The sequence below is a fragment of the Amycolatopsis sp. cmx-4-61 genome, from assembly GCF_046548775.1.
Classification (GTDB): Bacteria; Actinomycetota; Actinomycetes; order Mycobacteriales; family Pseudonocardiaceae; genus Amycolatopsis.
In genome coordinates, this window is the sequence record NZ_JAEBEI010000027.1 from 1 (window position 1) to 57,671 (window position 57,671).

Genomic DNA, 57,671 nt, shown 5'->3' on the forward strand with positions numbered 1-57,671 from the left:
AACGACCGCGCGAACACCTCCGGCTGGCGCGCCATGGCTCACCTCCACCGGCCAGCCTCGCGATCACCAGCTCGGATGTCCACGCGACACGGTTACCACGTCAACGTTCCTTGCCGAGGCACTAGGCCGGTGCGGCGGGTGCCAGTCACGGCACCACCCGCGGTCAGGGCGAGGCAGCCGACCATGACCGCCGACGCCTGAACCTTGGCAGGACGGAGTTCCCTTTCCCGGCCGAGCGCGTGGTGGTTACGTAGCTAGCCGAGCGTCCATTGCTGGTTGCTCCGGCCGTTGCAGGTCCACAGTTCGACGAGAGCGCCGTTGGCGGTGGACGCTCCGGTGACGTCCAGGCAGAGCCCGGACTGCACGCCGGTGACCGTTCCGTCGGAGTGGACGGTCCACTGCTGGTTGGCCTGGCCGGTGCACGGCCAGATGATCACCTTGGTCCCGGGGCTCGTGCCCTGGCCGCTGGCGTCGAGGCAGTCACCGCCGCTGTACACGCTGAGCGCGCCCGACGAAGTGAGGGTGAAGCTCTGGTTCGACCCGCCGGAGCAGTCCCGGATCTGCAGCTGCGTGCCGGCCGTGGTGGTCGAGTTCGGCACGTCCAGGCACTTGCCCGCGCCCACCGCGTGCACCGGCCCGGTCCCACCGCCACTGGGAGGTCCGCCACCCAGAGCCGTTGCGGTGGCGTTGTAGGCGGGCTTCGGCTGGTAGTTGTTGTCGTACATGCTCGCGGCGCCGTAGCCAGGGAAGGTCCCGGGGATCCAGGAATCGGCGTCGCCGACGCCCCACTGCGAAACGCCGGGGCAGCGGGTGACCGCCAGGCAGTCCTTCACCACGGTCGCGTAGTCGGCCGCCTGCTGCTGGAGGTTACCGCCGGAAGCCGGCAGCGGGACGCGGTCGTCGAGCTCCGTGACCGCGACGTCCAGTCCCAGCGCCGCGAAACGCTGCATGTTCGCCAGCATGGACGACGGGACCTGCCCGACGATGAAGTGGCTTTCCAGACCGATACCGCCGAGTGGTACGCCTTGGGCCAACATGGACTGCGCGAGACTGTAAAGTGCGTTGCTCTTGGCGTTCTCGCCTTCGATGTTGTAGTCGTTGATGTACAGCACGGCGTTCGGGTCCGCGGTGTGCGCGGTGCGGATCGCGTCGGCGAGGTAGCCGGTCCCCATGGCCGCGGTGAAGGCGTCCTGGCGCAGGCTGCCGTCTTCGTTGAAGGGTTCGTTGATCACGTCCCAGGCGTAGATCTTGCCCTTGTAGTGGTTCACCTCGGTGGTGATGTGGGCTTCCATCGCGCCCTGCACCTGGTTGCGCGGCAGGCCGCTCACCCACCCGGGCAGCTGGGCGTGCCAGACCAGGTTGTGCCCGCGCACGCGCATGTTGTGCGCCTGCGCGAAGGATACGATCCGGTCGCCGGGGCCGAAGTTGTACGAACCGTTGGCCGGCTCGGTGGTGTCCCACTTCATCTCGTTGCCGGGGGTCACCATGTCGAACTGGGCGCCGGCGAGCGAGGTGATCGTCGCGTTGTTCACCATGTTGCCGGTCAGCTCGGTGCCGATGTACTTGTTCTGGGCCTCGGCCAGCGAACGCAAGGTCGACGCCGCGTCCGCGGGCGGTGCCGTGACCGAGGCGAAGACCGGAGCGACGGCGAGCCCCAGCGCAGCGGCGAGCGCGCCGCGGCGGAAGCGGGGTGATCGACACGGCTGGCGGGTGAAGGGGCGCATGCGACCTCCGATGGCGTCTTCGACATCTCCGTGCGGCGCAGTCGGAACGCGGCGACTGCCGGGGCGGGGTACCGGCAGCACCCTCGAACCGATTCGTACGATACTGGAAATCCGCGCTCGGCCAAGCGAGCGTGAAACTTACCCGGGCGAGCTTCCGATAAGGGACGAATCCTGTTTGCCCGCAACGGTGATCACGCCACGACGCACGACCTGCCGCCCACGCGATCCGGCCGGTCGCCGCCGGCTCGGCGCACTGCGGACCGAGGTGGGAGCGCCGCACCAGCGGCAGCAGGCCGCCTTCGCGGTGCTCAACCGGGGCACGCCCAGAAGCTGTACGACCATCTCGGCCCGGACGGACGGCGCTGAGAAACCTGGGGTCTCGCGAAGCCGGGGTCGTCGAGCTAGCGTCCGTTCCGGCTCACTGCAGGGGAATCGACTGCGCGTGGTGGAAGACGTTCGCCGGGTCCCAGCGGCGCTTCACGGTGACGAGGTTGCGCGGGTTGGTCCGGAAGTTGTCCAGGAAGTAGAGCCACAGCGCGTTGTCGACGTTGCGCGTGGCGTGGGTGCCGAGCACGTCGTCCGGGTAGTTGTAGTACGCGCCGGCCACCGTTCCGCTCGGGTCGCGGGCCGGGTCGGGAAATCCGCCGTACTTCGCGTAGACGTCGCGGTAGAACTCGTTGATCCAGCTCAGGTGCGCGTCGGCCTGGGTGTCGTCCGGGATCTTCTCGCCGGGGCGGGCGGCGTTCAGCCAGTAGGTCTGGTACTGCAGCTTCATGATCGCGTTGCGCTGGGGGACCGCGGTCGCGTCGGACGCGACACGGTTGATGGCCCCGCCGTAGCTGTCGACCTGCAGGAGACTCTGGCTCATGTCCGACGCGGGCACACCCTTCGGGGTCGTGTTGAGCCAGCGGTAGATCGCCGCGCTCTGCTCCGGCGGGAACGCCTTGTTCATGTACGCGGACTTGTACTTGCCGAACTGGTTGGGCCCTGAGCCGTTCAGGGTCTGCAGTGCTTCGAGGTAGGTGACGTGCTGCACGTTGCCGTTGCCGGCCGGGGCCGTCGTCCAGCCGGGATGACCACTGAGCGGGTTCTCCAGCGGTGTCTGCTCGGCGATCGCCTCGAACCGGGTCAGCGCTTCGGTGTACCGCCGCCCGGCCTCGGCCTGGTGGTCGAGGCGGGTGGCTCCTTCCGGGGACACGGACTGGACGATCATCCCGAGCTGACCGGCCGAAACGTGCGTGAGCTTGAGCAAGCTGAAATCGGTGTCGGGCATGTCCTGCACGAAATCCGCGTACGCGGCGAGCAGGTCCGCGAAGGAGTTCGGGGTGAGCGACGCCCAGTTCCAGGACAGCGTGTAGATCGAAGCGAATTCCGGAGCGTCCGGCAGCCTCTCGAAGTAATAACGCAGAATGACCCCGAAATTGCCGGTGCCCGCCCCCTGCAGGGCCCACAGAAGGTCTCGTTCGTCGGCCGACGTGCTCTTCGCCGACACGTGGTGCAGTTCCGCGCGGTTCGCCGGCGCGTTCCACGTCACGATGTCGACGGCGCTGAGGTGGTCGACGGTCAGGCCGTGCAGCCGCGACAGGAGGCCGTAGCCGCCGCCGGTGATGTGCCCTCCGGCGCCGACCGAGTAGCAGCTCCCGGCGGGCAGCGTCTTGGCGAACCCGTTCAGCAGGACCCGGTAGGCGGACCAGTTCTCGCACCCGGCCTCGATGAAGTAGGCGCCCCGCCGGTCGTCCCAGCCGGCCCGGTTCATCGTGGACATGTCGACGATGGCCCTGGTCGTCTCGTTGTAGACGAAGTTCTCGTAGCAGTGGCGCCCGGACACGACCTTGACGTCGCGCCCGTAGCGGGAAATGGCCTCGCCGACCTGGGTGACCGCCTCGGTGTCGGTCTTGGGGACGTAAACGGCTTCGAGTGCGGGGGCGAACCAGCGCCGGTCGAAGCCTTGCCGGTCGCTCAGCACGACGGGACGGGAACCGATGCTCGCGGACATGGTCAGCACTCCCCTGTGGGTTCAGTAGCCGCGCTCGAGGAAGTCCGCCTGGGCGCGGTCGTCGTACTCGTGTGCCCCGACTTCCCAGTAGTTCTGCCAGAAGTTGGGTGTCTGGCCGCGCTGGACCATGTGGTAGGTCCATTGCGCGGTCAGCAGCCAGAGCACGAGGTTCCCGGACAGCCCGCTGGTCGGGCAGACCGGCTCGGCGAAGCCCGGGATGTCGAGGATGCCCGCGCCGTCGCCGCTGTGCGTGTCGATGGCGGCATCCACGTAGTCGCGGAGGGTGCCGGCTCCTTCCCGCTCGGCGAAGGGACCGAAGGCGACGACCATCGCGCCGATCTGCTGGGCGTACCGGGCGACTTGGATTTCGTCGCTGTCGGCCGGGCTGATCGCGCCGATGAGCACGATGTCGCTGGGCTGGAGCTGGCTCTTGTACAGGTCGTAGGGTTGCATGATCATGCTGCCGGCGGCCGTCTCGTAGGCCTCGTTGACGAACATGTTCTGCGTGCCCTCGTAGGGCTTTCCGACCTGCGGGTGCCCGTACACGAGAATGCGCGGGTGCGTCGCGGCCCCGGCGAAGAGCAGGACGCGGTCGGTCCAGGCCCGCGCCACGCGGTCGATCAACTCGAACTCGTGTTCGCGGATCAGCGCGAAGCTTTCCAGGGCCCGGTCGAGGTATTCGGCGGCCGCGCCGGCCCCGTCGTCGGCGCCCTCGGTGCCGATCTGCCGGCACAACGCGGCCGTGCAGGCCCAGTAGACCAGGAACTGCGAGAGGCCACTGGAAGAAATGATCTTGAACTGGGGAATCGCCGGGGTCGAGATCACACCGCAGCTCCAGGTGCAGCCGCTGTCGAGCACGCGGTCGCAGATCTGCTCCAGTGAGGTCAGCATCTTGACCGGCACGAAAGCCCCGACGGGCGTTTTGTAGAAACGAGCGTAACTGCAGGTGATGCCGACGGTGTACGCGCCGCGGGCGCGAGCTTCGTCCGGGCCGACGTCCGGGATGGTTCCCTTGTCGGGGTTGATGAGCGAAGCGCCGTTGGTGAGCAGGAAGTCACCCGGTTTCATCCGGTTGTAGTCCGCGGAGATGTTCCGGTCGGCGCGCTGCGGCAGCACCGAGGGCTGCCCGGGCACGCCGGGGCTGGCCGCGAACATGGCGAAGTGCCCCACCAGGACGTGCGAGAAGAGCCGGCCGCCGGCGGCCCGGCACTCGTAGGCGATTTTCATCGCCTCGCGGATCCCGGGGATCTGGGTGTCGCGGATGTGACGCGCGATGCCCTCGATCTGCGTCTGGAAGAGGTCCATGTACGGCACGCCCGCGAGCGGAGGTCCGACGGAAGAGCCATTCATGCGTGTTTCCTTCCAGCTTTCGCGGAGAGGTCACCTGGGCACGCCGAAAGGAAATGGTTGATTGCGTTTACCGGAATTCGTCCACAGCGCCGCTGGAATCAGCGTAGCAGGGTGGCCTCGGGGAGATAACCCACCCGTCGGCCACTTCACCCGGTAGGGAAATACGACGGCTCGGCCTGCCGCGCTCAGGTTGTGGCGGAAACGGACCTGGTGGTGGATGCGCAGCAGGCATTGCTCGTCATCGGGCCCGCTCGGCGGCCAGGTCGCTGTCGGACGGGCTTTCGTCCAGGTGACCGAGCCATTCGGCAGCTGCGCGGACGTCGTCGAGCAGTCGTTCCGGATGACTTTCCGAAGAAACGGAACCAGCGGAGTACGCGTACCACGGCAGCCATTGCGTGCAGGCGCGGCGCAGTGGGTCTGGTGGCGGCCGCGGCGCTCCTACAGCAGCCCGAAGTCCGAGCTGCCCCTCGCCGCAGCGGACGACCGCGACAGTCCCCGGGCTTGATCTTGGCTGTGGCGGGTTCCGAGTGGTGGTTGTTGCATGCTGCGGGTGTGCTGCGAGGCTGGGGGCATGGAGATCGAGTTGGCGGACGCGGTGGCGTCGGTGCGGGACGAGCTGATGGCGGCCGCGGCGCGCGGGGCGGGCAGTGCGGTCGAGTTCGTGGTCGGGCCGATCGAGCTGGAGTTCGCGGTGGAGATGCGGCAGGACGCGAAGGTGAAGGCCGGGTTCAAGGCGTGGGTGGTTTCCGCCGACGCCGAGGGTGGGGTGGCCCGGGGCCGGACCCACAAGGTGAAGCTGACGCTCACCCCGCGCGCGCCTGGTGGTGGTGACCTGCTGGTCTCCGGGAGCCAGGACCGTCCGGCGGGGCCGGGGCCCGTGTCCGGGCACCTCGAGCGCTGAGCCGACGGTCCAGGAGAGACACGTGGTCGCGGCGGGGTCGGCACCGGGAAGTAGCCGGCCTCGGCGGAAGCGGGCATTCGGTCGTGACCCCGCCCGGAGCGATCGCGTTGATCGTGATGCCGCGGCGTCCCAGCTCCACGGCGAGGTTGAGCACCACCGCCTCGACGGCGGCCTTGGACGCCGGTGTTGAGCTCGGCAGCGAGCCGTGCGGCCGCGTCGGCCTGGGTCCGGTATTCGATGGCCACCGCTGCCCCGTCGACTGCTAGACGTCGCACGACCGCCGCGCCGATTCCGCGTGAGCCACAGGTGACCAGCGCTGCCCTGCCCTCAGCGCACCCGTCGTCCTGCCTTCCGGCCCCTCACCAAGGCAGCCTGCCGTTGTCGTCGAAGAAGCCGCCCGTCGGGGACTCCCGCCCGAGCGTGGCCAGCCGCACCACGATCGCGGCGCCCTCGGCTGCGGTCCGAGTCAGCTTGAACGGCAGGCCCTTGGCGAAGTCCGTGTCACACGCACCAGGCGCGACCGCGTTCACCAGGATCCCTTCGCGTGACAGCGCTTTTGCGTACTGCACCGTGAGCATGTTCAGCGCCGCCTTCGACACCGGATAGCCCAGCGAACCCGGCATCCGGCTCAGGTAGTGGGTGGCATCGGTCGTCCACGTCATCGACGAGGTGCCGCTGGAGACGTTCACGATCCGCGCCGCGGCCGAACGGCGCAGCAGCGGGAGCATCGCCTCGATCACGGTGACGACACCGAACACGTTCGTCTCGAACACCGCCCGCACTGCGTCGAGGTGTGCGGAGCCCGGCGCCTGCGCCCCGAGGTCGCCGGAGATGCCGGCGTTGTTGACCAGGACGTCCAGCCGGCCGAACCGCTCGGCGATCTGCTGGGCCGCCGCGCTCACCCCGCGTTGGTCGGTCACGTCGAGGCCGATCGGGTGCGCGATACCACCGGCCGCGCTGATCTCGGCCACCGCCTCGGCGCCCTTCTCCAGGTCTCGGGCCCCGACCAACACCGTCATCCCGAGCCTCGCGAGCCGGCCCGCGACGGCCCGCCCGATCCCCTTGTTCGCCCCCGTCACCAGGGCAATCGTTGCGTCATCACTCATATGACCAGCGAACCACCTGTCGTTCCCCCCAGGCCAGGACCGGGCTGATCTCGCTCGATACCCTCCTTGTATGGACGTCCAGACCCGGGAACTGCGCTACTTCGTCGCGGTCGCCGAGGAACTGCACTTCGGCCGGGCTGCCCAGCGGCTGGGCATCGCCCAGCCACCCCTGTCCCGGGCGATCCGCCTGCTCGAACAGCGGATGGGCCTCACCCTGCTGGACCGCACCAGTCGCGGGGTCCGTCTCACGGCGGCCGGGGAGGTGTTCCTGGCCGAGGGACGCGTCGCACTGGATGCGGTGGCCGCCGCGGTGCGCCGTGCGCGCAGGGCGGCGGCAACCACCCCGCGGCTGGTCCTGGCGCTCAAACCCGGCAGCGACGCCGGCCTGTTGCAGCCGATCCTGGACCGCTACGCTGCCACCCCCGACGCCGTTCCGGTCGACCTCGCCTTCAGCGTCGGCGAACGCGCCGCGATGGTCCGCGACGGCCGCGCCGACCTCGCACTGCTGCACCGGCCGCAGAACGACCTGAGCGGCCTGGACAGCGACGACCTGCACGTCGAAGGCCAGGTCGTGGTGCTTCCGGACGGCCACCCCCTGACCGCCCGCACCGAGGTGTCGATGGCCGACCTGCGCGGCGTAACCCAGCCCCGCTGGCCAGAGTCCCGCCCCGAGGTGACGGGCCACCTCGTCACCGACACCGACCAACTGCTGCAGCTCGTCCGGCTCGGGCGGATGGTCGCGGTGCTCCCGGAATCGATCCGTGACCGGCTGCCACCCGGTACGGTCAGTCGTCCTGTCTTCGACGCCGAGCAGGCCACCCTCGTGATCGCCTGGCACCGGGAGTCCACCTCTCGCCAGGTCGCCGCCTTCATCCGCGCCGCGACCTCCGTCAAGACCGAGCTGAACCAGGTCTGACCTGGTTACGGCCGGAATACCCCAGAAACCTCGGCTGTGGGGTTCCAAAAGTCGGCCACCCGCGCTGACCAGCAGCCCTGCGACATCTCGGAGAATCGGAACGGGCTCAGCGCCGACGCGGCGGCGAACACTCCGCGGGACTACCTACACACCATGCCGCTCCCACAGCCGGTCGCCGGCATCCTCACGGCCGGCACGGAGACATCCGGTGGCATTTGTCCGGAAGATGTCGGGTTGACCCTGCCCCAAGGGCACGGTCGACACTCGCGGCCATGAACGCTACGCACGAAATTGCTCAGGCGCGGGACTGTCGTCGGCCAGGCTGGCCGGAACTGGGTGTCGCGGTACTCACCGCGGCTGTCCTGTACCTGGTCGGCTCGGTGATCGCCCTGCGGCTTCCCGCCGATTCCCCGGTGTCTCCGGGCCAGGCGAACTTCCTCGTCTCGGGGCTCGCGCCGCTGGGCGCGTTCGCCGCTGCCTTGCTCGTCCGCATCCGCGACGTCGGCTCTTTCGGAATGCGGCGCGTGCACCCCGGATGGCTACTCGTCGGCGTCGCGGCCGGTCTCGCGTATTTCGGCCTGAGCTGGCCGATCTCGGCGTTGTTCGACCCGTTCTTCCCCGGCTCGGAGAGCGTCCAGCAGAGCTACCGCGACGCGGCGGGAGCCGGAGTGCTGTCCCTCGTGGTGACGATCGCGCTTGGCGGGGTGCTCACGCCGCTCGGTGAAGAGGCCTTGTTCCGCGGGGTGATCGCGAATTTCCTCTTCCGCTGGGGCTCCTGGGCCGGAGTGCTCGTCAGCGCGGCGGTGTTCGCGCTCGCCCATGGCCTCAACGCCGTCATGCCGCTCGCGTTCGCCGTCGGGCTCGGCGCCGGGATACTCCTGCGCTTCTCCGGCTCCCTCTGGCCGGGCGTGGTGGTACACACCGTTTACAACAGCGCGGGCATCCTCTACCACGGCATCACCGGCGGCTGAGCGTGCTCAGCTCTGCGCCTCGACCAAGGTATGGGCGCGGACGAGCGTCTTGAGCTGGGCGGCGTTCAACCGCTCGACGACAGCGGGTCCGAGCGCGGCTTCGGCGAGCTCCCGGCCACGCGTTCCCGCCGAACCGGGGACGGTCATCCACGGGAACCGGGCGTGGCTCCGCCGGATCGACCCCGCCAGCCGGCCCGCGAGGGTCTCGATCGCCTCATCGTGAGCGTCTGCGGGGAGGCGGTCGAAATCCTCGTCGACGTCGTTGTCGGTCGGTTCCGCGATGAGCCGGCGGAGGTCGTCGAGCGCCTCCTCCCGCAAGGTTGCCGAGAACACGGTCAGCAGGGCACGGTCCTGCGCCGACATCCCGTGCGCGACCGGCCCGAACGGCGCCGGGACGTCGAGGGGAGCGCGGTGCTCACGGAGGGTCGCCAGCTCCTCCCGGGTCCGCTGCAGGCGCTCGATCTCGGCCGCAAGCTCGGCGTCGAGCACGTCGATCGTGTCCTCGGAGCCTTCTCCGCCGCGTTCCATGGCCTTGATCCGGGCGAGGGAGAGACCGAGCTCGGCCAGCCGCTTGATCTGCAACAGCCGCGCGAGGTGCGTCGTCCGGTACCGCTTGTACCCGTTGGGCGCACGTTCGGGCAGCTCCAGCAGCCCCATCCGGTGGTAGTGCCGGACGGTCTTGACGGTGGTACCGGCGAGGTCGGCGAGCTGCCGCGTGCTCCACATCGTGTCTCGTCTCCTTTCCGTCGCACTGACCAAGCCTGACCCGGCATCGGTCGTACCGCCATCCGGCAAGTACCCGATGAGCGGATCGCATTCTCAGCTGGCTCGATGAGCTGACCGTGCCGACAGACCACGCGTGAGGACCCAGCGCTCGTCCCCCACTTGGCCGCGCTCAAGCGGCTCCGGATCGATCTCAAGACCGCCGACTCCCCCGCCGACTGCCACGTCCGAGAGAAGACGGTGAGACCCCTCTGGCGCAGGACACTAGGTGTTCCGTGACGTGTTCTGCTTCCGAGTCGCGGAATTCGAGCTGGTCAGGCCCGCATAGCGATGTGCGAGTCCGCCGGGAAGCAGGTACTCGGCCAACAGGTTGCCGGCGCGGCGGGACGGTAGACCCATGTCGTGCAGGAGTTCGTCCGCGCAGTGGATGTCGTAGGGGCCGAAGTCGTAGCCACCGGAGCCCGGAAGCACCCGCTCCTGCCAGGTCAGGCGAGCGTCGACGCGCCGCTGCATCTCCTGCTCACTCGGGGCCGTGCGCAGTGTCGACCGGAAGTGACGGGCCAGCCAGTGCGCGGTGAGTTCCACGCCCATGATGTTGTTGAAGACCTGCCGGAATCCGACGAATCCCAGCCGGTCGGCGCCGGGTGGCACGATGCCCCGGTAGAGGCGTATCCGCCCGGCGGGATCGTGCACCTGCACGTCCGGATCCAGGAACGGGAAGATTTTGTGGTGGCCGGTGGCGAACACGATGACATCCGCCGCCACTTCCTCGCCGGTCGCCAGGCGCAGCCCCTTGTCGGTATACGCCTCGACAGCGCTGACCTTGGCGGCGATCAGGCCGCGACGGACGGCCCGTGCGTAGCCGCGTGGCATCACTCCGACGTGTGCCAGGTGGAAGGGGAGCGGGTGAGCGGGCCGCAGCTCCTTCGGCAGCCGGTGCAGCCCCGTGGAAATCAGCATGTCGCGGGTGATGAGCCACCACACAGCTCGCTTGACCCGGTCGTTGACGCGGTCGATCGGGCGGACGCAGGCCGGGTCGTGGTAACGAGGCAGCAGCGCCTCACCGAACCGGGTGAACAGGATCCACTTGTAGCCGACCAGACCGAGCAGGAGCCGTTCGGGGACCATCCAGTTCACCTTGCGCTGCACGATCGTGGCCGAGGCTGCCTCGCGCCCGGCGCGGGTGACCAGGTCCAGTGCGGACTTGCCGCCGCCCACGACGACCACCCGCCGGCCGGCGAACGTCCCGGCCCGCACCTCGTTGGAGTGCAGCACGGTTCCGCCGAACAACTCACGTCCGGGCAGGTCGGGCCGCCGGACGTGATGATGGGCCCCGCTGGCGACCACGACGTAGTCGAACGTTTCGCGACGAACCCGCGCCGCCTCGTCCCCGGCGGCCCGGGAGTCGACCGACCAGCCGGAGGCGCCCACCCGTCCGGGCCCGTCCACCGGCCGGATGGAGATCACCTCGGTGCCCGCTCGGAGACGATCCAGCACGCCGAAGGTCCCGGCGTAGTCCTCCAGATAGCGCTGGGTATCCACGGCGCCGGCGAAGTGCAGGCGGTTGGGCAGGTCCGCGAACTCGAAGACGCGGCGTGCGGACTGGTTGGCCAGCCCGTCGTAGCAGCCACCCGGTGACCAGATCCCGCCGACCCGCTGGTACTTGTCGAAGACCGTGACGTCGAAGCCGTGTTCCAGCAACACTTTGGCGGTGACGATTCCCCCAGGTCCCGCCCCGACAACACACGCTCGCACAGGCTGCCCCTCCCCGGGACGATCGGCGCACCCAGGCCGCCCATCATCCCGGCGGCTGCCACCTATGCCAACCCATCGTGCAATGAGGATATGCCGACGACCTAGTGCTCCATCAAGCAACGTCGGGTAGGTGATCGGGGCGGCGGATCTTGGAGTTGACGGCGATGATTTTGACCAGCCGCTGGGCCTCCGGCTCCAACGACCGCGCGAACACCTCGGGCTGACGCGCCATGACTCACCTCCACGGGCCAGCCTCGCAATCACCAGACCAGATGTCCACGCGACACGATTACAACGCCAACCTTCCTTGGCGAAGCACTAGCTCAAGCGGTGGATGATGGCCGCTGCGCAATCCTTCCCGACGGTGAGCGTGTCCGGTCCAGGGCCGCCCGGACCGAGGGTGGTTGCCACGACCCGGAACGACTGACCAGGGCTGGACGCGACCAGGATCGAGTACGAGGTGATGTCGTTGCGCGAGAATGTGCCGAGCAGCGCCCGGTGTCCCTCGATTTCGCTGACAGTGAGGTGTTGGGCGTCCTGATCCTGGGTCTTGTCAGCCGTCGGGTAGGCCGTAAAGCTCAGTAGTGCGCCGCTCGCACCCCACTGGCACGACTTGCCGCTCGGGTCCGGAGTTTCCGCACCCTCGACGAACACATTCAGCTGAACGGTGTTCTCGTGGCTCAGCGCCTGACAAGGATGCTCGGCCAGGCTCGCCAACGTAGGCATGACCGGAGTGGTCGACGGCGTAGACGACAGCGTAGGCGACAGCGGCGAGCCGGTCGTGGTCGACGAAGACTTCACCGGGTTCGCGGGCTGGTCAGGCGTGCCGCAGGCGGCCACGCTCATCAACAGGACAACGAATATCAGTCGCAGCACACGCGCACCGTAATCGCGGCCCCCTGGGAGGGGTCCCCAACCGGATCTGCAACGCCTGAGCTGGCCCGCGTGATCGGGCGCTTCGCCCGCCGAGGACACCCGTGATCGACACGACCGGAGGAGACTTCGCCACCATGACCGAGCCAGCGAAAACCCCGAGCGGTGCAGGCGATCCGGCGAGATGCTCGACTGGCTCCGCACCCGCCAGCACTCGATCCCGGGCCGCCCCGGTCGTGCGGGACTACGCCGGGTTCTCCGCGACGGCGAGGTAGTCCGTGTAGATCTGCGGTGAGCCCGAGAACGAGGCCAACTGCTTCCACTCTTCGTACATCTGCTTGGTGTCGCGGTGGGCAGCCGCGAATTCCGCGGCCTCGCCGGTGGCGATGTCGGGCTCGGGGTAGAAGACGTCCAGCGCGTCCAGGCTCGCGATCTCCATCATCATCACGTACTGGTCGAGGCGGTTGCCCCGCTCGCCCTTGAGCACGTGGAACCGCCAGCCCGGGTAGTCGTCGATCCGGTGGTGGTTCTCGGCGATGAAGCGGTCGAACATCTCCTCGGTCACCCCGGCGCGCAACGCCAGGTTGTGGATCCCGACCACCCGGGCGACGGGCTCCTCCCCCGGGCGGTCGCGGTAGCGGGGACCGGGCGTGACTGTGCTCCGCGGATTGTCGGCCAGCAGCCGGTAGTCGGTGAACAACGTCGGCAGCTCACCGTACGTGCCCAGCCGCCGCCACCGAGCCAGCACCACCTCCGCCTCCGGGTGCCGCGCCCAGAAGCGCCGGGCCAGCTCGGTCTGCTCACCCCGGGCCGTGACGTAGCGGTCGCGCTGCTCGGCGCTCTCGATCTCGTACAGCATCAGGTACTGCCCGGTCCGCTCTCCGCGCAACCCGCGCAGCAGAGTCCACCGCCACCCCGGGTACAAGGGCAGGTGAACCCCTTCACCACGCACGAAGGTCTCGAACTCCTCCGGCGTGACACCAGCCTCCGTGTCGATGGCGATGTACTGGAAAGTGAACACCGACGAGCGTCCCAATTGCGTCCAATCCTCGGGCCGGAAAGGGACCGCGCGTCCGGCGAGCACGACTCCCCTGCACCACATCCTGCCAGCTCCAGAGCAACGGGCCCGCGAGCCCCGCCACTGCCAGACCGAGGGAGTCGCACGCTGCCGCCCCAACGATGGACCGGATTCGACCTGGACGCATCGGCATTCCGGCCTCGGCGCGGCGCCGTCCTCATCGACGAGAACGTCGAGCCGCGGAACGGCGACCGCTGACGGCCAGGTTGGCCACCTTCTTCGCGATGATGTAGCTGGCGGCGCTGCCCGGGAACGGGACGAAGGCGCACCCGGCGCCTGGCACGGTCGAGGATCTTGTCCCAGGTGCCGTCCTTGGGCCACAACCGCAAACGTTCATGGGCTGTTTTCCACAGGTCTCCACGCCGCCGAGGCGGGGCGTCATCACGTCGAGGATCAGCAGATCCGGCGCGTCGTCACCGACCCCGCCGAGCACGGCGAGACCATCGGCGACGGTGCTGGTGTCGTAACCCTCGACCTGGAGCACCCGCTCCAGCGACTCACGGATGGCCGCCTCGTCATCCGCGATCATGACCACGCGGGCGAGTGGCTGGTGGACCGCACTCAATCAGAGGATTTCCTCGCCCGCCGCGAGGAGACACGCCCGACGGTCAGCAACCTTCCCGACGCGTGGCCCGAGTTCCACGATCGTGTCGAGATCGCGGCACGTGAGGCCGCCCGTATCACCGGCGACCGCCCGCGGGACGCGTAGTTCGGAACGTCAGCAGGGGCGAAGCCGCCTACCACCGGGCCCGCGCAGTCGCCGGAGCGGGCGGTATCGCTATTGCCGTCGGGGGTCCGCGTTCTCGCAGTCGTCCACCGAGATGATGCCCGCCTCGACGGGCGCGGACTTTCCGTACTGTGCTCCCGTGATGACGAAGACCAGGCCACGCTTCCGAGGGCTCCGGAGACTGTCGAGGGGAATGGTGAACCGGCTGTACCCGGCCGGCATGGGCGAGGACAGCCGCGTCCACTTCCCGGCGTTGCCGAGGTCGCGGTTGATGAAGAAGTCCTGATTGTCGTTGTCCGTGACGATGATCGTTCCGTCCGGCCCACCCGACTCAGTCCACGACACCACGGGCGCTCCGTTCGGCGCATCGCCATTCCGGTCGAGGAGCGGGGTGTCCCTGGAGAACCGGAACGACTCCGGGTCCTTCGCGATCCGGTAGTGCACGTGGTAGGTGTAATTGTTCTGATCGGGGTTGTCGGGGTCGTCGGGCGCCCCGAATTCGTAGGTCATGATCCACAGGCCCCTGTTCAGTCTGGCCACGGTCGTCATGCCCGGTCGTTCGGGGTACGTCGTTCCGGTCGCATCGTCGACCACGGGACCCCACGTGTGCAGGTCCGTGCTGGTCTGGTGGGCGAGCTTCTGGCCGAAGTGCGGGTCCCGCTGGTCGGAGTAGTAGCAGATCAGCCTGTTGTCGTGCAGCAGCAGGAAAGGCTCCCACACCGGCGTCGCGCCGTTCGTCGTGTCGGGCGGTCCGCCCCGGGCAACCGTGCTCAGGAACCGCCAGGTGAGGCCGCCATCCGTGCTGGCATAAAGCTGGATATCGGTGCTGGTGAAGCTGTCCAGCCAGTTGCAGACGAAGAGCAATGCGCCCTTGGGCAAGCCCGCGAACGCCCGGGGCAGTTCGTACAGGAACGGCTGAAGGGAGACTCCGGTGGCCTCATCGGCGTTGGGCACACTGCCCTGCTTCTCCCAGGTGCGGCCATCGTCGTCGCTGCGGTAGAGCGGGAAGCCCGGACCGCCTCCCCCTTGGAACGTCGCGAGCAGCGTCCGCGACATCCCGGCAGGCCGCCCGGCGGTAAGACGCACGGCCCGGGCGTAGGACGCCCGTCCTCCCGGGTCCGCCACGACAACGGGCCCGAACGGAGTTTCTCCACGCACCTTGCCCGTGTCCGCGAACGCCGGCCCAGCCAGTCCCAACGTCGCCCCGGCGGCAACGCCTGCGCCTGCGCCGAGGAACATCCGACGCGAGAACCGCGAACGGCCGGCGGCCGGATCGTCTGCGGGTGATGCGTGGCGATCCTGCACGATTGCCTCCTCGGTGACGCCCCCGCCCACCACGCACGCCCGTGTGCATGGCCTCGTTTCGGGAAGAAGGTGCGGGTTCGGCAGCGCCTCGCTGGACCACTTCGTCTGAACAGTGAACTAAACTCGCCGGCCTCGCCACTGTCAAGGACAGGGAACCGTATCTACGGCGCGTATGGCCGAATTCAGGAAATGTAAATTTCTTGGGATGAACGAGCCGGGCTTCGCTTCGCGACCGACCGCAAAATCACTTTTTCCGGCAAGGGTTCGGCACCACCCCGTGGACCGAGCTTGCCCGGCGGGCCGCCCGTGGCTACGGGCAGCCAAAGAACGTCCGCCTGCCGGGCCGCGTAGGCGGCCGCGGTGCGGGTGTGCACGTCGAGCTTGCGCATCGCCGTGCGCAGGTACGCCTTCACCGTCTCCGTGCTGAGCCCGAGCCGGGCCGCTATCTCGACGTTGGTGGCACCCACCGCCACCAAGCGCAGTGCGTCCACTTCCCGCGGCGCCAAGCTCGGCCGGTTCGCCGGCTCGGGTGCCTCGCCCCGCAGCGCGCGGTGCACCCGGACGAGCCGGGCCCGCAGCGCCGGGTCGGTGACGTCGTCGAGGATCGCGGCGAGTTCGGCCAGCGGGTCCGGCCGCGGGTCCGGCGTGAGCGCCGCTTCGACGTCGGCGGCGGATTTCCTTCGGGGATCCCGATAAACCACGGCCGCTCGAACGGGTCGGTGGGTTAGCCGGATCGCCGAGGGGTAGCTGCCTCCGATCGGACACGGAGGTGGACCATGACGCACTCGGTGAGCCCGGCAGGAGAACGAACGAGGCAGGAGCAGGTGCGGCGGCTGGGCTGGTTGAGCTTGGGCTTGGGCGTGGCACAGCTGGCCGCCCCGCGCACCGTGCGCCGGATGAGCGGCGTCGACGACTCGGCGACGTCGCGCGCGGTGGTGCCGGCCGTCGGTGTGCGGGAACTGGTCCACGCGGCCGGGCTCTTGGCCGGCCGGCGGAAGGGCGTCTGGGCGTGGACCCGGGTCGCGGGCGACGCGATGGACCTGACCGCGCTCGGCGTCGCCCTCGCCCACCGTGGCGGCCGCCGCCGGCGACGGCTCGCCGGGGTCACCGGCGCCATCGCCGGGACCACCGCGCTGGACCTGCTGACCGCCGTGCAGGCCACCCGAAGGGACCACACCAGCTCCGCGCCGGCGGCGCGGCGCACACGCAAAGGAGATTCCGTGGAACTGACAGCAACGACCACCATCCGCAAACCACCGCCGGAGATCTTCGCGTTCTGGCGCGACCTGGAGAACCTTCCCTCGTTCATGGCCCACCTCGAGCAGGTCCGCACCACCGGTGACCGAACCAGCCACTGGACCGCCAGCGCCCCGTTCGGCCAGGACGTCGAGTGGGACGCGGAGATCACCGAAGAGACGCCGGGTGAGCGGATCGCGTGGCGCTCGACCGGGAAAGCGACCGTGCCGAATGCCGGCACCGTCTGGTTCACCCCCGCGCCCGACGGCGAAAGCACCGAGGTCAACGTCGTCCTGGCCTACGAGATCCCCGGCGGCGCGATCGGCAAGGCGGTCGCCAAGTACTACGGCGAGGAACCGCACCAGCAGCTCGACGACGACCTGCGCCGGCTCAAGCAGGTCCTGGAAACCGGCGAAGTCGTCCGGTCCGACGGTGCCCCGTGGGGCAAGCAGGCCCGCAAGGAATTCCCGCAGCGTCCGGCGCAACCGCTGTCGGACGCCGAACTGGAGAAGGGAGCGGACGCATGAGGGCCACCACCTGGGCGGGCCGCAACAAGGTCGAGGTCCGCGACGTCCCCGACCCCAAGATCCTCAACCACCGCGACGCCATCGTCCGGATCACCTCCACCGCCATCTGCGGCTCGGACCTGCACCTGGTCGACGGGTACATCCCCACCATGCAGGACGGCGACGTCCTCGGCCACGAGTTCATGGGCGAAGTGCTCGAGGTCGGTCCGGGCGTCGACCCGGGCAAGCTGCGCGCCGGCGACCGGGTCGTCGTGCCGTTCCCGATCGCCTGCGGCGCGTGCGCCGCCTGCGCCGTGAACCTCTACTCGTGCTGCGAAAACTCCAACCCCAACGCCGGGATCGCGGAGAAGATGTTCGGCCACCCGGTCGCCGGGATCTTCGGCTACTCCCACCTCACCGGCGGGTACGCCGGCGGCCAGGCCCAGTACGCGCGCGTGCCGTTCGCCGACGTCGGCCCGATCAAGATCGAGTCGGACCTGACCGACGAGCAGGTGCTGTTCCTCTCCGACATCCTGCCCACCGGCTACATGGGCGCTGAGATGTGCGACATCAGCTCCAGCGACGTGGTCGCGGTCTGGGGCGCCGGCCCGGTCGGCCAGTTCGCCATGGACAGCGCCCGGCTCCTGGGTGCGGCGAAGGTCATCGCCATCGACAAGGAGCCCTACCGGCTGCAGCTGGCCGAAGAAGCAGGCCACATCCCGGTGAACTTCGACGAGGTCGACGTCCGGTCCCGGCTGCTGGAGCTGACCGGCGGCCGCGGCCCCGACAAGTGCATCGACGCGGTCGGGCTGGAAGCCACCCACGGCAGCGCGCACATCGCCGCCTACGACCGGGTCAAGCAGGCCGTGCGGTCGGAAACCGACCGTCCGCACGCGTTGCGCCAGGCGATCATGTCCTGCCGCAGCGGCGGCGTGGTCTCGGTGATCGGCGTCTACGGCGGCCTGCTCGACAAGTTCCCGGCCGGCGCGTGGATGAACCGGTCGCTGACCCTGCGGACCGGGCAGTGCCACGTGCAGCGCTACATGGAACCGCTGCTGCGGCGCATCGAACGCGGCGAGCTCGACCCGACCCGGATCATCACCCACACCCTGCCGCTCGAGGAAGCCGGCCGCGGCTTCGAGCTGTTCAAGAACAAGCAGGACAACTGCGAGAAGGTCGTCCTCAAGCCCTGACCGGCACGCATCCGGCCACCGGTTCGCGTGGCCGGATGTACCGGCCTGCCGGTCAGTCGCCGACTTCGTCGGCGCGCTCGCTCCGTCGTCCGGCAGTTCACCTTCACCGAACTGGCCGCCGACCGCCGCACCCCGCACGACCTGCTCGACCACGTCGCCGCCACCGGCCACGAAGGCCTCGTCGCCAAGCTCCTACGCGCCCGGCAAACGCCCGGACTACTAGTGCAAGCACGCCCTCATCCAGACAACCGAGGTCGTCATCTGCGGCTGGCGCCCCGGCCAGAACCGGCTTTCCGGCAACCTCGGCGACCTCCTGCTCGGCGGCCACGATCCCGACACCGGCGACCTCGCCTACATCGGCGACATCGGCCTGTTGACCGGACTAACGGAGACACGCCTGCGGGCCGAGCTTCACGCGCCGGGTGTTCCGACAGGTCACCCCGCGTGCTCAAGCCGATGTGGACGCTTCAAGCGGGGACGCAGTGGCCTACTTGGGACAATGGCCTCGCAGCGATCGGACGATGTGGTCGATCAGCCGCTCGACGTACTCTTCCCGGGTGGGCAACTGGACGACCGCGACGCGCCAGTAGAGGGGCCCGGCCAGGAGGTCCAGGCCGACTTCGAGGTCGAAGTCCTCGGGAAGCTCGCCACGGTCGGCTGCTCGCCGCAGGAGCTGTGCGGCGTTGTGACGCCGCGGTTCGCGGATGGACTTCGCGAAGGCCTCGGAGAGTTCCTCGTCGCGCATGGTTTCGGCCAGGAGGTCGGGCACGATGCGGCGGGCCAGGGGGTGGCCGAGGGCGTCGATCGCGTCTTGGAGGAACGCGCGGAGGTCGCCGCGCAGGGTGCCGGTGTCGGCGACCTTGATCGACCGCGTCGCGACCTGCGAGACCAGGGCCACGGTCATCTCGCGCTTGGCGGGCCACCGGCGGTAGATGGCCGCTTTGCCCGCGCCGGCGCGTTTGGCCACCGCTTCCAGCGAGAGCCTTCCGTAGCCGACGGCGGCCAGCTCCGTGAAGAAGGCTTCCGTCAGCGCCGCGGTGACGTCGTCCTGCAAGACCGGCCCGCCGGATGCGCGCCGGGGGCCGCCGGGGGGAACGGTGTCGCTCATCGGCCGACGCTAGCACGAGACGGAACGGTTGCGTATCGACCGATCCCTCCCTATCGTCTTGCCGAGACGGAACGCATCCGTCTCGACTAGCCTCGCGGAGGTTCACCGTGCGCTTCCTGTTCGACAACGAGTCCTTCTCCTTCGAGACCCTGCGCGCCGCCGGGTTCGCCAACTACGGCGGATCCGACCTCGGCGAGGTCCTGGCCACCGCGGCGAGGATCGGCGACGGTGACGAAGCCGCCTGGCACGCGGAATGGAAGAAGACCGCCGAGCGTGCCGAAGCGATCGGCGAGCGTTCCCTGGCCGATGGACATCGCGTGAGCGCGCGGGAGGCGCTGCTGCGGGCGTCGAACTACTACCGGACCGCGGAGTTCTTCCTGCGCGACCACCCGGCCGACGACCCGGAGGTGACGGAGCTTTCCACGCGTTCCCGTGACGCGTTCGTGCGCGCGACCGAGTTGTTCGACACTCCGGTCGAAGCCGTGGAAATCCCGTACGAGGACACCACTTTGCCGGGCTACCTGTTCCTGGTCGACGACTCGGGCGCGGCCCGGCCCACCGTCGTCTACACCAGCGGATTCGACTCCACGCTGGAGGAGTCGTACTTCGCCGTGGCGGCGGCCGCGCTGCGCCGGGGCTACAACGTCCTCGCCTACGACGGGCCCGGGCAGGGCGCGGTGCTGCGGCGGCAGGGGATCGTGTTCCGGCCCGACTGGGAAGCCGTGGTCACGCCGGTTCTCGACTACGCGCTCGGGCGACCGGAAATCGCCGGCGACCGGGTCGCCTTGTTCGGCTACAGCCTGGGTGGCTACCTGGTCGCCCGGGCCGCCGCGTTCGACGACCGGATCGCCGCGTTGATCCTCGACGACGGCATCCACAACTTCCACGCCGCCTTCGCCAAGGCTATTCCGCCGTTCCTCGCGGAATGGCTGCACGAGAAGCGTGACGACGTCGCCGTTCCGGTGCTGACCCTGCTGGCCGGGGTCAGCACCCAGCTGCGCTGGGGCTTGCACAACGGCGTGTGGGCGATGGGCGCGGCCTCGTTCGGTGACTTCATCCGCGGCACCCGTGACTACACCCTGCGCGGGATCGCCGACCGGATCACGGCTCCGACGCTGGTCATGGACGCCGACCAGGACCACTTCCTGCAGGGCCAGCCGCAGCTGGTGCGGGACGCTCTGGTCAACGCGCCCACGACGCTGGTCACTTTGAGCGACACCGAAGGCGCGGGCGAGCACTGCCACATGGGCGCCATGTTCCGCGCACACCAGACGATGTTCGACTGGCTGGACACCACCTTCGGCACCGTCGGCGGATGACCGGCCGGGGACGGCCGTACGGCCGTCCCCGGCGCCGTCACGTGAACTTGATTTCGGCGAGGTCGATGGAGACGATGAGGGTCTCCTTGAGAGCGTAGTCGTCGGGGCCGATGGGGTGGATCCGCCGCCGGGTGGGCACGACGATGCCCTGGACTTCTTCGTGACCGTCGATGTAGTGCGCCGCCGGTGTGGCGTCCGGGCCGAGCACTTCGGACACGTAGTCGTGCCGGCGGATCAGCCCGCTTTCCTCGACGTAGTAGAGGTTGTCCTTGCTGTGCACCGCGAGACCGTCGGGGAACCGCACCTTGAGCCGGCGCCAGGTGTGGCCGTCTTCCTGCCACGGGTCGAGCTCCTCGACCCGGGTTCCTGGCCAGGTGAAGGAGAACGGCTCGGTCAGGTAGGTCCACATCGCGTACCCGTTGAAGTACGCCAGCTGCAGGCGGTCCCACGGCGTCGCGAGGTCGTGACCGGCGAAGCTGCGCCGCGGTTCCCTGCGCTCCTCGAGCACCACCCCGGCTTCGGTTTCAAGAGCGACACGGTCGGCGGTGACCGAGCTGCGTACTCCAGGCTCACCGAAGGGGGCTGTACTGGCAAACTGGCGGTGGAGGTCGACCCGCGTGACGACGTCGTCGAGCACGCCATCTTGGTTCTTCAGCGCCCAGAGCCCGCCGCCGCCACGCACGCGGGCGCTGAGCGAGGTCAGCTCGTTCCACCGGTCCGATCCGCCGTGCGCGGCGAGCATCCGGTCCAGCAGGCCGGTCATCGGGACCGCACGTCGAGCACGACGCGGAACCGGGCCTGGCCCGCCATCATGCGCTCGAAGGCCTTCGGCGCCTCGCCCAGGGGCATGACCTCGTTGAGGGACCGGATCCCCCGCCGCAGGCTGAAGGCGAGGTTGTCCTCGTTCTCGATCGACGTGCCGGTCAGGCTGCCGGTGATCGTCCGGGTGCCGAAGATGAGATCCGTGGAGCTCACCGGGATCGGCTCCGCGCCGGCGCCGACGACGATCATCCGGCCCCGCGGTGCCAGTCCCGCGACCAGCGGGCCCGTGGAGGGGCTGTCGGCCGCGGTGGCGATGATCGCGGCCGCCCCACCGAGATCGCGCAACGCCGCTGCGGCGTCCTGGGCGGTGCTGTCGATGTAGTGGTCGGCGCCCAGCCGCGCGGCCAGTTCGGCTTTCGCGGTGCCCCGTGCGATCGCGGCGACCCGGTAGCCGAGCTTTCCGGCGTGCTGGACGGCGAGGTGACCGAGGCCGCCGATGCCGTGCACGGCGACGAGCGCGCCGGGCCGGGCGTCGCTCTGCCGCAGGGCCTTGAACACCGTCAGCCCGGCACACAGCAGGGGGGCCGCGTCGACCGGGTCGAGGCCGTCGGGGATGCGCACGAGCCCGCTGGCCCTGGCGAAGGCGACTTCGGCGTAGCCACCGTCCACTGTGGTCCCGGTGAGCGGCTGGGCGGCGCAGTTGACGAAGTCGCCGCGCCGGCAGGGTTCGCATTCACCGCAGTGGCCGTTCAGGAAGCCGACTCCCACGCGGTTGCCGGTGTGCCAGGCGGTCACTCCGGCGCCGACGGCGTCGATCACGCCGACGATCTCGTGGCCGGGCACGATCGGCGTCGCCGCGTCCGGGCGCAGCAGCCCGCCGACGGCCAGTGCGTCGCTGTGGCACACGCCGCAGGCCTCGACCCGGATGCGGACCTGCCCGGGGAGCGGCTCGGTCAGTTCTCGTTCGACGAGGGCGAAGTCGCCGGTTTCCGTCACTTGGTAGGCACGGTAGGTGGACACGGTGTTCCTCAGACTTTCTCGTGGTGGAAGGTGAACAGCACTTTTCCGGCGCGGTCGGCCGCGGCGTCCCGCGCGAACGCGTCGGCGTGGCGCTCGAGCGGGTAGGTGGAGTCGACCGGCACGGCGAGGACACCTCGGGTGATGAGATCGACGATCTCGCCGACGGCCTTCGCCACTTCGGCGCGGGGGGCGTGCCGGAACCAGTTGGTGACCCACAGCCCGCGCACGGCGAATTCTTCGAACACCAAGGGCCCCAGGGGAACCGCGGGCGGTTCGCCGGTGACGGACGCGTAGCTGACAACCGTGCCGCCGAACTCCAGCGCGGCCACGAGCGCGGCCGGGAGCGTCCCGCCCGCACCGTCGAGTACCAGGCGCAGCCGGTCGCCGCCGAGCGCCGCCGCGACGCGGCCGGCGAGGTCGGGCCCGTCGAGCAGGACCAGGTCGGCGCCCGCGGCCCGGGCCTGCCCGGCCGCTCTGCCGCTGCGCACGACGCTGAGCGTGCGCACGCCGGCAACCTTCGCCAGGGTGCTCACGCAGCGGGCGACCGCGGAGTTGCCGAGCGTCTGCCCGATCCAGTCGCCGGGCCTGAGGTCGGCGTAGCGCGTGAGCATGACCCGCGCGGTGAGGGGGTTGATCCCCGCCATCGCCAGCTGCAGTCCGTCGACGTCGTCCGGCACGGCGACGACGTTGCGGGCGGGCACGACGACCGTGTCCGCCCACACGCCCTGGTCGTAGCTGCCGAGGACGAGGACCCGCCGGCCGGTCAGCGCCGGGTCGGCGGCCGGGCCGCACTTGACCACGCGACCGATCCCTTCGGCGCCGAGGGTGCTGGGCAGTTGGGGCCGGACGGCGTAGATGTTCTGGGCGAAGAGGTAATCGACGGGGTTGATCGGCGCCGCTTCCATGCGCAGCAGCACGTCTTCGTCGCCCAGTGCGGTTTCCGTGTCGGGTACCAGGCGCGTGTTCGCGGCCAGCTCGCCGACGCCGGTCAGGATGAGCCTGCTCATTGTGGGTGCCCCTTTCCGGTTCGGGTGGTCACCCGAGGAAGCCGTTGACGTCGGCGGCGAACTCGGCCGGGTGCTGGAAGAGAAAGCCGTGGCCGGCGCCCGGGTAGATCGAGAGTCGGGCGTTGGACAGGTGCCGGGCCAGGAGCCCGGAGTTCTGCGTCGGCACCATGACGTCGTTGTCGCCGTTGGCGACGAGGACGGGCTGGGTGATGCCGGCCAGCCGGTTGAGCCGCGTCGGGTCAGGCACGCCCCACGCCGTGATGGCGTCGAGCTGGGCGTCACGGGCGGCCAGGCTCACCGGCTGGTCCCTGTCGGCTTCGCGGGCGAAGATGCGCCCGACGAATTCCCAGCCCTTCGCGACGCTCGACGGCGTGCGTTCGAAGAACAGGTTGAGCAGGTCCTCGCCGGTCGGCTCGTCCCGGGTGGCGGACGCGGACACCTCGGCGGTGAAGCCGTGCATGCCCTGCCCACCTTGCGGTCCGGTCCCGGCGAGGACCAGCCGGCGGACGAGCTGCGGCCGGATGAGCGTCAGTTCCTGCGCGACGAACCCGCCGAGGGAGAAGCCGAGAACGTCGACGTGCCGGAGGCCGGCGGCGTCGACGAAGGCCAGCGCGTCGTGCGCCATCGCCGTGACGGTGCGCGGAGTCGTGCCGGTCGAGCCGCCGACGCCCGCGTTGTCCAGCAGGACGACTTCGCGCTCGGCAGCGATGGCGTCGACGAGGGCGGGATCCCAGTTGTCCAGGTTGCCGCGGAAGTGCTGCAGGAACAGCACCGGCGGTACCGCGCGCTCGGTGTTGCCGAAGCGGCGGTAGGCGTAGGTGGTCCCGCCGGCCGCTTCGAGGGTTCGGTTGGGGGCGGTGAGCTGGGCCGGGGTGGCCGGGGGCGCGGACATCGTGCTGCCTTCCGTCTGGCGGCCTCCCGGAGCGGAGACCCATTTAGATTATGAACATAATCTAAATGCTGTGGCAAGATAGATGATGAGGATCATCCGAAGTGCCTGTGACAGGCGCGGGAGGAGAAGGCGCAATGGGACGTGTTTCACGGGCACAGGCCGAGGCGAACCGGACGGCGGTCGTCGAGGCAGCCTCCCGGATGGCGCGCGAGCGCGGGATGTCGCAGGTCAGCGTGCCCGAGGTGATGGGCGCGGCCGGCCTCACCCACGGCGGCTTCTACCGGCAGTTCGAGTCGAAGGACGATCTGTTCGCCGCCGCCTGCTCCGCCGCCTTCGCCGAGCAGGACACGCTCCTCGACGGCTTCCTGGCCTCCAGCGCGAACCCGGTCGAGGCGCACGCGAACTACGTGACGGCGTACCTGTCCGAGCAGAACCGGGATAATCCCGGCCACGGCTGCGCCACCACCGCGTTCAGCGCCGACGTCACCCGCTCGGCCCCGGACAGCCCGGTGCGCGACTGCTACCGCGAAGGGGTCACCAGCTCACTGGAACGCCTGGCCCGGCTCGGCGACCGTCCGGCCGACGCGGAAGCGCGTGAGCGCGAAGTCCTGGTCGAACTCGCGGCGATGGTCGGCGCCCTCGCGATCGCCAGGGCCACCCGCGGGGGCCCCTTGTCCGAGCGGGTCCTCACGGCGGTGCGCGAGCACCTGCTCGGCGCTCAGTCCTCCGCGGCGCCGAAGCCCGCGTAGGACCCGGATTCCACGTCGTCGAGGATGTCGTGGCGCCGCGGCCACCAGTTCAGCAGACGCCGGGTCGACTCCGCCGACAGCCGCTTGCCCAGGCTCACGCTGAGGCCCGCGCCGGCGCCCGGCGGCGGTGGCAACGCGGCCTGGAGCCGGCGTGCGAGGCTCACGGGCAGGCGGCGGGTGAGCCGGAACCCTGCCGCCGCGGGACCGGTCATCCCGAGCATCCGCGCCAGGTCGACACCCTCGGTCCGGCCGTCGGCACCGATCATCCGGCTCACCGCGGCCGCGAGCTCGCGCAGCGTCACCTCCCCCGCGACGCCGTGCAGAACTGAGCCGGCCGGGGCGCTCTCGACCGCGAGGCGGTACAGCTCGGCGAGGTCGTCGATGTGCACGTAGCCCTGGATCGTCGCGCCGGCACCCAGGTGCACGCCGTGGCCGTGCGTCCTGGCCAGCGAGATGAGTGTCGGCACGTCGAAGCTGCCGCCGTGGCCGTACACCAGCCCTGGCCTCACGACGATGCCCTGGACACCACCGGCGGCGAGGACCAGGCGCTCGGTTTCGACGCGGGCCTTCATCGCGGCCCCGAAGCCGAGGGCCAGCATGGGATGCACCTTCGCCGAAGCCGGCGCGTACACCTCCGGCGGCAGCGGGAGGGCCGCGTACTCGTCGTGGACGGTCTCCGTCGCGGCCCCGCCGCTGAACGTGCCGAACACCGCCGAGCCGCTGGTGAAGACCAGCTTCTTCCGGTCGTCGCCCAGGGCGTCCCGGAGGGCACTGACGGCGTCACGGTCCTTCGCGAACGTGCTCGCGTCGTTGCCCAGGCTGGCGGTGCTGACCACGGCGTCCGGCGCTGCAGCCCGGACGGCGCCGGACAAGCCGGCAGGATCGCCGAAATCGCCCGCGACCGGGACCACTCCGCGTGCGCGCAGAGCGGTCGCGGAGCGCTCGGACCGAGCCAGTCCCAGCACGTCGTGGCCGTGGTCGCGCAGAACCCGGCTGACCGCGCCGCCGATGTAGCCGGTCGCACCACTGACCAGAATTCTCATCGACCCCTCCCCTTGCTCCTCGACCCGCCGAACTTAGTCCGCCGATAGTCGAGACGCAACCGTTCCGTCTCGACTGAGAGCCAGGCGAAAGCCTGGGAGAGGCGTGCTGGTCAGCTCGCGAGAAAGAACAGGCGCAAGCGGCCGCCCCGGCCTTTGCGGTGCGACATCAGCCACACCACGACCGGCGGGCAGTGCCGCGGCGCCGCCGCCCCTCGCGTAGGGGGACACCGGGCGGCCGAGCCAACGGCACTGCCGGAACAACATTCGACGCCGACGAGTATCAGCAGGCTCAACAGCAAGATCTCGACGGGATCCGGCTCGGGCTGAGCAGCGTCCCGGTCAGCAGCAGCAAGCCGGACGCCCCGGACAGCCTTCGCAACAGCCGCAGGACCAGCAGCGTGCCGACGTGGCAGGCGGGTGACGTCGGGACCGAGGACTGGATGTCCATCGGATGATCTCTCCCAGGTCGTGACGGAAGGGCCCATCCTCGAGCACCACGTCAAGCGGCGCCAGCGTTCAGGGTGTTCGAATGCCCCGGACGGCGCGTCAGACGTGCCAGCCGACGACGCCGGCCCAGTGGAAGTCCGAGTAGCCACACCCGATCCAGGTGACGAGGTAGCCCTCGGCCTGCTTCTGCTGCGCGAGCGCCCAGCCGTCCGTTTCGCACTGGCTCTGCGTCGTTCCGGTGACGGTCTGGCTGTAGTACCTCGTCGCCGCCTCCGCGGGAGCGGCGAGGACGACGAGAGCACTCAGCATGGCCGCGCTGGCGGCGAGTTTCTTCCCCATGCGAGCAGTGAAGCAAGAGGAGAACCGCCGCGGTGTGGGTATTTTTCCGGGAGATCCCGCGGAGGCGATGTGCGGGACGGCGGCGCCAGCCGTGACACCTGCCGTAAAACCGGCCGCCGCGTCCTGGCGAACAGAGCCTGAACTCCATCAGCACTGTTATCACTGATATGAGATTTCTGTAGCATCGATCCAGTAGTAGTGCTATCGTCGAAAACGAACGATCGTTATCAGCGATAAGAGGTCGCCATGACCACCACATCCACCGATCCGCGCGTGGCGCTGGTCACCGGAGGTTCCGGAGGCATCGGGCGCGCCGTCGTCGAGCGCCTCGCCCGAGATGGCTACCACCTCGGAGTGCACTTCTCGGCCAACAAGGCCACCGCCGACGAACTCACCGAGCACATCACCGCAGCGGGCGGCCAGGCGGTCGCGGTCGGCGGCGACGTCGCCGACGAGGTCGCCATGGCTGCCGCCTTCGACGCCGTCGAGAGCGCCTTCGGCGGCATCGACGTCGTCGTGCACACCGCCGGGGTGATGCGCCTGAAGCCAGTCGTCGATCAGCTGGCCGCTCGCAAGCTGCGCGCCGGCGGAGCCATCGTGAACTTCTCGACCTCCGTCGTGGGCCTCCAATTCCCGGGCTACGGCGCGTACGTCGCGAGTAAAGGTGCGGTCGAAGCACTCACCCTGGTCCTGGCCAGGGAACTGCGGGGGCGTGACATCACAGTCAACTCCGTAGCACCTGGCCCCACGGCAACCCCGCTGTTCCTCGACGGCAAGGACGAAGCAGCGACGGCGGAATCATCTAGGAGAGAACCATGCCCGAGCAACAGACCTCCCAAGTCATTCTGATCACCGGTGCTTCGAGCGGGTTCGGCAACCTGGCCGCCCAAGCCCTGGCCCGTGCGGGCCACATCGTCTACGCCGGCATGCGCGCGACCGCCGATCGCAACGCCCCCCGCGTGGCCGAGCTGGCGCAGCTGGCAGACGCGGAGAAGATCGACCTCCGCGCGGTCGAAATGGACGTGCAAGACCAAGCATCGGTCGACACCGCCATCGCCGCGATTTTGGCCCAGGAGGGACGCATCGACGTCGTGGTGCACAACGCGGGGCACATGGTCCTCGGCCCCTCCGAAGCATTCACCACCGAACAACTCGCGCAGCTCTACGACGTGAACGTGCTCTCGACCCAGCGAGTCAACCGCGCCGTGCTGCCCACGTTGCGGGCACAGGGCCACGGATACCTCGTCTGGGTCGGCTCATCCTCCACTCGAGGCGGCCACCCACCGTTCCTCGCCCCGTACTTCGCCGCCAAGGCGGCCATGGACGCCCTCGCCGAAAGCTACGCCGCGGAACTGATCAAGTACGGCATCGACACCACGATCGTCGTGCCCGGTGCCTACCCCAGCGGCACCAACCACTTCGCTCACGCCGGCACACCCGACGACAGGAGGCGCGACGCCGAATACGGAGAGGCGTACGGTGCGCTCCGCGACGGGATGGAGAAGGCGCTGTCCGACATCTTCCCCAAGGGCCGCACAGTCGACGAGGTCGCGGACCAGATCGTGCGCATCGTCAACCTCCCAGCCGGACACCGCCCCTTCCGCGTCCACATCGACCCCAGCAACGACGGCAGTGAAGTCGTGTCCATGGTCAACGACCGCATCCGGGCGGAGTTCTACCGCCGGATCGGCATTCAGGAACTGCTTCCGCTCAACGCCGTCCACTAGCCCCGCCTGCGCGGGTTCCAACAGGCTTCACTCGAGCCTGCTGATCATCGAACAAGGGAGAACGCAATGCCTTTCGCCAACTTCAAGGTCCCGGCCGGCACGATCAAGCCGGAGCAGAAGAAGCTGATCATCGACCGCACCACCGACCTCTATGCCGAAATCTACGGGGAGGCCGCCCGCCGGAACGTGCTGGTGCTCGTCGACGAGGTGGTCGACGGCGGCTGGGGCATCGGCGGCACCGTCCTCACCGCAGCCATGGTCAACGGTGAGGCACCGGACGAGACCGGCGGTCATTGACCTGGACCGGTGCGGCCGTGCGGCGCTCCGCGGCACACGGCCGCACCGACAGGCTTGTGTAGAGTGACGCCGCCCAGATGACAGGCGTGGCCGGGCCCACGTGGAGTGATCGAGAAAGGTGAGTGGACCGGGCCATGTCCGATGCCGCCACACGAGATGCCAAAGCCGAAGACGTCCGCGCCCGCATGCTTGACGCCGCCGAACGGCTGCTGATCGCATCCGACGATCACGACATCTCCACCCGCGCGGTGTGCGACGCGATCGGCGTGGCCCAGCCCATCCTGTACCGGCTCTTCAAAGACAAGAACGGCCTCCTGTACGCGCTGGTGCAGAACGGCTTCGAGCGCTACGTGCAACGGAAACAGGCACTGGAATCCACCGACGACCCCGTCGCGGACCTGCGCGCGGGCTGGGACGACCACATGAACTTCGCCCTCACCAACGGCGCCCTCTACCGGCTCATGTTTTCTCCTGCCCTGCCGAAGGTCCCCGAGCCCGCCGGCCGGATCTTCGAGCTGCTGACCCGGGCGCTCGATCGCTGCGCGGCAATCGGCGTACTGCGGATCCCGTCCGTCGATGCAGCACAGGCAATCCTCTCAGCGAACGTCGGCGTCGCGCTGAGCATGCTTTCCCAGCCCGGGCGCTACGCCGATCCGCACCTCTCGCACCGGGTGCGCGACGCAGTTTTCGCAGCGTGCCTCACTCTGGAAACCGCTGGCAGGCCGGTAGCGGGCAATGCAATGACGGCACCAGCGCTGCAACTCGAGGCTCAGCTGCAGGAGCCGGGCATGTCACCGCTGGAGCCGGAAGAGACCGCCTTGTTGCTCAAATGGCTGAACCGGATTCGCACTTCTCCTGGCCCTGCCGCGGCAGGCGAGTGAGTGGGTGATTACGGCGGTTGCAGTGGCTGTGCCGGTCTCGGTGTCTCGCCGACGACCCTGACGCGACCAGGCCCAGACATGGTCGGCAGCGTCCGCGACAACCGTACCGACGATCCGGCTGCCGCGGACTCCGCGGCTCATGAAGGATGGCGCAGGGGATGACATCGAGGCCGCCGGCTTGCTCAACGCGGGTGACTGCGTTGGTCGCTGTCATCCATCCGACAGGAAGCAAAGCTGGGGCGAGGCAGGACCCGATGCGCCGGCTCTTGACGCATCGGGCCCCGACGCGGAGATCGCTGGCACACAAGGTGGTGGTCGCCGCGTGTCCCGACCTCAGCTGGCGTTGTGGAGGTCAAGCAGCGCCGCGGCCGCCCGGAAGTACTTGTTGCGTCCCAGATCGCGGACTGTCTTGATGCCGAAGGCAGCCTTCAGCTTGTCCGCATCGTCGTCGCTCACCCCGGACAGTGCCGACACCGGGGCGTCCAGGAGCTCGTCCAGGGATTTGCTCTCGTACTTCTTGTCCAGCATCTTTGCCAGATCCACGTTGACTGCCATCAGATTCATCCTTTCGATCAGGTGGACATTCGGCAGCTGATACACCACTGGCCAGGGTCGTCTCTGGGCCTGCAATGTGCGTGAGGACGATGATGAATCGGTCGGCCCTCCGCCGCGAAGCTTGGGCCTGCCAATCGATTCGCGGTTTGTTATCGGCGTGTGTCGTCGTCGACGTCTGTATCGATGCGTTCCTGACGGACCTCGCCGGAGACTGTTTCGGTGTCCGTGACCTGCTGCTTGGACAGCCGTACCCGTTCCACGGGGACCGCTTCGGTGTCAACGACAGGACGTTCCTCGTGCAGGGTCACCTCGTGCTCGGCTTCGGAAATAGCGGGACCTGAGACAGCCTCGCCGCGGTTGGCGTCGGTGATCGGCTCACGTTCGACCCGCACCTCTTCGCGGGTGACCGGAACGTCGACCTGCTCGGTCTCGGTGACGACGTACTTGCGCAGTCTGGCCCGGCCCTTCTCGTGGTGCTCGGTGCCCACCTGCAAGTGCTCCTCCGAGCGGGTCATTGCTTCGCCGCCGGTGTCGCGGCGGCCGGCTTCGGTGTCGGTGCGCTCCGCGTCCTCGCGTCCAGCGCGGAGCGTGTGCCGGCCGGGATTGGTGGTGATCTCGTAGTGGTCGTAGAGGCGGCGCTCCTCCGTGGGGTCGAGATGGTCGTCGGAGACATCGACGTTCGGCGCGTCTTTGACTCGATCCTTGGTGTATCGAGTGGTCAGCTCTCCGTTGGCGCCTTCGGTAAGGCCTTCTGCCGGCACGAACGACTGTCGCAGTCCGAACAAGCCCGTCTTGACCGACACCCAGGTCGGCTCCCCGTCTTGGTCGTCGAACCAGAACTGTTCGACAGTACCGATTTTCTCGCCGGTGGAATCGTGGACATCGCGGCCGGTCCACTGGCTGATGTGCTTGTGGGTGGCGTTGGTCATGATGATCTCCGTTGCTTCTGCTCGCTGTTCCTGTGATCAAAGAACGGTGTTGTTCTTGATCGACCTCCACGACACTTCCTGCCCGGGTATCCACCTGAGTCGGCAGGATTCACCAACGGCTCGAAAGTGTCGTTCCGTTACGGGATCCGCTCTGCCGGTGACCTTCCGGGCTCCGATCGAGAAGCTCTCGCAAGGAGGTCTAACCCCGGCGCAGGGGATGAACACATGGAATCCTCACCTCACCCGCACGGCCCACCGGCGACGGTCAGATGCGTCGGACTCACACCTAGAGTAGCGCCGATGAACGGGACTTCCGGCCCTACGAGTTGCGAGACAGACGAAGCGGGGCCGCAAGTCGGCTCTTGGCAGGGAAGTGGTCCGACGAGCCCGCCTGCGCTGCGCCAGTCCTCGACGATCACCAACAGAGAAGGCGGCGGCGATCGGTCGACACACCGCACATGGCCCGCACCATCAGGGAAGCGGGCACGGAACCTCCTCGTCTCGCACGGGCACCGGAACGGGTGGCTGCCGCGCCTCGCCGGAAGGACACCGGGAATGTGCCGATCCGGTGAATTCCCGGCGACGGGTCTCCTTCACACCTCACGTTTGCCTGCTCTCCCGTTTCGGGTATTCGAAAAGAAAGGCACCGCGAGCCGGATGGAGATCCCTGCCGATGAGGAACGACGAACCGGGCGACGGCGACGATGTGACGTCGCCGCGGTTGTCTCTGGACGTCGCAGGCGAGTCGCCCGTCCGGGACGGAGACAAGCGGCCGAACCTGATCGCCGGGCGCTATGAACTCGGACAGCTCATCGGCAGCGGGGCCACCGCCCGGGTCTACCGAGGCGTCGACCGGAGGCTCGGTCGTGAGGTCGCCATCAAGGTCTACGAGCACCACGTAGTCGCCGTCGAGCAGCTGCGCCGAGCGCGGGAGAAGACCGTGCAGGCCAGCATCGACCACCCGCGGGTGGTGGCGCTGTTCGACAGCGGCACCGATCACGCCGGACCGTACCTGGTGATGCAGCTGGTCGACGGCGAGAACCTCGCCGAGCGGCTCGTCGCCGGCCCGCTCCCCGCGGACGAGGTCACCGAGCTGGGGATCCAACTGGCCGACGCGCTCGCTCACGTCCACGCCCGGCGCGTCGTGCACCGCGACCTCAAGCCCGCCAACATCCTGCTCGGTTCCGACGGCCCGCTGATCGGCGACTTCGGCATCGCGCACGAGCTGGACTCCACCCACATCACCGGCACCGGCCTGGTCACCGGCACCGCCGCCTACCTGGCGCCCGAACAGATCGTGGGAGAGCCCGCCGGCCCGGCTGCCGATGTCTACGCCCTCGGCCTCATCCTGCTGGAATGCCTGACCGCCGAGCGGGAGTACCCCGGCACGCTGGCGGAGTCGGCCATGGCGCGGTTGCATCGGGCGCCCCGCATTCCCGCCGGGTTGCCGAAGCCGCTCGCGCACACGCTGAGCGTGATGACCGCCCGCGAGCCGGCGGACCGCCCGGCAGCCGAGCAAATACCCCAGCTGCTGCGCCAGGCCCCCGCCGTCCTCAGCTCCACCCCGGTCCCGGTCCCGGACGCGACACCGGCGCCGCCGCCGAAGCGACGGACACCAGCCGCAGCCGGTGGCCTGGCCGCCGCGGCCGCGGCCGCCGTGCTCGCGGTCGTGCTGACCAGGCCGGACGTACCCGAAGACACCCCAGCCCGGCCGCCGGCTGCCCAACCGACCACTTTCGCCACCTCCGCGCCCGCCGGGGCCACCGCACCCACGGCCTCCGCCGTGGCGGCAACGTCACCGATGACGGAATCGGCGGCACCGGGCCTGGCCGCCGTGGCACCGCCGAAGCACAGCACGCCCAGCCCGGGCGGGAGTGCCGGCGCAGGAACCGGCAACGGCCCGGGGAAAGCCAAGGGCAAGGACAAGGGGAAGGGCAACGGCAAGAACAGCAGCGGACCGTGAGCCGAGGACCACTCATTCAGGACGCGGCGAAGCACCTTGGATGGTGGCGACGGCGTCTCGGCCGTGGCAATTCCGGCGGGTCGCCCAACTTTCTACATGCAGTTCACGCCGCGACACCGCCCGGTAGCAGTTCCCTCCCCTCGCTGCTACCGGGCTCCCGGTGCTTCCCCGCGACCCGGTACCTGGCTTCTCGGTCGGCGGCCCGGCAGGCCTGGTCGATCAGCTTCACGTTGTCGTTCTGCGACTCTTGCACGAGCAGTGTGAAGGCTTCGCCGGCGGTAATGCATCGGGCCGCCACGAGGATGCCCTTCGCCTGATCGATCACCGCGCGCGGTCAGAACGGCGCGAAGCCCGGCGGCTGTCCCGCGGTCGAACGGACATCGGCGACCAGCTGGTGCGCGGTGTCCTGCTCGTCACACCTGGGTCCCCCGCTGCGCCCCCACGGCGAGCGCGGTCGATTCCGCTGCCTGCGTCGGTGACGACCGCGGCCTTCCCAGTACCTTCACGTGGTCGATCTGCTGCGCATCCCGCGGGCGCAGTGCTTCGAAGACCTCCCTGATCACGCTCAGGCGAGCCACCGGTCGACTACGCGTGCCACCTCCCGCCCGTTCTCCTGTTCCATCACGTTCATGTGGTTCCCCGGCACCTCGACCGTCTCGTCGGCGAAGGGGATCTCGTGCCGCCAGATGGGGTGGTCGGGACCGACGCCGTCGCCCTCCGAGGGGAGCGGGTCCAGCGCCCGGACGAACAGCATCGGCGCCTTCGTCGCGCGCGGGGTGAACGTGTCCAGCACGTTGAGGTGGCCGCCCATCCCGGTGAGCCGGGCGTGGCCGATGCGGCCGAAGAAGTCCTCGCGCGCGAACATCTCGTCGGCCAGGGTCGGCTCGATCAGCGGCAGGTCCGCGTCGAAGAAGTACGTGTCGACGAGGACCACGCCCGCCGGGGTGCGGCCGCGGTCCTCCAGGCGCAGTGCCGCCGCCGTGGCCAGCCAGCCCCCCGCCGAATAGCCGACCAGCGCGAACGGCTCCCCGCCCGCGGCGCGCTCCACCGAATCCGCCAGTAGACCGGCCATCGCGTCGAACGACGCCGGCAGCTTCTCCCGCGCGTCGGCGTACCCCGGCAGGTACACGACCGAGACGTCCCTGACGCCTTGCAGTTCGGCCGCGAACCGCGCGTAGTGCAGCGGGCTCGACGACGCCGCCAGCGTGGGGATGCAGATCAGCCGCGGCCGCGCGGGGCCGGTGGCCAGGTTGACCGGCGGCGGCAGTTCCGCCAGGTATGCCGCGTCGTCGTACTTCGGCCGCAGCCGCGCCGCCGCGCGGAGGAACTCGTTGCCGGCGACGATGTCCCGCCGTTCCCAGGCCTGGCGGTACAGGGCGTTGACGGTGTCGCCCGCGTCCGCCGGAGCGGCGGGGCGGCCGGGCGCCAGCTCCCCGGCGAGGCGGCCGGCCAGCGCCGCGGGCGTGGCCAGGTCGAAGACGACCGACACGGGCAGCCGCGTCCCGGTCGCCGCGGCGAGGCGGTTGCGCAGTTCGACCGCCGTGAGCGAGTCGAACCCGGCTTCGAGGAAGGGCTGCCCGGCGGTGATCGCGTCCGCGCCCGCGTGGCCGAGCACGACGGCGGCCTCCTGCCGCACCAGCTCCAGGACGCGGGCCCGGCGGTCCTCCTCGGACAGTCCGGCGAGCCCGCCGGCGAAGGACCCGGCGGAATCGGGCGCGGTTTTCGCCGCCCGCCGGACGGGGGTCCGGACCAGCCCGCGCAGCAGCGCCGGCACCCGCTCGCCGGAGTTCCGGAGCGCGGCCCGGTCGAGCCCGATCGGCACCACGACCGCCTCTTCACCGGCGAGCGCCGCGTCGAAGAGCCGCAGACCATCCTCTTCGGACAGTGCGACGACGCCGGCGCGGGCCATCCGGTTCCGGTCGGCGGCGCCGAGGCCGCCCGCCATGCCGTCGTCCTGCTGCCACAGGCCCCAGGCGAGGGCCGTGGCGGGCAGGCCGTCGGCCCGGCGCCGCCGGGCCAGCGCGTCGGCGAAGGCGTTCGCGGCGGCGTAGCCGGCCTGTCCCGGCGCGCCGAACTGGCCGGCGGCCGAGGAGAACAGGACGAACGCCGCCAGGCCGAGGTCCCGGGTCAGCTCGTCGAGGACGAGGCCCCCGTCGACCTTCGGCCGCAGGACGGCGTCGAGCTGTCCGGGCCGCAGCGAGGTGAGCACGCCGTCGTCGAGCACGCCGGCGGTGTGCAGCACGGCGGTGAGCGGATGCGCGGCGGGCACCCCGGCGAGCAGCGCGCGAACGGCGTCCCGATCGGCGACGTCACAGGCGGCGACGGTCACGTCGGCGCCCGCGCCGGTCAGCTCGGCGGCGAGGTCGGCGGCCCGTTCCGGCCGCCGGGCGGCGAGCAGCAGGTGCCGCACCCCGTGGTCGCGGACGAGGTGCCGGGCGAGCACGCGGGCCAGGTCCCCGGAGCCGCCGGTGAGGAGAACGGTTCCGTCGCGGTCGAAGGCGACCGGCCCGGCAGAGGCGGCGGCGGTCAGCCGGGGCACGCGGGCGGCGCCGTCGCGGAGCACGAGCTGCGGCTCACCGGTGGCCACGGCGCCAGCGAGCGCTTCGGCGGAGGCTTCGGTGGCGTCGCTGTCGACGAGGACGAACCGGTCCGGGTGCTCCGCCTGCGCCGACCGCAGCAGGCCCCAGAGCGGAGCTTGGACCAGATCGGGAGCGGGGGCGGCCACCGCGTTGCGCGTGACGAGCACGAGTTTCGAGCCGTCGAACCGCGCGTCTTCGACCCAGGAACGGGCGAGGGCGAGGGTGCGCTGGACGGCATCACGAACGGCGGCGGCGCGCACGGCCCCCGTGCCTGTGCCGCCAACGGCGGACGCAGCCGGGGCGGCGCCGCGATCGGCCGAGCCGACGCTGCCCGGGCCGGCGCCGCGCGGGACCGTTGCACCCAGGCCGGCGTCGGCCGTGCCCGAGTCACCGGCAGGTACCGCGGCCAGCACCACCGGCGGCACCGCCGCCCCCGCGTCGAGGGCCCGGCCCAGCTCCGCCAGGTCGCCGTACTTCGCCGATACCGTCACGTGTTCCGGTGCCGGGCCGACCACCGGCCACGCCGCCTGCTCGGCCGCCGCGAGTGGCAGCCGGGGCCAGTCGACCCGCAGGAGCTCGCCCGCCAGGGGCCGGTCGCCCAGCCGGCCGACCGGGCGAAGGACCAGGGACTCCACCGTCAGCACCGGCCGGCCGACCGGATCCCACGCCACCAGCGAAAACGCCTCTTCCCCGGCTGGGGCGAGCCGGACCCGCAGGCTCGTCGCCCCCTCCGCGTGCAGGCGGACGCCGCTCCACGCGAACGGCAGCCGCGGTACTCCCGGCTCCGCCGCCGACGCGAGGCGTGCCGCCGCGTGCAGGGCCGCGTCGAGCAGGGCCGGGTGGAGGCCGAACCCGTCCGCGTCGACCGGCAGCGTCACCTCGGCGAAGACCTCCTCGCCCGCTCGCCACGCGGCGTCGAGGCCCTGGAACGCCGGGCCGTAGCCGAGTCCCGCGGCCGCCAGGTCGTCGTGCAGCTCCGGGACGGACAGCTCCTCGCCCGCCGGTGGCCAATCCGGTGCCTCGCCGGGCACCTCGCCCGCCGCCACGAGGACGGACCCCGTCGCGTGCCGCGTCCACGGCCCTTCGCCGGTCTGCGCGTGGACGCCGACCGTGCGGCGGCCCGACGGCTCGGGCGCGCCGAGCACCACCTGGACGCGGGTCGCCTCGTCCGGCAGGACCAGCGGGGCCTCGAGCGTCAGTTCTTCCAGCTGCCCGCACCCGGCTTCCTCCGCGGCCCGCAGCACCAGCTCCACGACGGCGGCCCCCGGCAGCAGCCGCTTGCCCAGCACCTCGTGGTCGGCAAGCCACGACCCGGCCGCGGCCGGAAGCCGCCCGGTCAGCACCAGTTCACCGGTCGACGGCACCGGCACGCACGCGATGAGCAGCGGGTGCCCGATCGCGGTGAGCCCGGCGGCTTCGACGTCCCCCGTCCGCGGCGGCTCCCGGAGCCAGAAGTGCTCGCGCTGGAAGGCGTAGGTCGGCAAGTCGACAGTGCAGCCCTCCGCGACCACCGCCGCCCAGTCCGGCGCCAGCGTCGTGAGCGCGCCGAAGAGCGCTTCCGGCTCCGGCCGCCCGTCCCGCAGCCCGGGCACGAAGCGGATGTCGCCGGTGCACGCCGGGCCCATCCCGGACAGCACGCCGCCGGGCCCGAGTTCCAGGCCGGTCGTCACGCCCGCGGTCCGCAGCTCCTCGACGGCGTCGGCGAAGCGCACGGTCGCACGGACGTGCGTCACCCAGTAGTCCACGGTGGACATATCAGCGGCGCGGGACACCGTCGAGTGCACCGGGATCCGCGGCTCGGCGAAGGTGAGGCCTTCGACGACGCGGCGGAACTTCGCCAGCATCGGCTCCATCAGCGGTGAGTGGAACGCGTGCGACACGGCGAGGGCCTTCGTCCGGCGGCCCTGCCGGGCGAACGTCTCCGCGATCCGCTCGACGTCCGCCCGCGCCCCGGACACCACGACCGCCCGCGGCCCGTTGACGGCGGCGATCCCGGTCGTGTCCCCCAGGTGCGGGCGCACTTCGGCCTCGGTGGCCTCGACGGCGGTCATCACCCCGCCCGCGGGCAGGGCCTGCATCAGCGCGCCACGGGCGGCGACCAGCGTCGCGGCGTCGTCGAGCGAGAGGATCCCGGCGACGTGCGCGGCCGCGATCTCGCCGATCGAATGCCCGGCCAGCGCGTCCGGGCGCAGGCCCCACGACTCCAGCAGGCGGAACAGCGCGACCTCGACGGCGAACAACGCCGGCTGCGCGTACTCGGTGCGGTCGAGGGCTTCGGCGTCCCCGAAGACCACTTCCTTCACCGGCAACGGGAACCGCGCGCACACCGCGTCGAAGGCCTCGGCGTAGACCGGGAACCGGTCGTACAGCTCACGGCCCATGCCGGCGCGCTGGGCCCCCTGGCCGGAGAACAGGAACGCCACCTTGCCCTCGGCGGCCGGTTCCGCTTCGGCCCGCGCGAGCGCGTCGAGCAGCGCCGTCCGGTCCGCTCCGGCGGCCACCGCCCGGTACCCGAACCGGGACCGCGTGACAGCCAGTGACCGCGCGATGTCCACAACGGACAGTTCCGGCCGCTCCGCCACGAAGGACGCCAGGCGGGCGGCCTGGTCCCGCACGGCCTGGGCGGTCCGGCCGGACAGCACCCATGGGACCACCCCGGTTTCCGGGCCCGGCGCCGGCTCCTCGTCCGAAGGCACCTGCTCGACGATCACGTGCGCGTTCGTCCCGGACAGCCCGAACGCCGACACCCCGGCCCGGCGGGGGCGTCCGGTCTCCGGCCACGCCACCGCCTCGGTGAGCAGCCGCACCGCCCCCTCGGTCCAGTCCACCTGCGGGGTCGGCTCGTCGACGTGCAACGTCCGCGGCAGCACACCACGGCGCATCGCCTCGACCATCTTGATGACCCCGGCCACCCCCGCCGCCGCCTGCGTGTGCCCGATGTTCGACTTCACCGAACCCAACCACAACGGCCGGTCTCCCGGCCGGTCCTGGCCGTACGTCGCCAGTAACGCCTGCGCTTCGATCGGGTCGCCCAGTTTCGTGCCGGTGCCGTGCGCTTCGACGGCGTCGACGTCCGAGGCAGACAGTCCGGCGTTCGCCAGTGCCGCCCGGATCACACGCTGCTGCGCGGGTCCGTTCGGCGCGGTCAGGCCGCTGCTCGCGCCGTCGGAGTTGACCGCCGAGCCGCGGATCACCGCCAGCACCGGGTGACCGCGGCGGCGGGCTTCGGACAGCCGTTCCAGCAGCAGGATCCCGGCCCCTTCGGCCCAGCCGGTGCCGTCCGCCGCGGCGGCGAACGGCTTGCACCGGCCGTCCGGGGCGAGGCCGCGCTGCCGGGAGAACTCGAGGAACGCAGCCGGCGTGGCCAGGACGGTGACCCCGCCGGCCAGTGCGAGCGTGCATTCCCCGCGCCGCAGCGACTCGCTCGCCAGGTGCAGCGCCACCAGCGCCGACGAGCACGCCGTGTCCACCGTGATCGCCGGGCCTTCGAGACCGAGGGTGTAGGCGATCCGGCCGGAGGCGATACCGCCGGCGCTGCCCGTGCCGAGGAAGCCCTCGAGTCCTTCCGGCGCCCTGCCGTTCCAGACGCGGGCGCCGTACTCGGTGTAGATGACCCCGGCGAACACTCCCGTGCGGGTGCCGCGCAGCGACGCCGGGTCGATCCGGGCGCGTTCCACCGCCTCCCAGGCGGTCTCCAGCAGCAGCCGGTGCTGCGGGTCGGTGGCCAGTGCCTCGCGCGGGCTGATCCCGAAGAACCCGGCGTCGAACTCGGCCGCGCCGGGCAGGAACGTGCCCGCCGCGGTGGTGGACGTGCCGGGGTGGTCGGGATCGGGATCGAACAGCCCGCCGAGGTCCCAGCCCCGGTCGGCCGGGAAGTCGCCGACCGCGTCGACGCCGTCGGCGACCAGCCGCCACAGCTGCTCCGGCGACTCGGCCCCGCCGGGGAAGCGGCAGGCCGTCCCGATGATCGCGATCGGCTCCCTGGCCCGCTCTTCGAGTTCGCGCTGTTTCTGCCGGGCGTCGCGTGCCTCGGCGACCGCGCGCTTGAGATAGGTGCGGAGCTGGTCCTGCTCGGCCATGTCACGCCATCCCGAAGTCGTTGTCGATGAGGTCGAAGAGTTCTTCGTCGGACGCCCCGTCGAGGTCACGGAGGCCGTCGTCCGGCGCGGCGCCGGGATCGGCGGCGAGGGCCCGCAGGCGGGTGAGGATCCGGGCCCGCGCTTCCGGCCCGGCGGTCCGGAGCGCGGCGGCCACGCCGTCGAGGCCGGCGAGCGCCGCGGCCGCGGCGTCGTCGGCGTCCCCGGCGAGCCGGGCCTCGGTGAACGCGGCCACCGCGGCCGGCGACGGGTGGTCGAAGACCAGCGTGCTCGGCAGCTTGACGCCGGTGGCGGCGCTGAGCCGGTTGCGGAACTCCACGGCGATCAGCGAGTCGAAGCCGATCTCCAGGAACCCGCGGTCGTCGCGGACCGCCGCGGCGGACGTGAGTCCCAGCGCGTCCGCGGTCAGCTGCCGCACCAGGCCGAGCACGGCTTCGGCGCGCTCCGCCGGGGTCGCGCCGCGCACCCGCCGCGCGAAGCCGGCCGGGTCCGGGCCGCGGCCGGTGTCCCGCCGCCGCGGCGGCCCGGCCAGGCCGCGCAGCACCGCCGGGACCTCGGCCGGATCCTCCGCCGAGCGCAGGACGGTCGTGTCGACGCGCACCGGGACGACGACGGCGTCGTCCACGGCCAGCGCCGCGTCGAACAGTTCGAGGCCCTGGTCCGAGGACAGCGGGAGCAGACCGATGCGAGCGCCGCGGGCGAGGTAGACGTCGCCGAGGCCGCCGCTCATCCCGCTCGGCTCGGCCCACAGGCCCCAGGCCAGCGCCTTCGCCGGCACGCCGGCGGCGCGCAACCGCCGGGCGAACGCGTCGAGGAAGGCGTTCGAGGCCGCGTAACCGGCTTGCCCGGCCGTCCCCAGCAAGCCCGACGCCGACGAGAACAGCAGGAACGCCGCCAGGTCGCGGTCCTTCGTCACCTCGTGCAGGGCCAGTGCCGCGTCGAGCTTGGGCCGCAGCACCGTCTCGATCCGCTCGGGGGTCAGGGCCGTGACGACGCCGTCGTCCAGCGCACCCGCCGAGTGCACGACCGCGGTGAGGTCCGGCAGGCCGGCCACGACCTCGGCCAGCGCGGCCCGGTCCGCCGCGTCGCACGCGTGCCAGCTGACGTCGGCACCCCGGTCGCGCAGCTCCGCCAGCAGGGCGGCGGCTTCCGGGCTGCCGGCCCCGCGCCGGCCGAGCAGCGCGAGCCGGGTGACGCCGTGGTGGCCGACCAGCCGCCGGGCCACCAGGCCGGCGATCAGCCCGGAGGCGCCGGTGACCAGCACGGTCCCGCCGCCCCACGCCGGAGCCGCCTCGCCGGGGTCCGCCCGGGTCAGGCGGGGGACGCGGAACTCGCCGTCCCGGACGGCCACCTGCGGCTCGCCGAGGGCGACAGCTGCCGCGAGGTGGTCGCCCGCCGGGTCGTCCACGAGCACGAACCGGCCGGGGTGCTCGGACTGCGCGGAGCGCACCAGGCCCCAGAGCGCGGCCTGCGCCGGGTCCGGCAGCTCCCCGGTCGCGGCCGCGACGCCGCCGCGGGTGTGCAGCACGAGCCGGTCGGTCCCGGCGCGGTACTCGTCGCCGAGGAAGGCCTGCACGAGTTCCAGCGCCCGGAATGTCGTCCGGCGGACGGTCCCCGCCGGATCGCCGTCCTCGGCGGCGAACCCGGCCAGCAGGATCCCGCTCGCAGCCGCCACTTCGTCCACTGTGGACACCTCGGTCCAGCTCGCCGGCGGCTCGGCCGGGGCCGCGACGGGCACCCAGTCGAGCCGGTGCAGCCCGTCGGTGGCCGGGCGGGCCGGTTCGGGGACCGGCCGCGTCACCAGCGCGCCGATCCGGGCGACCGGTTCCCCGGTCTCGCTCGCGACGGTCACCGCGAGCCCGTCGCCGGCCGGGGACAGCCGGACGCGCACCGCGGTGGCCTCGGCCGCGAACCGCGTGTAGCCGGTCCACGAGAACGGCAGGCCGTCCGGGGCGTTCCGCAGCCCGGACGCGTGCAGCGCGGCGTCCAGCAACGCCGGGTGCAGCCCGAAGGAGTCCGGCGGGCAGCCGTCCGGGAGGCGGACCTCGGCGTAGACGTCGTCGCCGGCCACCCAGGCCGCGCGCAGGCCGCGGAAGGCCGGGCCGTAACCGTAGCCCCGCTCGGCGAGGTCGTCGTAGAAGCCGGCCAGGTCGACGGGAACCGCGCCGGGCGGCGGCCATTCGGGCAGCCCGGTCGCGGTGGGCGCGGCCGCCGACAGCACCCCGGTGGCGTGGCGTGTCCAGGTCTCCTCGCCGTCCGGCCGGGAGTGGACGGTGACGGCCCGGCGGCCCGCTTCGTCCGGCTCGCCGACCAGCACCTGCGTCTCGACGGTGCCGGTCGTCCCGAGCACCAGCGGTGCTTCGAGGGTCAGTTCGTCGACGTCCGGGCAGCCGGTCCGCTCGCCCGCGGCGCTCGCGAGTTCGAGGAAACCGGTGCCGGGGAACAGGATCACGCCGTGCACGGCGTGGTCGGCGAGCCACGGCCGTCCCGCGACGCCCAGCCGTCCGGCGAACGCGACTTCCGCGCGCCCGGCGACCGCGACGACCGCGCCGAGCAGCGGGTGCCCGGAGCCGGGCGGCCCGTCCGGCGAACCGCCGGACGGCGCACCGCGGTCCAGCCAGAACCGCTCGCGCTCGAACGGGTAGGTGGGCAGCGGGACGCGCCGCGCGTCCGGGAAGAACGGCCGCCAGTCGGCGGGAACGCCCCGCACGTGCAGGGTGGCCACCGATTCGGCGAACCGGTCCGTGCCGCCGTCGTCGCGGCGCAGGGTGCCGGTCACCACCGCGTCGGTGCCCCGGTTCTCGACGGTTTCCAGCAGCGCGTTCAGCAGCACCGGGTGCGGTCCGACCTCGACGAACGCCGTGTGACCCAGCCCGGCCAGCCGCTCGACGACCGGTTCGAGCAGCACGGTCTGCCGCAGGTTCCGGTACCAGTAACCGGCGTCCGTCGCCGGGCCGTCCAGCCGTTCGCCGGTGACGGTCGACCAGAACGCGATCTCGGGCACCCGCGCCCGGATCGGGGCCAGCTCCCGCAGCAGCCGGTCGTGGATCCGCTCGACGTGCGCCGAGTGCGAGGCGTAGTCCACCGGCACCGCCCGGGCCCGCACGCCTTCGCCGTCACAGTACGCGATCAGCTCACCCAGGGCTTCGGGATCGCCCGAGACCACTGTGGACGACGGTCCGTTGACGGCGGCGAGCGCGAGCCGGCCGCCCCAGCGCGCCAGCAGGTCCGTGGCCGCGGCCCCGGGCAGGGCGACCGAGACCATCCCGCCCTGCCCGGCCAGCTCACCCAGTGCCTTGCTGCGCAGGGTGACCACGCGCGCGGCGTCCGAAAGGGACAGGGCACCGGAGACGCACGCCGCGGCGATCTCGCCCTGCGAGTGCCCGACGACCGCGTCCGGCTCGACGCCGGCGGACTGCCAGAGCCGGGCCAGGGAGACCATCATCGCGAACAACGCCGGTTGCACGACGTCGACGCGGTCCAGGCCTGGTGCACCGGGTTCGCCGAGCAGCACGCCGGTCACCGACCAGTCGGCGAACTCGCCGAGTGCGGCGTCGCATTCGGCCATCCGCTTGGCGAACACCTCCGACTCGCGCAGCAGCCGCGCACCCATCCCCGCCCACTGGCCGCCCTGGCCGGGGAAGACGAACACCGTCCGGCCGGGGCTCGTCGCGGCGCCGGAGACCACCGAGGACGCCGGGACGCCCGCCGCGAGTGCCTGCAGCGCCGCCCGTGGGTCCGCGGCCGGCAGCACCACGGCGCGGTGCTCGAACAGCGGGCGCGCGGCCAGGGACGCACCCAGATCCACCCACCGGACGTCCTCTTCACCATCCACATGGGACAGTAAGCGGGCGGCCTGCGCGGCCAGCGCGGTCCCGGTCTTCGCCGACAGGACCAGCGGCCCGGCCGCCGGGGCCGGGGCCGGTCGCGGGCGCTCGCGCACCGGTGCCTGTTCGAGCACGACGTGCGCGTTGGTGCCGCTCATGCCGAACGACGAGACACCGGCCCGGCGCGGCCGGCCGCCGCCGGGCCACGCCACGGCCTCGGTGAGCAGCCGCACCGCGCCCGCCGTCCAGTCCACCTGCGGCGTCGGCTCGTCGGCGTGCAACGTCCGCGGCAGCACGCCGTGCCGCATCGCCGCCACCATCTTGATCACCCCGGCCACCCCGGCCGCCGCCTGCGTGTGCCCGATGTTCGACTTCACCGAACCCAGCCACAGCGGCGTTTCCCGGTCCTGGCCGTAGGTCGCCAGCAGCGCCTGCGCCTCGATCGGGTCGCCGAGGGTCGTGCCGGTGCCGTGCGCTTCGACCGCGTCCACTTCGGACGGACGGAGCCCGGCCCGCGCCAGCGCGTCCCGGATCACCCGTTGCTGCGAAGGGCCGTTCGGCGCGGTGAGGCCGTTGCTCGCGCCGTCGGAGTTGACCGCGGAACCGCGGATCACCGCCAGCACCTCGTGGCCGTGGCGCTCGGCGTCGGAGAGCCGTTCCAGCAGGAGCACACCCGCGCCTTCGCCCCAGGCCGTCCCGTCGGCGGCGGCCGAGAACGGCTTGCACCGCCCGTCCGGGGCCAGTCCGCGCTGCCGCCCGAACTCGACGAACGCGCCGGGGTTGCTCATCACGGTCACGCCGCCGGCCAGTGCCAGGGTGCATTCGCCGCGCCGCAGCGACTCGGCCGCCAGGTGCAGCGCCACCAGGGACGACGAACACGACGTGTCGATCGACAGGGCCGGGCCTTCCAGGCCGAAGGTGTAGGCGACCCGGCCGGCCACGACGCTGGAGGCGATGCCGGTGAGCAGGTGCCCGGCCGCGGCTCCGGCGGCCGAGTCCCACGGCGGGCCGTAGCCCTGGTGCGTCACGCCGGCGAACACGCCGGTGCGGCTGCCGCGCAGGCCGTGCGGATCCAGGCCGGCGCGTTCGACGGCCTCCCACGAGGTCTCCAGCAGCAGCCGCTGCTGCGGGTCCATCGCCCTGGCCTCCCGCGGGCTGATGCCGAAGAACGCGGCGTCGAACCCGGCGGCGTCGTCGAGGAAGCCGCCGGAGCGGGTGTAGGTTTTGCCGGGGAGTCCCGGCTCGGGGTCGTACAGGTTCCCGAGGTCCCAGCCGCGGTCGGCCGGGAAGCCCGAGACGGCGTCGCGGCCCTCGTGGACGAGGTCCCAGAACTCCTCCGGCGTGTCGGCACCGCCGGGGAACCGGCAGGCGATGCCGACGACGGCGATCGGCTCGTCGGCGGCGACCGGTGCGGCCGCGGTTTCGCCGAGGACGGTTCCCAGCGCCGTGCGGTGCAGTTCCGCGGCGAGGGCGGTGACGTCCGGGTGGTCGAACACGACGGTCGCCGGCAGCCGCAGCCCGGTGTCGCCGTTGAGCCGGTCGCGCAGGTCGACGGCGGTGAGCGAGTCGAACCCGAGTTCGCGGAAGGCACGGCCGGGGTCGACGCCGCCCGGCTCGTGGTGCCCGAGCACCGCGGCGACGTGCCCGCGGACCAGCGCGGTGACGAAGGGCAGCCGGTCGGGCTCGGGCAACTGCGCCAGCCGGGCCGCGAGCGGCGTGGTCCCGGCCGGGGCGGGGCCCGCGAACCGCCGTGCTTCGGGTAGTTCGTCCAGGAGGAAGCCAGGCCGGCCGGCGGTGAAGGCGGGCACGAAGGCGGCCCAGTCGATGTCGGCGACGACGACGGCGGTTTCGCCGTGGTCGAGGGCGTGCTGCACCGCGGCGACCGCGCGCCGGGGCGGCATCGCGGCGAGACCGCGACGGCAAAGGTGCTCCTCGACGCCGTCGTGGGCCGACATGCCGGTTTCGCCCCACGCGCCCCAGGCGATGGCCGTGGCCGGCAGGCCGCGAGCGCGGCGGCGCTGCGCGAGGGCGTCGAGGTAGGCGTTCGCGGCCGCGTAGGCCGCCTGGCCGTCGGCGCCCCAGACCCCCGAAATGGAGGAGAACAGCACGAAGGCGTCCAGATCGGTGCCGGCGAGCAGGTCGTCGAGGTGGGCCGCGCCGGCGGCCTTGGGCGCGGCGACCCGGGCCAGCTCGGCGGCGCTCGTGCCGTCGAGCGGGGTGAACTGCGGGACGCCCGCGGCGTGGACGACGGCGTTCGGCGGGTGCTCGGCCAGCAGCGCGGCGAGCGCGGCGCGGTCGGCGACGTCGCACGCGGCGACGGTCACCCGGGCGCCGAGCGCGGTCAGTTCGTCTCGCAGGTCCGCGGCGCCCGGCGCTTCGAGCCCTTGGCGGCTGCCGAGGACCAGGTGCTCAGCGCCGTTCTCGGCGAGCCACCGGGCGACGTGCGCGCCGAGCGCGCCGGTGCCGCCGGTCACCAGGACCGTTCCGCGCGGGCGCCACGGCCGTTCGGGGGCGGTGGCGGGGGCCGCCGCCCGGACCAGCCGCCGGCCGTGGACGGCGTCCCGGCGGACCGCGACCCGGTCCTCGCTCGCCGTGCCGAGCAGGCCGGCGAACCGCGGCACCGCGCCGGCGGCGACGTCGGCGAGCCGGAGGTCGCGCTCCGGCGCCTCCAGCGCGGCCACCTGGCCGAGGCCCCAGATCCGGGCCTGGTCGGGGTCGGGGGGTTCGGCCGGGTCCACCGCGACGCCGGACCACGTGACGAGCCAGCACGGCGCGTCGATCCCCTCCAAGGCTTGCAGTGCGACGGTGGTGAGCGCGAGCCCGGCCGGGATCTCCGGGTGCCCGGGGTGGGGCGTGGTCCCGGCGGCCAGGAGCGAAAGGACACCGGCGGGGGTCGTGTCGCCCAGTGCGGAGTGAAGGCGTTCGGCGACGGCGTGGCGGTCCAGACCGGTGTCGAGCGTGACGGTGATGGCGTCCGGATCCAGGGCCTGGTGGATTTCCCCGGCCCAGGACGCGCCATCGGCCGGGAGCAGGACCAGCCAGGTGCCCGATGGCGGCGCCGCGGGCCGCTCCGGCAGGGCCGGCCACGTGATCCGGTAGCGCCACGGATCGCCGGCCGGCTGGTCGTGCTCGAGCCAGAACCGCTCGCGCTGGAAGGCGTAGGCAGGCAGGTCGACGGTCCGCGCGCCGGCGAAGAACGCCGGCCAGTCGGCGTCCCGGACGTGCCCGAGCGCGGTCACGGCGGTGGCGGTCTCGGCCTCCCCCGCTCGCAGGGCGGGGACGAACGTGAGGTCTTCGGCGCACTCGGCGCCCATCGCGGACAACACGGCGTCCGGCCCGAGTTCGACGCAGGTCGTCACGCCCGCCTCGGCCAGCGCGCCGATCGCGTCGGCGAAGCGGACGGTCGCGCGCACGTGCTCGACCCAGTAGCCGGGGGTGGCCGGGTCCGCCGACGGCGAGACGGCCGAGACGAGCGGAATCCGGGGCCGCGCGTAGGACAGCCCGGCGGCGACGGCCCGGAACTCCTCGAGCATCGGCTCGACCAGCGGCGAATGGAAGGCGTGCGACACGTCGAGCCGCTTGGTCCGCCTGCCGAGTCCGGCGAAGTGGGCGGCGATCGCGGCAACGGCGTCTTCGGCACCGGAAACGACGACGGCTTCGGGCCCGTTCACGGCGGCGATGTCGGCGGTGGCGCCCAGCCGCGGACGCACTTCGACCTCGGCCGCCTGGATCGCGACCATCGCGCCGGCCTCCGGCAGGGCCTGCAGCAGCCTGCCGCGGGCGGCGACCAGCTTCCCGGCGTCGGCCAGGGAAAGCACCCCGGCGGCGTGGGCCGCCGCGAGCTCGCCGACCGAATGGCCCGCCAGCCGGTCCGGGCGGGCGCCCCACGACTCGAACAGGCGGTAGAGCGCCACTTCCAGGGCGAAGATCGCCGGCTGGGCCAGGTCCGTCCGGGTCAGCTCGGCGCCGCCGAGCACGAGGTCGCGGTCGATCCCCGCGGCGGCGCACGCTTCGTCGAAGGCCCGCGCGTACACCGGGTACCGCTCGTGCAGCTCGCGCCCCATCCCCCGGCGCTGGCTGCCCTGGCCGGTGAAGAGGAACGCGGGCTTCCCGCCCGCGGCCCGCCGCGGCCGCGCGGTCCCGAGCGCCGCCAGCAGGGTGTCCCGATCTTCACCGGCGACGACGATCCGGTGCTCCCACGCCGACCGGGTGGTGAGCAGGGAAAGTCCGATGTCCGAGGTGGACAGCTCCGGGTGGTCCACCGCGAAGGCACGCAGCCGCGCGGCCTGGTCCCGGGCCGCGGCCGGGGTCGCGCCGGTGACCACCCAGGGCACCACACCCTCGTGCGTGCCCGGTTCGTCGTCCGCCGGCGCCTGCTCGAGGACGACGTGCGCGTTGGTCCCGGAGATCCCGAACGACGACACCCCGGCCCGGCGCGGGCGGCCGGTCTCCGGCCACGGCACCGGTTCCGACAGCAGGGAGATCGCTCCCGCGGTCCAGTCCACCTGCGGGGTCGGCTCGTCGAGGTGCAGGGACTTCGGCAGCACGCCGTGGCGCATCGCCTGCACCAGCTTGACGATGCTCGCGACACCCGCCGCGGCCTGGGTGTGGCCGAGGTTGGACTTCACCGAGCCCAGCCACAGCGGGGTTTCCCGGCCCTGGCCGTAGGTGGCCAGCAGCGCCTGCGCCTCGATCGGGTCGCCCAGCCGGGTGCCGGTGCCGTGGGCCTCCACCACGTCGACGTCCGATGTGGACAGTCCGGCGTTCGCCAGCGCGGACCGGATCACCTGCTGCTGCGCCGGTCCGTTCGGGGCGGTCAGGCCGCTGCTCGCCCCGTCCTGGTTGATCGCCGAGCCCTTGACGACCGCGAGCACCGGGTGCCCCAGCCGCCGCGCGTCGGACAGCCGCTCGACCAGCAGCATGCCGACGCCTTCGCTCAGCGCCGTCCCGTCGGCGCCGGCGGCGAACGACCGGCACCGCCCGTCGGCCGACAGCGCACCCTGCCGGGCGAACTCGACGAACATCATCGGCGTCGCCAGCACGGCGACCCCGCCGGCCAGCGCCAGCGCGCATTCGCCGCGGCGCAGGGATTCGCAGGCCAGGTGCAGGGCCACCAGCGACGACGAGCACGCCGTGTCGACGGTGACCGCGGGACCGGCCAGGCCGAGCGTGTAGGAGATCCGGCCCGAGGCGACGCTGCCGGAGATCCCGGTGCTGAGGTAGCCCTCGAGGTCCTCCGGCGCCCGGCTCAGCCAGGACCCGTAGTCGTGGTAGACGAGCCCCGCGAACACCCCGGTCCGGCTGCCGCGCAGGGAAAGCGGGTCGATCCGCGCGTGCTCGATCGCCTCCCACGAAGCTTCGAGCAGCAGCCGCTGCTGCGGGTCCATCGAGAGGGCTTCGCGCGGGCTGATCCCGAAGAAGGCCGGGTCGAAGTCGGCGACGCCGTCGAGGAAGCCGCCCGAACGCGTGTAGGTGGTGCCCGGCCGGTCGCGGTCGGCGCTGTAGAGCGCGTCGAGGTCCCAGCCGCGGTCGGCGGGGAACCCGGAGATGACGTCGGCGCCGGAGGTGACCACCTGCCACAGGTCCGCCGGCTCCCGGACGCCGCCGGGGAACCGGCAGCTCATCCCGACGACGGCGATCGGCTCGGCGGCCCCGGCGGTCAGTTCCCGGTTCCGGCGCTTGAGCCGCTCGTTCTCCTTCAGTGCGGCGCGCAGGGCCTCGACGATCTGTTCGGGCGTGGTGGTCATCGTCAGCTCACGTTTCGTCGGCAGAGTCGGCGGGGTCGCCGAGGGCGAGCCGGACCAGGTCGGCGACGTCCATCGCGTCGATCCGGTCGTCGTCGGCGGGCGCCGCCGCCAGGTCGAGGACGGTGCGCACGAGCCCCGCCTCTTTCAGGCGCGCGTAACCGAGGGCGGAGAGGGCGGCGCGGAAGTCCTGTTCCTCGGTGTCCGCCGGTTGCCTGCCCGTGCCGGGCGCGAGCAGGGTGGTGAGGTGGCCGGCGATGTCGGCCGCGGTCGGGTGGTCGAAGACGAGGGTCGCCGGCAGCCGCAGGCCGGTCAGCTCCCCGAGCCGGGCCCGCAGTTCGACGGCGGTCAGCGAGTCGAAGCCGAGCTGCAGCAGTCCGCGATCGTCACGCACGTGCGCGGGATTCGCCAGCCCGAGCACGGCGGCGATCTGTTCCCGCACCAGCCCGAGCACGGCGGCCGGGCGGTCTTCCGCGGGCAGTGCGCCGAGCCGCTGGGCCCAGGTGCGGTCGGCCGCGGTGCGCCTGCCGGGCCGCACGAGTTTCCGCAGCACCGCGGGAACCGTGCCGGACGGCGAGGTGGGCGGCACGGCGGCGACGAGCCCGGTGACCGCGACCCGCCGCACGGCTTCGACGAAGTCACTCGGCGAATGCGCCGGCGGCGGTGCCTCGGGAAGTCCCCAGGTGAGGGTCCGGGTCGAGTGTCCCAGCGCTCGCCGGTGGGCGGCCAGCGCCTCGGCGAGCGGGCTGCCGGCCGGGCCGGTGATCAGGATCAGCTCGCCCGAGGTCGGCAGCGAGGGAAGATCGGCCAGAGACGCGATCCGCACCCAGTCGGGAGAGCCGGGGCCGGCCGCGGCTCGGCCGACAGCCCGCTCACCGGACCCGGCGGCGGCAGCCGGCCCGCCCGCCGCAGCACCGGAACCGGCAACCACGTCGGCCGCTTCGCCGGGTGCCTCGATCTCCGCTCCGGCCACCACGACCGTGCCGGTGAAGGGTCCCGGCTCCGCCGGCGACGGCTGCACCCGTTCCAGCCGCGGGACGTGCACCGCTCCCCCGCGTACCGCCAGTTCCGGCTCGCCGAGCGCCGCGGCCGCCTTGGCCAGGTTCTCCGCGTCCGGTGAGTCGTCGAGGTCGGCCAGGACGATTCGCTTCTCCGCGAGACCGCGGATCGCGCTCCACACCGCGGCCCGAGCCGGGTCGGGCAGCTCCGCGTCGGACACCGCCACCGCCGCGCGGGTGGCCACGACCACCGTACCCGGACCCGCCGTGCGGACCCACTCGAGCGCTTCCGCGGGGTCGTCGCAGATCCGCAGGGCACCCTCCGGCGGTCCGGAAAGGACCGGCAACGGCACCCACCCGAGCCGGAAGAGCGCGGCTTGGCCCGGTGGCCCGGCCGACACCGGCCGCAGGGTCAGGGACTCGGCCGACAGCACCGGCGACCCGGCCGGATCGGTCAGCTCCACCGCCAGCGCGTCCTCACCCGTCCGGTGCAGCCGGACCCGCGCCGCGGCCGCACCGGCGGCGTGCAGCGACACCCCGGACCACGCGAACGGCATGAGGTCCGGCCCGGACACCAGCCCGCCGGGGCCGATGGGCTGCAGTGCCGCGTCCAGCAGTGCCGGGTGGACGCCGTACCGGCCGGCGTCGGCCGCCTCGCGCTCGGGCAGGCGGACCTCCGCGAGCACGTCGGCGCCGTGCCGCCAGGCCCTGACGGCACCCCGGAACGCCGGTCCGTAGTGGACACCCGCGTCGGCGAGCACGTCGTAGAGGCCGTCGAGGTCCAGTGGCTCGGCCCCGTCCGGCGGCCACGGCCCGGTTCGCGGCGCCGGGACGTCCCCGGCCGCCGTCAGGGTGCCCTCGGCGTGCTGGGTCCAGGCCGTGTCCGCGCCCTCCGGCCGGGTGAACACCCGGAACGGGTGACGGCCGGTCGCGTCCGGCTCGTCGGCGACCAGCCGCAGCTGCAGGCCGCCGCGGCCGGGCAGGACCACCGGCGCGGCCAGGACGAGGTCCTCGACGCGGTCGCAGCCGAGGTGCTCGCCCGCGCGGAACGCGAGTTCCAGCATCGCCGTGCCCGGCAGCAGCGTCGTCTCGCGCAGGGCGTGCTCGCCCAGCCACGCCGGGGCCGACGCCGCGATCCGGCCGGTGAACACGACCGCCTCCGACCCCGGCACCGCGACGATCGCGCCCAGCAGCGGGTGCCCGAGCGGGTTCACCCCGGCCGACGACACGTCCGCCGTGGCCGTACCCGACCGCAGCCAGAACCGCTGCCGCTGGAACGGGTACGCGGGCAGCGGGATCCGCCGTCCGCCGGGCCGCAGCCCGGCCCAGTCGACCCCGACGCCGCGGACGTGCAGTTCGGCCGCCGACGTGACGAACCGGGTGAGCCCGCCTTCGCCGCGGCGGAGCGTGCCGGTCACCACCGGGGCCGGGGCGCCCGGCTCGTCGAGCAGTTCCCGGATCGCCGCCGGCAGCACCGGGTGCGGGCCGATCTCGACGAACGTCGTGTGCTTCTGCTCGGCCAGCGCCCGGACCGCCCGGTCGAACCGCACCGGCTGCCGCAGGTTGCGGTACCAGTACCCGGCGTCCAGCTCGTTCCCGTCGAGCACGTCCCCCGTGACCGTCGAGTAGAACGCCACCTCGCCGGTTCGGGGACGGACCGGGGCGAACGCGGCGAGCAGCTCGTCACGGATCGGTTCCACCGCCGGGGAGTGCGACGCGAACGCGGCCGGGATCAGCCGGGCCCGCACGCCCTCCGCCTCGCAGCGGGCGACCAATTCGTGCAGCGCGCCGAGGTCACCGGCGACGGCGACCGAGTTCGGCCCGTTCACCGCCGCGATCGAAAGCCGGTCACCCCAGCCGGCGACGAGCTCGGCCGCGGCTTCTTCGCCGAGCGCGACCGGCGCCATGCTGCCGCGCCCGATGAGCACCCGGGAAATGGCGCTGCGCGAGGTGATCACGCGGGCGGCGTCCGAAAGGGACAGTGCGCCGGCGACGCAGGCCGCGGCGATCTCGCCCTGGCTGTGGCCGACCACCGCGTCCGGCCGCACGCCGGCGGCCGCCCACAGCTCGGCCAGGGAAACCATGACGGCGAACAGCGCGGGCTGGACGACCTCGACGTCGTCGAGCGAGGGCGCGCCCGGTGCGCAGCGCAGGACGTCGAGCACGGACCAGCCGGTGAACTCCGCCAGCGCCGCGTCGCATTCCCGCATCCGCCGCGCGAAGACGGGCGAGCTGTCGAGCAGCTCGACGCCCATGCCTGCCCACTGGCCGCCCTGCCCGGGGAACACGAAGACGGTCCGGCCCGGGGTCCCGGCGGTCCCGCGCACCACGGCGGGATCGCGGCGGCCCTCGGCCAGCGCCGGCAGGGCCGGCGCGGCGACGACGACGGCCCGGTGCTCGAACCGCGGCAGCGCGGCCAGGCTGTGCGCCACGTCCGCGAGGTTCTCGGCTTCCAGGACGGTGGCGACCTGCCCCGCACGGGCCCGCAACGCCTCTTCGGACCGGGCCGAAAGCACCAGTGGCATCGGCTCCGCCGCGGGGCCGGCGGGCTCCGCGGGCGGCGCCTCGGCCGCCTGCTCCAGGATCAGGTGCGCGTTCGTCCCGCTGATGCCGAACGAGGAGACGGCCGCCCGCGGCGCCCGGCCCGTCTCCGGCCAGGCGAGGTGCTCGGTCAGCAGGCGGACCGTGCCGGGCGACCAGTCGACGTGCGGGGTCGGCTCACCGAGGTTGATCGTGCGCGGCAGTTCGCCGTGCCGCAGGGCCAGCACCATCTTGATCACGGCGGCGACCCCCGCCGCCGACTGGGCGTGGCCGATGTTGGACTTGAGCGAACCGAGCCACAGCGGGTGGTCCGCCGTCCGGTCACGGCCGTACGTCGCCAGCAGGGCCTGTGCCTCGATCGGGTCGCCGAGCCGGGTGCCGGTGCCGTGGGCCTCGACCGCGTCGACGTCCGACGGGGACAGTCCGGCGTCGGCCAGCGCGGCGCGGATCACCCGTTGCTGCGACGGCCCGTTGGGCGCGGTCAGGCCGTTGCTCGCACCGTCGGAGTTGACCGCCGAGCCGCGGATCACCGCCAGTACCTCGTGCCCGTGGCGCCGTGCGTCGGACAGCCTTTCCAGCAGCAGCATCCCGACGCCTTCGCCCCACGCCGTGCCGTCGGCGGCCGCCGCGAACGGCTTGCACCGCCCGTCCGGCGCCAGTCCGCGCTGGCGGCTCAGCTCGACGAACAGGTCCGTGTTCGCCATGATCGCTGCCCCGCCGGACAGCGCGATCGAGCACTCTCCGCGGCGGATCGCCTGCACCGCCAGGTGCAGCGCCACCAGCGACGACGAACACGCCGTGTCCACGGTGAGGGCCGGGCCCTCCAGGCCGAAGGTGTAGGCGATCCGGCCGGACAGGACGCTGGTCGTGCTGCCGGTCAGCCGGTAGCCCTCCAGCTCGCCGGGGAACTCGCGCGAGTCGGTGCCGTAGCCGAGCGACGCGCCGCCGACGAAGACGCCGAGCCGTTGCCCCCGCACGGAACCCGGGTCGACGCCCGCCGCTTCGAAGACCTCCCACGCGGTCTCCAGGAGCAACCGCTGCTGCGGGTCCATGGCCAGCGCCTCGCGCGGGCTGATCCCGAAGAACTCCGGGTCGAACTCGTCCGCGTCGTGCAGGAAGCCGCCCGCTCGCGCGTAGGTGGTGCCGGGGCGCTCGGGGTCCGGGTCGTAGAGCGCGTCGAGGTCCCAGCCGCGGTTGGCCGGCGGCCCGGTGACCGCGTCGGCGCCGTCGCGCACCAGCCGCCACAGGTCTTCGGGCGACCGGACGCCGCCGGGCAGCCGGCAGCTCATCGCGATGATCGCGACCGGGTCGTCACCGGCCTCGGTGACCACGGCGGCCACGGGCGCGGCCGCCGCACCGGACAGCTCGGCCCGCAGGTAGGCCGCGAGGGCCTCCGGGGTCGGCTGGTCGAACACGACGGTCGCGGGCAGCCGCAGCCCGGTGGCCGCCGAAAGCACGTTGCGGAGTTCGACCGAGCTCAGCGAGTCGAACCCGAGGTCCTTGAACGCCCGGTCCGGCGCCACCTCCGCGGCCCCGGTGTGCCCGAGCACCGCGGCGACCCGATCGCGGACCAGGTCGAGCACGTCTTCGGTCCGGGCGCGCCCGGGCTCCGGCCGCCGCGCGGTGGCCCCGGCGAGACCGCGCAGCGACGGCGGGACGTTCTCGCCGCCGCGGCGCAGGGCCGCGATGTCCAGTTCCGCCGCCACGACGAGCGGCCGGCCGAGCCGGCGGGCCGCGTCGAACAGGGCGAGCCCGCGCTCGGCGGCCAGCGCCGCCAGGCCGGCCCTGGCCAGCCGGGCGTGGTCGGCCGCGCCGAGCTGCCCGGTCATGCTGCCTTCGTGCGCCCACGCGCCCCAGGCGATCGACACGGCGGGCAGCCCGGCCGCGCGGCGGCGGGCCGCGAGGGCGTCGAGGGCCGCGTTGGCCGCGGTGTAGTTGCACTGGCCGGCGCCGCCGAAGAACGCCGACGCCGAGGAGAACAGCACGAACTCGGCGAGGTCGCCACCGCGGGTCAGCTCGTCGAGGTGCTGCGCGGCGGCGACCTTGGGCCGCAGCACGCGCTCCAGCCGCTCGGGCGTCATCGCCGCCACCAGGCCGTCGTCGAGCACGCCCGCGGCGTGGACGACCGCCGTCAGCGGGTGCTCGGCGGGGATCCCGGCCAGCAGGGCGGCGAGCTGGCCGCGGTCGGCGACGTCGCACGCGGCGACGGTCACCGACGCGCCGAGCCCGGCCAGCTCCGCGGTCAGTTCGCGGACACCGGGGGCGGCCGGGCCACGCCGTCCGGCCAGCAGCAGGTGCCGCGCACCCTGCCCGGCGAGGTGCCGGGCGACCAGGCTGCCGAGTGCGCCGGTGCCGCCGGTGACCAGCACCGTGCCGTCCGGCGCCGGCCCGGCCGGCACGGTCAGCACGACCTTGCCGACGTGCTTGGCCTGGCTGACGAACCGGAACGCCTCGACCGCCCGCCGGATGTCCCATGTGGACAGTGGCAGCGGCAGGAGCGCACCGGCGGCGAACAGGTCCACCAGGGCGCGGAGCATCTCCTGGATCCGCTCGGCGCCGGGCTCGGTGAGGTCGAACGTCCGGTAGGTCACCCCGGCCGGGATCTCCGCGGCCGGGCGGACGTCCGTCTTGCCCAGCTCGACGAACCGGCCGCCGTCGCCCAGCAGGCCCAGCGACGCGTCGACGAACTCGCCGGCGAGCGAGTTCAGCACGACGTCGAACCCGGTGCCCGCGAACGCCGTCGCGAAGTCCAGGGTCCGCGACGAGGCGATGTGCGTGTCCGGCAGGCCGAGTCCGCGCAGGACGTCGTGCTTGGCCGGGCTCGCGGTGGCGTAGACGTCGGCGCCGAGGTGACGCGCCAGCTGGATCGCCGCCATCCCGACCCCGCCGGCCCCGGCGTGCACGAGCACCTTCTCCCCGGCCCGCAGCCCGGCCAGGTCGCGCAGGCCGTACCAGGCCGTGAGGAACACGACGGGCACGGCCGCCGCCTCGGCGAGCGTCCAGTCCGCCGGCACGCGCACCAGGTTGCGGCGGTCGGTGACGGCGAGCGGGCCGAAGGCGTGGTCGAGCAGGCCCAGCACCCGGTCGCCCGGCGCGAACTCCGTGACCCCTGGACCGGTCTCGGTGACGACACCCGCGCCTTCGATGCCCAACGGCGGGGCCTCACCCGGGTAGAGCCCGAGCGTGTTGAGCACGTCGCGGAAGTTGAGTCCCGCGGCCCGCACGGCGACCCGGACCTGACCGGGGGCCGTCGGCTCGGGCGGGTGCGCGATCGGGGCGAGCCCGTCGAGTCGTCCCTTGTGGACGACGGCAAGCCGCCACGGTTCGTCCGGCAAGGTCAGGTCGTCGCCGGTGCTCGCCCGCTTCAGTCGCGGCACCAGTACTACCCCGGCCCGGACGGCCACTTCGGGTTCGCCGGTGGCGATCGCGGCGGCGAGCCCGGCGGTGTCTTCGGTGCCGGCATCGAGCAGCACGAACCGGCCGGGGTGCTCGGTCTGCGCCGACCGCACGAGCCCCCAGACGGCGGCCTGGTCCGGGTCGGTGACCGCGTTCCGGGTGCGCAGGACCAGCCGCGCGGCGGCGAACCGGTCGTCGGCCGCCCACGCCTGGCACAACGCGAGGGCGCGGGCCGGGTCCCCGGCCGGGACGACCACGGCCGCCGGCACCGGCTCACCGGTCAGTTCCGCGAGGTCGCCGACCGGCACGACGTCCGGCCCGGTGACTTCCGGGGCGGTGACTTCCGGGGCGGTGACCCAGTCCGGTTCGAGGAGGCCGTCGCGCGGCGCCGGAGCGGCCGGACGCAGGACGAGCGAATCCACCGTGGCCACCGGACGGCCCTCGGCGTCCGTGACGTGCAGCGACACGGCGTCCCCGGCAGCCGGGGTGAGGCGGACGCGGATGGCCGACGGTCCCGGTGCGGTGACGGAAACCCCGCGCCAGGCGAACGGTACCGGGGTGCCGCCGTCGAGCCTGCCGGTGAAACCGAGCGCGTGCAACGCGGAGTCGAGCAACGCCGGGTGCAGCGTGCAGTTCCCGGCGTCGTCGCGGAGTTCCTCGGGCAGGACCGCCTCGGCGTAGACGTCTTCGCCGTGGCGCCAGGCGGCGGTGAGGCCGCGGAAGGCCGGTCCGTAGCCGTATCCCGCGTCGGCCAGCTGCTCGTAGAGCCTCTCGACGGCAATGGGTTCCGCGTCGGCGGGAAGCGGCCGGCCGGAATCCGCGGGCGCACCGGGACCGGCGAGCCCGGTGGCGTGCCGGGTCCACTCGCCGTTCCGTCCGGAGTGGACGGTCAGCGGCCGGTGGCCGTCGTCGTCGGCCGCCCCGGCCCGGACCTGGACCGACACCGATCCGTGGTCCGGCAGGACGAGCGGGGTCTCCAGGGTGAGTTCCCCGACGGTCGCGCAGCCCGCCGCGGCGGCGGCCTGCAGCGCCAGTTCGAGGAGGACCGTGCCGGGCACCAGCGTCGTCCCGCCGATCGTGTGGTCGCCGAG

Annotated in this window: 36 protein-coding genes and 1 pseudogene (1 of these 37 running past the window's edge); 12 read left to right on the forward strand and 25 right to left on the reverse strand. The window is 72.0% G+C overall.

Going from position 1 to position 57,671, the window contains the following annotated elements:
• Positions 1-254: 254 nt before the first annotated feature.
• The 3 genes from ACLJOU_RS42265 to ACLJOU_RS42275 form a co-directional block, all read right to left on the reverse strand.
• Positions 255-1,724, reverse strand: coding sequence for an endo-1,4-beta-xylanase (locus ACLJOU_RS42265; protein ID WP_410574907.1), 1,470 nt, complete (start codon positions 1,722-1,724; stop codon positions 255-257).
• Positions 1,725-2,142: 418 nt separating this feature from the next.
• On the reverse strand, positions 2,143-3,720 hold the full coding sequence (locus ACLJOU_RS42270) for an FAD-binding protein (protein ID WP_410574908.1): 1,578 nt from the start codon (positions 3,718-3,720) through the stop codon (positions 2,143-2,145).
• A gap of 21 nt (positions 3,721-3,741) precedes the next feature.
• The gene (locus ACLJOU_RS42275; protein ID WP_410574909.1) at positions 3,742-5,070 is read right to left on the reverse strand and encodes a hypothetical protein; all 1,329 of its coding nucleotides are present in this window, start codon (positions 5,068-5,070) and stop codon (positions 3,742-3,744) included.
• A gap of 571 nt (positions 5,071-5,641) precedes the next feature.
• Here ACLJOU_RS42275 and ACLJOU_RS42280 point away from each other — a divergent pair.
• Positions 5,642-5,971 carry a trypco2 family protein gene (locus ACLJOU_RS42280; RefSeq protein WP_410574910.1) on the forward strand — a complete coding sequence of 110 codons (330 nt, stop codon included), beginning with the start codon at positions 5,642-5,644 and terminating at the stop codon, positions 5,969-5,971.
• On the opposite strand, the gene ACLJOU_RS42285 is transcribed toward ACLJOU_RS42280, so the two are convergent.
• On the reverse strand, positions 5,874-6,170 hold the full coding sequence (locus tag ACLJOU_RS42285; protein ID WP_410574983.1) for an SDR family oxidoreductase: 297 nt from the start codon (positions 6,168-6,170) through the stop codon (positions 5,874-5,876). The two genes, ACLJOU_RS42280 and ACLJOU_RS42285, sit on opposite strands and share 98 nt — an antisense overlap.
• A gap of 160 nt (positions 6,171-6,330) precedes the next feature.
• The gene (locus ACLJOU_RS42290; protein WP_410574911.1) at positions 6,331-7,077 is read right to left on the reverse strand and encodes an SDR family oxidoreductase; all 747 of its coding nucleotides are present in this window, start codon (positions 7,075-7,077) and stop codon (positions 6,331-6,333) included.
• 70 nt (positions 7,078-7,147) lie between these two features.
• Between ACLJOU_RS42290 and ACLJOU_RS42295 the strand changes: the two genes are divergently transcribed.
• Both ACLJOU_RS42295 and ACLJOU_RS42300 read left to right on the forward strand, forming a co-directional pair.
• Positions 7,148-7,993, forward strand: a complete 846-nt coding sequence (locus ACLJOU_RS42295) for a LysR family transcriptional regulator (protein ID WP_410574912.1) — start codon at positions 7,148-7,150, stop codon at positions 7,991-7,993.
• A 272-nt stretch (positions 7,994-8,265) separates the two neighbouring features.
• On the forward strand, positions 8,266-8,964 hold the full coding sequence (locus ACLJOU_RS42300; RefSeq protein WP_410574913.1) for a CPBP family intramembrane glutamic endopeptidase: 699 nt from the start codon (positions 8,266-8,268) through the stop codon (positions 8,962-8,964).
• A 6-nt stretch (positions 8,965-8,970) separates the two neighbouring features.
• Here ACLJOU_RS42300 and ACLJOU_RS42305 read toward each other — a convergent pair whose 3' ends face one another.
• The 7 genes from ACLJOU_RS42305 to ACLJOU_RS42335 all read right to left on the reverse strand — a co-directional run bounded on the left by ACLJOU_RS42305 (position 8,971) and on the right by ACLJOU_RS42335 (position 16,126).
• Complete coding sequence (locus tag ACLJOU_RS42305; RefSeq protein WP_410574914.1) at positions 8,971-9,690, reverse strand: MerR family transcriptional regulator; 720 nt, start codon at positions 9,688-9,690, stop codon at positions 8,971-8,973.
• A gap of 261 nt (positions 9,691-9,951) precedes the next feature.
• On the reverse strand, positions 9,952-11,442 hold the full coding sequence (locus ACLJOU_RS42310; protein ID WP_410574984.1) for a flavin-containing monooxygenase: 1,491 nt from the start codon (positions 11,440-11,442) through the stop codon (positions 9,952-9,954).
• A gap of 318 nt (positions 11,443-11,760) precedes the next feature.
• Positions 11,761-12,318: a DUF3558 family protein gene (locus ACLJOU_RS42315; RefSeq protein ID WP_410574915.1), complete on the reverse strand. Its 558-nt coding sequence runs from the start codon at positions 12,316-12,318 to the stop codon at positions 11,761-11,763.
• 241 nt (positions 12,319-12,559) lie between these two features.
• Positions 12,560-13,336: a hypothetical protein gene (locus ACLJOU_RS42320; protein WP_410574916.1), complete on the reverse strand. Its 777-nt coding sequence runs from the start codon at positions 13,334-13,336 to the stop codon at positions 12,560-12,562.
• Between the two features lie 214 nt (positions 13,337-13,550).
• Positions 13,551-13,922 carry a response regulator gene (locus ACLJOU_RS42325; protein WP_410574985.1) on the reverse strand — a complete coding sequence of 124 codons (372 nt, stop codon included), beginning with the start codon at positions 13,920-13,922 and terminating at the stop codon, positions 13,551-13,553.
• A 249-nt stretch (positions 13,923-14,171) separates the two neighbouring features.
• Positions 14,172-15,425: a sialidase family protein gene (locus tag ACLJOU_RS42330; protein ID WP_410574917.1), complete on the reverse strand. Its 1,254-nt coding sequence runs from the start codon at positions 15,423-15,425 to the stop codon at positions 14,172-14,174.
• A gap of 182 nt (positions 15,426-15,607) precedes the next feature.
• Positions 15,608-16,126 (reverse strand): helix-turn-helix transcriptional regulator, encoded by a 519-nt coding sequence (locus tag ACLJOU_RS42335; protein ID WP_410574918.1) that lies wholly within the window; start codon positions 16,124-16,126, stop codon positions 15,608-15,610.
• 75 nt (positions 16,127-16,201) lie between these two features.
• Here ACLJOU_RS42335 and ACLJOU_RS42340 point away from each other — a divergent pair, with 75 nt between their 5' ends.
• Positions 16,202-17,188 carry an SRPBCC family protein gene (locus ACLJOU_RS42340; RefSeq protein ID WP_410574919.1) on the forward strand — a complete coding sequence of 329 codons (987 nt, stop codon included), beginning with the start codon at positions 16,202-16,204 and terminating at the stop codon, positions 17,186-17,188.
• Positions 17,185-18,360, forward strand: a complete 1,176-nt coding sequence (locus ACLJOU_RS42345; RefSeq protein ID WP_410574920.1) for a zinc-dependent alcohol dehydrogenase — start codon at positions 17,185-17,187, stop codon at positions 18,358-18,360. The genes ACLJOU_RS42340 and ACLJOU_RS42345 overlap by 4 nt, the downstream gene beginning before the upstream one ends.
• 487 nt (positions 18,361-18,847) lie before the next feature.
• Here ACLJOU_RS42345 and ACLJOU_RS42350 read toward each other — a convergent pair whose 3' ends face one another.
• Positions 18,848-19,468, reverse strand: coding sequence for a TetR-like C-terminal domain-containing protein (locus ACLJOU_RS42350; RefSeq protein ID WP_410574921.1), 621 nt, complete (start codon positions 19,466-19,468; stop codon positions 18,848-18,850).
• Positions 19,469-19,575: 107 nt separating this feature from the next.
• Here ACLJOU_RS42350 and ACLJOU_RS42355 point away from each other — a divergent pair, with 107 nt between their 5' ends.
• A complete protein-coding gene (locus ACLJOU_RS42355; RefSeq protein ID WP_410574922.1) occupies positions 19,576-20,787 on the forward strand; it encodes an alpha/beta hydrolase family protein in 1,212 nt (403 codons plus the stop codon).
• 37 nt (positions 20,788-20,824) lie between these two features.
• Here ACLJOU_RS42355 and ACLJOU_RS42360 read toward each other — a convergent pair whose 3' ends face one another.
• The 4 genes from ACLJOU_RS42360 to ACLJOU_RS42375 are packed head-to-tail and all read right to left on the reverse strand — an operon-like array spanning position 20,825 to position 24,468.
• On the reverse strand, positions 20,825-21,550 hold the full coding sequence (locus ACLJOU_RS42360; protein ID WP_410574923.1) for a hypothetical protein: 726 nt from the start codon (positions 21,548-21,550) through the stop codon (positions 20,825-20,827).
• Positions 21,547-22,569 carry an alcohol dehydrogenase catalytic domain-containing protein gene (locus ACLJOU_RS42365; protein WP_410574924.1) on the reverse strand — a complete coding sequence of 341 codons (1,023 nt, stop codon included), beginning with the start codon at positions 22,567-22,569 and terminating at the stop codon, positions 21,547-21,549. The genes ACLJOU_RS42360 and ACLJOU_RS42365 overlap by 4 nt, the downstream gene beginning before the upstream one ends.
• Before the next feature lie 8 nt (positions 22,570-22,577).
• Positions 22,578-23,576, reverse strand: coding sequence for a zinc-dependent alcohol dehydrogenase family protein (locus tag ACLJOU_RS42370; protein ID WP_410574925.1), 999 nt, complete (start codon positions 23,574-23,576; stop codon positions 22,578-22,580).
• 28 nt (positions 23,577-23,604) lie between these two features.
• Complete coding sequence (locus ACLJOU_RS42375; RefSeq protein ID WP_410574926.1) at positions 23,605-24,468, reverse strand: alpha/beta fold hydrolase; 864 nt, start codon at positions 24,466-24,468, stop codon at positions 23,605-23,607.
• Positions 24,469-24,602: 134 nt separating this feature from the next.
• Here ACLJOU_RS42375 and ACLJOU_RS42380 point away from each other — a divergent pair, with 134 nt between their 5' ends.
• Complete coding sequence (locus ACLJOU_RS42380) at positions 24,603-25,217, forward strand: TetR/AcrR family transcriptional regulator (protein ID WP_410574927.1); 615 nt, start codon at positions 24,603-24,605, stop codon at positions 25,215-25,217.
• Here the strand turns inward: ACLJOU_RS42380 and ACLJOU_RS42385 are convergent.
• Positions 25,187-26,260, reverse strand: coding sequence for an NAD-dependent epimerase/dehydratase family protein (locus ACLJOU_RS42385; RefSeq protein WP_410574928.1), 1,074 nt, complete (start codon positions 26,258-26,260; stop codon positions 25,187-25,189). The genes ACLJOU_RS42380 and ACLJOU_RS42385 overlap by 31 nt on opposite strands.
• Before the next feature lie 546 nt (positions 26,261-26,806).
• On the reverse strand, positions 26,807-27,046 hold the full coding sequence (locus tag ACLJOU_RS42390) for a hypothetical protein (protein ID WP_410574929.1): 240 nt from the start codon (positions 27,044-27,046) through the stop codon (positions 26,807-26,809).
• 246 nt (positions 27,047-27,292) lie between these two features.
• On the opposite strand from ACLJOU_RS42390, the gene ACLJOU_RS42395 reads away from it, so the two are divergent.
• The 4 genes from ACLJOU_RS42395 (at position 27,293) to ACLJOU_RS42410 (ending at position 29,951) form a co-directional block, all read left to right on the forward strand.
• Positions 27,293-27,895, forward strand: coding sequence for an SDR family NAD(P)-dependent oxidoreductase (locus ACLJOU_RS42395; RefSeq protein WP_410574930.1), 603 nt, complete (start codon positions 27,293-27,295; stop codon positions 27,893-27,895).
• On the forward strand, positions 27,862-28,773 hold the full coding sequence (locus tag ACLJOU_RS42400; RefSeq protein ID WP_410574931.1) for an SDR family oxidoreductase: 912 nt from the start codon (positions 27,862-27,864) through the stop codon (positions 28,771-28,773). Before ACLJOU_RS42395 ends, ACLJOU_RS42400 begins: the two co-directional genes overlap by 34 nt.
• A gap of 66 nt (positions 28,774-28,839) precedes the next feature.
• Positions 28,840-29,070, forward strand: coding sequence for a tautomerase family protein (locus ACLJOU_RS42405; RefSeq protein WP_410574932.1), 231 nt, complete (start codon positions 28,840-28,842; stop codon positions 29,068-29,070).
• A 134-nt stretch (positions 29,071-29,204) separates the two neighbouring features.
• Entirely contained in the window at positions 29,205-29,951 is a 747-nt protein-coding gene (locus tag ACLJOU_RS42410) for a TetR/AcrR family transcriptional regulator (RefSeq protein WP_410574933.1), read from the forward strand.
• Positions 29,952-30,284: 333 nt separating this feature from the next.
• Here ACLJOU_RS42410 and ACLJOU_RS42415 read toward each other — a convergent pair whose 3' ends face one another.
• Both ACLJOU_RS42415 and ACLJOU_RS42420 read right to left on the reverse strand, forming a co-directional pair.
• Positions 30,285-30,551 carry a hypothetical protein gene (locus ACLJOU_RS42415; RefSeq protein ID WP_410574934.1) on the reverse strand — a complete coding sequence of 89 codons (267 nt, stop codon included), beginning with the start codon at positions 30,549-30,551 and terminating at the stop codon, positions 30,285-30,287.
• A 104-nt stretch (positions 30,552-30,655) separates the two neighbouring features.
• Entirely contained in the window at positions 30,656-31,435 is a 780-nt protein-coding gene (locus tag ACLJOU_RS42420) for a PRC and DUF2382 domain-containing protein (protein ID WP_410574935.1), read from the reverse strand.
• Between the two features lie 673 nt (positions 31,436-32,108).
• Here ACLJOU_RS42420 and ACLJOU_RS42425 point away from each other — a divergent pair.
• A complete protein-coding gene (locus ACLJOU_RS42425; RefSeq protein ID WP_410574936.1) occupies positions 32,109-33,398 on the forward strand; it encodes a protein kinase domain-containing protein in 1,290 nt (429 codons plus the stop codon).
• Positions 33,399-33,501: 103 nt separating this feature from the next.
• Here ACLJOU_RS42425 and ACLJOU_RS42430 read toward each other — a convergent pair whose 3' ends face one another.
• From ACLJOU_RS42430 to ACLJOU_RS42445, 4 genes and pseudogenes are all read right to left on the reverse strand, one after another.
• Positions 33,502-33,723 (reverse strand): ANTAR domain-containing protein, encoded by a 222-nt coding sequence (locus ACLJOU_RS42430; RefSeq protein ID WP_410574937.1) that lies wholly within the window; start codon positions 33,721-33,723, stop codon positions 33,502-33,504.
• A 240-nt stretch (positions 33,724-33,963) separates the two neighbouring features.
• Positions 33,964-39,957 (reverse strand): annotated as a pseudogene (locus tag ACLJOU_RS42435) (type I polyketide synthase); the annotation flags it as partial.
• A 100-nt stretch (positions 39,958-40,057) separates the two neighbouring features.
• Positions 40,058-49,672 carry an SDR family NAD(P)-dependent oxidoreductase gene (locus ACLJOU_RS42440; protein WP_410574986.1) on the reverse strand — a complete coding sequence of 3,205 codons (9,615 nt, stop codon included), beginning with the start codon at positions 49,670-49,672 and terminating at the stop codon, positions 40,058-40,060.
• Positions 49,656-57,671, reverse strand: partial view of an SDR family NAD(P)-dependent oxidoreductase gene (locus ACLJOU_RS42445; RefSeq protein ID WP_410574938.1) — the final stretch only. 9,804 nt of this gene lie beyond the right edge of the window; only the last 8,016 of its 17,820 coding nucleotides appear in the window; its start codon lies beyond the right edge, outside the window — the gene reads right to left on this strand; the stop codon is at positions 49,656-49,658. Before ACLJOU_RS42445 ends, ACLJOU_RS42440 begins: the two co-directional genes overlap by 17 nt.

Bases quoted from the DNA above. Each gene is read 5' to 3' on its own strand.
- ACLJOU_RS42265 (WP_410574907.1), bottom strand. From the start codon at position 1,724: ATGCGCCCCTTCACCCGCCAGCCGTGTCGATCACCCCGCTTCCGCCGC.
- ACLJOU_RS42270 (WP_410574908.1), bottom strand. From the start codon at position 3,720: ATGTCCGCGAGCATCGGTTCCCGTCCCGTCGTGCTGAGCGACCGGCAA.
- ACLJOU_RS42275 (WP_410574909.1), bottom strand. From the start codon at position 5,070: ATGAATGGCTCTTCCGTCGGACCTCCGCTCGCGGGCGTGCCGTACATG.
- ACLJOU_RS42280 (WP_410574910.1), top strand. From the start codon at position 5,642: ATGGAGATCGAGTTGGCGGACGCGGTGGCGTCGGTGCGGGACGAGCTG.
- ACLJOU_RS42290 (WP_410574911.1), bottom strand. From the start codon at position 7,077: ATGAGTGATGACGCAACGATTGCCCTGGTGACGGGGGCGAACAAGGGG.
- ACLJOU_RS42295 (WP_410574912.1), top strand. From the start codon at position 7,148: ATGGACGTCCAGACCCGGGAACTGCGCTACTTCGTCGCGGTCGCCGAG.
- ACLJOU_RS42300 (WP_410574913.1), top strand. From the start codon at position 8,266: ATGAACGCTACGCACGAAATTGCTCAGGCGCGGGACTGTCGTCGGCCA.
- ACLJOU_RS42305 (WP_410574914.1), bottom strand. From the start codon at position 9,690: ATGTGGAGCACGCGGCAGCTCGCCGACCTCGCCGGTACCACCGTCAAG.
- ACLJOU_RS42325 (WP_410574985.1), bottom strand. From the start codon at position 13,922: ATGATCGCGGATGACGAGGCGGCCATCCGTGAGTCGCTGGAGCGGGTG.
- ACLJOU_RS42340 (WP_410574919.1), top strand. From the start codon at position 16,202: ATGACGCACTCGGTGAGCCCGGCAGGAGAACGAACGAGGCAGGAGCAG.
- ACLJOU_RS42345 (WP_410574920.1), top strand. From the start codon at position 17,185: ATGAGGGCCACCACCTGGGCGGGCCGCAACAAGGTCGAGGTCCGCGAC.
- ACLJOU_RS42350 (WP_410574921.1), bottom strand. From the start codon at position 19,468: ATGAGCGACACCGTTCCCCCCGGCGGCCCCCGGCGCGCATCCGGCGGG.
- ACLJOU_RS42360 (WP_410574923.1), bottom strand. From the start codon at position 21,550: ATGACCGGCCTGCTGGACCGGATGCTCGCCGCGCACGGCGGATCGGAC.
- ACLJOU_RS42370 (WP_410574925.1), bottom strand. From the start codon at position 23,576: ATGAGCAGGCTCATCCTGACCGGCGTCGGCGAGCTGGCCGCGAACACG.
- ACLJOU_RS42375 (WP_410574926.1), bottom strand. From the start codon at position 24,468: ATGTCCGCGCCCCCGGCCACCCCGGCCCAGCTCACCGCCCCCAACCGA.
- ACLJOU_RS42380 (WP_410574927.1), top strand. From the start codon at position 24,603: ATGGGACGTGTTTCACGGGCACAGGCCGAGGCGAACCGGACGGCGGTC.
- ACLJOU_RS42385 (WP_410574928.1), bottom strand. From the start codon at position 26,260: ATGAGAATTCTGGTCAGTGGTGCGACCGGCTACATCGGCGGCGCGGTC.
- ACLJOU_RS42390 (WP_410574929.1), bottom strand. From the start codon at position 27,046: ATGGGGAAGAAACTCGCCGCCAGCGCGGCCATGCTGAGTGCTCTCGTC.
- ACLJOU_RS42395 (WP_410574930.1), top strand. From the start codon at position 27,293: ATGACCACCACATCCACCGATCCGCGCGTGGCGCTGGTCACCGGAGGT.
- ACLJOU_RS42400 (WP_410574931.1), top strand. From the start codon at position 27,862: ATGCCCGAGCAACAGACCTCCCAAGTCATTCTGATCACCGGTGCTTCG.
- ACLJOU_RS42405 (WP_410574932.1), top strand. From the start codon at position 28,840: ATGCCTTTCGCCAACTTCAAGGTCCCGGCCGGCACGATCAAGCCGGAG.
- ACLJOU_RS42410 (WP_410574933.1), top strand. From the start codon at position 29,205: ATGTCCGATGCCGCCACACGAGATGCCAAAGCCGAAGACGTCCGCGCC.
- ACLJOU_RS42420 (WP_410574935.1), bottom strand. From the start codon at position 31,435: ATGACCAACGCCACCCACAAGCACATCAGCCAGTGGACCGGCCGCGAT.
- ACLJOU_RS42425 (WP_410574936.1), top strand. From the start codon at position 32,109: ATGAGGAACGACGAACCGGGCGACGGCGACGATGTGACGTCGCCGCGG.